Source organism: Streptomyces sp. NPDC014861, from assembly GCF_043081625.1.
GTDB lineage: Bacteria > Actinomycetota > Actinomycetes > Streptomycetales > Streptomycetaceae > Streptomyces.
In genome coordinates this window covers 56,113-111,219 of sequence record NZ_JBIBWV010000021.1, presented here as the reverse complement: position 1 = coordinate 111,219, position 55,107 = coordinate 56,113, and the positions used below count along the sequence as shown (strand labels likewise).

The window sequence follows — 55,107 nt, the reverse complement described above, 5'->3', positions numbered from 1 at the left end:
CCGCGGGGTGCGCCCCGCGGGCCGGGGAGCCCTACCGGTGCTCGGTGAAGGGCGGCTGACGTGCGTCTGGTGTTCGCCACCTGTGTGGTGATGATCCTCGGCGGGCTCGGCTACTTCTTCACGATCGGGGCGATGTACCGGTGAACGGACGAAGCGGGACCCACGCGGGAGGCTTCTGGCGGGACAACAGCCTCACCCTCGTGTTCGGCGGTGCGTTCCTCCTGGTCCTGGCAGGCCAGGCGGTGGCCGGGCGGGCCGGCTTCAACGAGGACCTCGCCGTCGACGGGATGCAGCGGCTGACGCTCGGTGAGTACCTGATGTCGTCGGACTTCGCCGTGGACGTCACCGAGAACTGGCAGTCGGAGTTCCTCCAGTTCTTCCTCTACATCTTCGGCACGGTCTGGCTCCTCCAACGCGGCTCGCCCGAGTCCAAGGAACTCCACAAGGCGGGGCCCGAGAGCGACCGGGAGCAGCGAGTGGGCGACCACGCCCGGGCCGACTCACCCCGCTGGGCCGGCACAGGGGACTGGCGGCAGCGGCTGTACTCACGCTCCCTCGGGACCGCCATGGCCCTGCTGTTCCTCCTGTCCTGGCTCGCCCAGTCGATCGCCGGAACGGCCGCGTACAACGAGCAGCAACTGCGCGAGCTCCTGCCGCCGGTGTCCTGGGCCGGCTGTCTCGCCTCCGCCGACTTCTGGGACCGCTCACTGCAGAACTGGCAGTCGGAACTGCTGGCGGTGGCCGCCATGGCCATCCTGTCCGTGTACCTGCGTCAGCGGGGCTCTCCGGAATCCAAGCCGGTGGGCGCTTCGCACACCGCCACCGGGGTCGAAGGATAGGCGGAGGACCGGGCGGGGCCCGCAGGCCTTCGTCATCGCGCGGTCGAGGAGCGCCGGGCCGGGGTGCGGGTCAGTGACCGAGGGCGTTCTTGAGCTGCTGCTTGGTCATGGTCGAGCGGCCGTGGACGCCTCGCTTCCTCGCCTCCTCGTACAGCTCGTCCTTGGTGCGCTCGGAGGAGCCGCCACCTCCGCCTCCGGACTCCGCCCCGCCTGTCACGCGATACGGCCCGGTGTCGCGTCGCGGCCTCCTCAGCGCACGTGCAGCGAGGTGACCTCGTAGGACACCGCCGAACTGGGGGACGGGGCACGGCAGGTCAGGCGGTGCGCCGGCGCCCGGTGGGCGTGGATCTCGACCTCGAAGGTCGACAGTCCTGCGAGCCGTCCGGCGACGCGGACCCGCCAGCGGTCGTCGTCCCTGACCGTCTCCTCGACGACGTAGTCGTGCCGGCCCGAGGGACCCGCGTGGTGGAGGACGGCGGACAGAGCCGCCTGCTGGGGCGGGGTGAGGTCCGTGTAGCCGCGCAGGTGGTCCGGGTGGATGCGGTTCGCGAGGTGTTCCTCCACGACGTCCACCGCCGACGCGGCGTCGAGGTTGCCGTAGTAGACGCCGTCGGGCGCGACAGCGACGTTGGCGGCGAACCGGTCGCCTCCCACATGGGTGCACTCCCACACGAGCTGCGGCCACCCCTCGCTCAGCGCACGTGCCACCGGACGGCCGCGGAGAGCGCAGCAGGTGTCGTGCGGACCGTGGGCGCAGACGAGGACGACGGGCGGGTGGCCCGGTTCTCCCGGCGCGTCCAGGGCGGTGACGATTCCGGTCAGGTCCCCGTCGTCGTCCCAGGTCCCCCATTCCTGGAGGTGGTCGCCGTCCGGCGCGTGACGCAGGACGGCCCATCGCGGCCGTTCGCCGGGGCGACCGCGGCCGTGGCGCCGGATCAGCAGGACACGGGCGCGCGCCGCCCGTGCGGCGGAGTTCACCCGTGCCTTGACGTCGGGCGCGAGATCGAGCCCGTCGAAGCCGTCGAACGGCCAGCCGCGCCGGTACTCGACGAGGATCCAGACCGAGCCGTACGGCGCCGTGCCCGCGATCGGGTCCCCGCGCAGGCGGGCGGCGTCGGAGCAGAGGAACCGTGCCGGGGCCGTCAGCGGGTCCGTCACCCGGTTCGTCATCGGATCGGTCGTCGGGTCGGTCATCGGGTGCGGCTCATGACCCGGCGGGGACGAGTACGCCCGCGCGGAGCAGTCGTTCGACGAAGGGGAGGCCGAGGTCGCCGGCGGTGTGCGTGCCGCCGGTGAGGATCCGTAGCGTCGGGGGCAGCTCCGCCTCCGAGAGGTCCAGCCACCCGACGCGGGTGGAGAGGCGACGGCCCACCAGCCTCGCCTCCAGCGCCTCCCGGAGCCGTACGGGCGAGTCGGGCGCGAGGCTGTCGAGCGCTGCGAGCTGAGCCAGGGGCCCCCGGGGCGCGGGTCGTGCCTGGCCGCGCCGGGCGCGGTGGAACAGGGGAGTGGGGTCGGCCTCGGCGAGCGCGGCGACAAGACGCCGGCGCACGAGGTCGACGTCGTCGCCCGGACCCTCGACGCCGAGGGGGAGGGACCCGCGCATCTCCACGTCCTCCCGCAGCAACGCCAGCGCGGCGTCGGCGAGTTGCCGTGCCAGCGCGTGCCGCGTCCAGGTGTGGACGCCGAGCGTGAGGTGGATGGACACCGTCCCCAGGGCTTCGGCGGCGTGCAGCCAGCCGCGCGGCAGATAGAGGACGTCGCCGGGTCCGAGCACGGTGTCGAGGTACGCCTCGCCCCGCGCGGCTTCGGCGACCGCGGCGCGGCGGGCGGTCCAGGGCTGGTCGCGCAGCGGAGCCGGGTGCACGGGTTCGTGGACGATCCAGCGCTTGGTCCCCGTGATCTGGAGGACGAAGACGTCGTGCACGTCGTAGTGGGCGTCGAAGCCGCGGTTCTGCGGCGGGGTGACATAGGCGTTGGCCTGTACGGGGTGGCCGAGTTCCGTACCGAGCCGCGCCGCGAAGTCCGTGACGGGTTGCCAGGTGCGCTGGAGCGCCTGAAGGACCAGGGTGCTGCCGCCGGCGAAGCTCCGCCACAGCGCGGTGTCGTCCACCTGGTCCGCGACCGACGCGCCGACTCCCCCCGGTGAGGTGTACGAGGACTCGGGGGCGGTGGCGCCGTCCTTGGCGACGCGGAGGAACGGCGTGCGCAGCCCGCGTCGGGAGACCAGCTCGTCCACGGCCGGTGCCGAGAAGAGGTCGGAGAAGTCACCGGTTCCTCGGGTGAGCAGCGGTGTCCGGCCCCAGACGCGCGCGGCGAACTCCTCGCGGCGGAGGCCGATCAGCCGTGTCTCCAGGACACGGCTGTCGGCATCCGCCGCCGTGTCCCGAAGCGCCCTGGGAACGGTGCTCAACCGCCGCCGCCGGCCTTGCCGGCCCCCGCGTCGGCCCCGCCATCGGCCCCGCCATCGGCCCCGCCGTCCGCTCCGCCGTCGGCTCCGCCGTCGCCACCGCCGTCCGCCCCGCCGTCGCCACCCCCGTCGGCCCCTCCGTCCGCTCCGCCATCGGCTCCGCCGTCGTGTACGCCGGGCGTGCCGGCCGCTCCGCCGTCCGCCGGCCCTTCGGCGCCGCTGTCCGCTCCTCCGTCGGCGCCGCCGTCCGCGCCGCCGTCGTGTACGCCGGGCAAGCCTTCCGCTCCGCCGTCCGCCGGCCCTTCCTGCTGCTTCGGGTCCTGCTCGGGGTGCGCCATATCTCCTCCTGGGAACGAGGACGATCGGTGAGGGAGGGGTCCGGTCGGACCTCCTCTCCACGCTCACCCACGTGCGTGGCACCGGCAACCGGAGGGAGGACAGGCGCGCGGTGCCGTAGACACGTCGTCGACATCGCCGCGACCGCACCGCGGCCGTGCCGAGGCCGGAACGGGCCGGAGGCGCCTCGTCAGGCCACGACCCCATGGACAGCGGCCCGAATCCTGCGAAATGTCCGTTTTCAGGTTCCGTCCTGGGGCAGGCGCGCTGTGGCGCGGCGGGAGGACGCCGGCGACGCGACGACGAGACGGACGCGGACGGCAACCACGGCACGACGAGGTCGACGAGGTCGACGAGGAGGCGTCATGAGAGCGCTCACCTGGCAGGGCAAGAGGGACGTACGGGTGGACACCGTGCCCGATCCGGTGATCCGCGACGGCGACGACGTCATCGTCAGGGTCACGACGACCGGCCTGTGCGGCTCCGACCTGCACCTCTACGAAGTCCTCGGCGCCTTCCTCGATCCCGGCGACATCCTGGGGCACGAGCCCATGGGCGTCGTCGAGGAGGTGGGGCCCGAGGTCACCGCCCTGAAGCCGGGGGACCGGGTGGTGGTCCCGTTCAACATCTCCTGCGGGTCGTGCTTCATGTGCGGGCAGGGGCTGCACTCCCAGTGCGAGACGACGCAGGTGCGGGAGCACGGCACGGGCGCCTCGCTCTTCGGGTACACGAAGCTCTACGGCCAGGTCCCCGGCGGGCAGGCCCAGTACCTGCGCGTTCCTTTCGGCAACACCCTGCCGGTCCCGGTTCCGGACGGGCCGCCCGACGACCGCTTCGTCTATCTCTCCGACGTCCTGCCCACGGCCTGGCAGGCGGTCGCGTACGCGGCCGTGCCGCCGGGCGGAAGCGTCGCGGTCCTCGGACTCGGGCCCATCGGTGACATGAGCTGCCGCATCGCCGCACACCGGGGCGCCGGCACGGTCATCGGCGTCGACCTCGTCCCCGAACGACTGGAGAGGGCACGTCGACGCGGCGTCCACGCCCTGGACCTCAAGGAGCGCGGCGACGACCTGTCCGAAGCCGTCCGGTCCCTCACCGGCGGGCGCGGCCCTGACGCCGTCATCGACGCCGTGGGCATGGAGGCCCACGGCAGCCGGGTCGCCGCGGCCGCCCAGAGCCTGACCACCCTGCTGCCGGACGCCCCGGCCGGAGCCCTGATGAAGCGCGCCGGAGTCGACCGGCTCGCGGCCCTCAGGACCGCCATCGACCTCGTCCGCCGCGGCGGCACCGTGTCCGTGTCCGGGGTGTACGGCGGCGCGGTCGATCCGCTGCCCCTGCTGACCATGTTCGACAAGCAGCTGACGCTGCGCATGGGCCAGGCCAACGTGCTGCGCTGGGTCGACGACATCCTGCCCCTGCTCACCGACGGGGACCCGCTGGGCGTCGACGACTTCGCCACCCACCGCCTGCCGCTCGAACAGGCTCCGGACGCGTACGCCATGTTCCAGAAGAAGCAGGACGGGGCCGTCAAGGTCCTCTTCTCGCCCTGACACCCGTCCCTGTCCGCCGCGACCCCCATTGGGCCCTGCGCCCGTGACCACGGAGGCGGCTCGCACGCGAGCCGGATCCGCGTCCGGAGAAGAGGTAGGCGATGTCCAGCACGGTTCTGACCCCGGTGGCGCTCCCCGGAGGCCTGTTCGCCCTCCCGAGCGTCTACCGGCCCCAGGCGGACACACGTCTGCTCGCCGCGGCCCTCGCACAGGAGGAGGTCGGGCCCCTCACGCACGTCCTGGAGATCGGCACCGGGACCGGGGCACTCGCCCTCCACGCCGCGCGGAGGGGCGCCGCCGCGGTCACGGCGGTCGACGTCTCCTGGCCCGCGGTGGTCACGGCACGGATGAACGCCCGGCTCCACCGCCTGCCGCTGCGCGTCCTGCACGGCGACTTCGCCGAGCGGACGCACGGGCGGAGCTTCGACCTGATCGTGACCAACCCCCCGTACGTTCCGGCCCCGGGGCCCCGGCCGCCCGCGCGGGGGCCGGAGCGGGCCTGGGACGCGGGTCCCGACGGACGCCTGGTGATCGACCGCGTCTGCGGGTCCGCCGGCGCCCTGCTTCGCCCCGGCGGCGTGCTCCTGATGGTGCACTCGGGCCTGTGCGGGGCGGAGGCGACCGTGGACCGGCTGACCCGCGAGGGCCTGTCCGCCGCGATCGCGGCGCGCGCGTCGGTCCCGTGGGGTCCGGTGCTCCGCTCGCGACGGGACTGGCTGGAGCGGCGGGGCCTGGCGGGCGCGGACGAGACGCGGGAGGAACTGGTGGTCATCCGTGCCCGCAACGCCTGACGCCACGCCGGACCGGGCTTCCGCGCGCCGGGTGTTCGTGGACCCCGAGGGACCCGTCGTCGTCGAGGGCCCCGTCGAGATCGTCCTCGCCGACGGGACGGTCGCCCGTTCCGACCGCTTCTCCGTCGCCGTCTGCACATGCCGGCGCAGTCGCACGTACCCCTGGTGCGACACCAGCCATCGCCGCCGCGAACGAGCCGACCGACCGAGGAAGCGCAGCGCCACCGAGAACGGCGGCGGTACCGAGAAGGGCAGCGGTACCGAGCAGGGCAGCCGCGCCGGGGAAAGGAAGCAGTGATGCCCCCTCCGAGCACGGGCCCGGCGGGCGCCGCCACGGCACCCCGCCCCGTGGTGAGCACGAGCCACGCGGTCGCCGCCGCGCCACCCCGACTCGCCGAGGAGCGGGGCGAGTTGTCCCGAGCCGTGACGCGGGCCCTGCGGACGGGCGGCGCGCCGTGCCGCGCCGACGAGGCCGTGTCGCGCGCCGACCCCTGGGGCGAGGACCTCCAGCTCGCCCTCTACCTCCTGTACGAGCTCCACTACCGCGGCTTCGACGGAGTGGACGACGCCCGCGAGTGGGACCCCGACCTCCTGCGGCTGCGCCGGGCGATGGAAGCGCGCTTCCTCGACGCCCTGCGCGCCGAACTGCCCGATGCGCCACGGACGGTGGCGGAAGCCTTCGCGCCCCTCCTCGTCGAGCCCGTGGACCTCACCGGCAGCCTCAGCCACCACCTGGCGACGCGAGGGGAGTTGTGGCAGCTGCGCGAGTACGCGGCTCTGCGCTCCCTCTACCACCTCAAGGAGGCCGACCCGCACGCCTGGGTGATCCCCCGGCTCACCGGACAGGCCAAGGCGTCCATGGTCGCCATCGAGTACGACGAGTTCGGCGCCGGCCGCGCCGACCGCGTCCACGCGCGGCTCTACGCGGACCTCATGGACGACCTCGGCCTCGACCGCGCCTACGGCCGGTACGTGGACCACGCCCCCGCCCCGCTCCTGGCGACCGTGAACCTGATGTCCTTTCTCGGGCTCCACCGCGCTCTGCGCGGCGCCCTCGTCGGCCACTTCGCCTGCGTCGAGATCACGTCGTCGCCCGGTTCCAGGCGCCTGGCCAAGGCCATGCGGCGATGCGGGGCGGGAGCCGCCGCCGAACGCTTCTACGCCGAGCACGTGGAGGCCGACGCCGTCCACGAACAGGTGGTGCGCCACGGCGTCGTCGACGGGCTCCTGGCCGACGAGCCCGCCCTGGAGGCCGACATCGCCTTCGGCTCTGCCGCGACCGCCCTGCTGGAGGACCGCCTCGCCACCCACCTCCGCGAGGCGTGGGACCGGGGAGCCAGCGCGCTGCGCCGGCCCCTGGAGCAGGAGAGGGCGTTCAGGCCGCCAGGGCCTCGGTGACGCCGGGATGGCAGTCGATGACGGCGTCCAGGCCGACGATGGTGATCGTGCGGTGCACGGCGGAGGAGGGTGAGGCCAGGCGCAGCCATCCGTCGGCTTCGGTCAGCTCCTGGTGGGCGGTGATCAGGATGTTGATCCCGCTGGAGTCCATGAAGGTGACCCGGGTGAAGTCGGCCACGATCCTGGGGCGCGGGCCCGAGACGTGGAGCGCGTCGCGGAGTGTGTCGCCGGTGACGTGGTCGATCTCGCCGGACAGGCTCACGACGCGGACGCCGTCGGGCGCGGAGGCGGTGGTGAAGTCCAGTCGTCCGGGCGTGGGACTTGGAAGGTTCGGGTTCTCTGCCGCTGCCATGGGGGAAGCCTGGCACACTCGCCGGGCGATGTGCAGCCCGCCCGGAGTCACGGATCGGCGGTCGCGCGGTGTGCCGTGTCTCACAGAGAGGTGGGGGCGTCATCCCTTGGACGCAGGGTAGGCGCCCTTCGGCGGCGAGGGGGGCCAGAGGCGGTCATGCACGAACCAGGTACAGCGACACGAGAAGTCTTCACGGCACCGTTGTCGCGCGTTTCGACGTCGTTCGACGGCAGCGGTGCCTCCATCGCCCAGGCACGTCGTCTCGCCGCCGACTTCCTCGCCGGCGTGCACGCGGCCCAGGTCCGGCACGTGGCGCCGGAGGCGGTCGAGCGGGCGCAGTTGGTGCTCAGCGAGCTGGTCACCAACGCGTGCAAGTACGCCCCGGGCCCCATCGCGACGGAGCTCCGGATCGTCGGCGAGCAGGTGGAGATCGTCGTCCGGGACTCCAACCCGGCCCTGCCCGTCGCCAGGGCCGCCGACGCGGGGCGCATCGGCGGGCACGGGCTGGAGATCGTCACGAGTGTCGCCGACAGCTTCGAATCCCGCGAGGAACCGGCGGGCAAAAGCATCACGGTGCGCGTGTCCCTGGCGGGTACCGACTAGCGGACACCGAGCCCGGCGGGGCCGCCGGCGGCCGGGCGGTGGGCCAGGAGGCGGCGGGGCCCGTCGTCGGCCGGGCGGTCGGCTAGTCGGTCTGTTCCTGGGGCGCCGGAGTCCCCGGGCCGGCGGCCGGGCGTCCGTCATCGGGCGCGTCGGCGGCCTCGTGCGGATCGTCGGTGCTGCGGTCCCCGTGCGGATCGTCGGTGGTGCGGTCCCCGGGGGGTGCGTCGGCCCCTGACGGCTTCTCGGACGGGGGGTTCCCGCGCCGGGCGACCTGGATGTCGGGGGCTTCCTGGTCCGGCGGGGGCAGGTCGGGGGTGACGGGGTTCGGTGTGGCCGGTACCGGGTCGGGGAGCTCCGGCTCCACGGTGCTGTCCATCGGATTCTCCTTGTTCGATTCCCGCGGGCTCCCCCTCGGCTGCCCTCTTCCACGGCTCGCATGCCTGAGTCCGGTCCCAGCGGTGGCACCGGGTGCCGGGCCATGGCGTCCCGGCCTCACGCCCGTCGGCGGCGATGACGATCCGAGGCGGGTGACCGGCGGGCGGCAGGGTAGGCGCCGACCGTGAACGTCTCGGCGAGCGGAGGAAGGTGAGCAGCGAGATGAGCGCCGTGGGAGACCGTTTCGGTCACGACAGCGAGGCGCCGGTGGGTGAGCTGGTGTCGCGGGCGTCGCAGCAGATCTCGGAGCTGGTCCGGGAGGAGATGCGACTGGCCCGCGCGGAGATGACCCAGAAGGGCAAGCGCTACGGGAGGGGCGGCGGCCTGTTCGGGGGCGCCGGACTGGTCGGTGTCCTGGCCGCCCAGGCCTTGGTCGCCGCCGCCATCGCGGTCCTGGCCCTGTTCCTCCCGCTGTGGGCGTCGGCCCTGATCATCGCCGCCGCTCTGGCGGCGGTCGCCGCGGTGCTGGTCGCGGCCGGCAGGAAGCAGATCGCCCGGGCCGGGAGTCCCGCGCCGGAGAAGACCATCGACAGCGTCAAGGCCGATGTGGCCGAGATCAAGGAGAGGGCACACCGATGAGCCATCAGTCCCAGGACAACGTACCCGCGGCGACCCCGGAGCAGTTGCGCGAGCAGGTGGAGCACACCCGTGAGCAGCTCGGCCGGACCGTGGAGGCGCTGGCGGGCAAGGCCGACATCAAGGGGCAGACCAAGGCCAAGGCGGCGGAGGTCAAGGAGCAGGCCGTCGAGCAGGCGGCGCTGCTGACAGGACGGCTTCGGGACACGTCGTCCCAGGCCGCCGAGCTGATCAAGGACAAGACCCCGGACCCGGTGGTGGAGCAGGTGACGCACGCGGCGGCGCAGGCCCGTGACGGCGCCGCCCACGTCGGCCGGATGGTCGCGGAGAACACCCCCGACCCCGTGCGCCGTAAGGCGGCGTCGGTGGGTGCCGCCGCGCGGGCCGGCCGCGGTCCGCTGCTGGCGGTCGCCGCGCTGGCCGTCCTCCTCGTCCTGCGCCGGAACCGGAGGCGCAAGTGAAGGCCTCCAAGGTCGCCTACAAGCCCGTCGGACTCGTCCTCGGCACCGTCAGCGGCATGGCCGCGGGCCTGGCGTTCAAGCAGGCGTGGAAACTGATCAGCGACGAGGACGACGCACCGGACGCCACCGACGAGCACCGCACCTGGCGGGAGGTGCTGGTCGCCGCGGCCCTGCAGGGCGCGATCTTCGCCCTCGTCAAGGCCGCCGTCGACCGGGCGGGAGCGGCCACCACCCGCCGTCTGACCGGCACCTGGCCCGGCTGATCCGACGGCCCGGACGCCCTGCGCGCACCGGTACGGCGGAGGACCAGGCCCGGGGGCCTGGTCCTCGGCGGAAGGGAATCGGGGCCGCGGTCACCGGTGACGGCAGTCCCAGTGGCCCTTCACCCAGTGGTGGTCCCAGTGGGCGGGGACGTAGACCCACTTGTACGAGCGGTCGTGGCTCCAGTAGCCCTTGTGCCAGTCACCCTGCTTGTCGTGATGGCCGGGGTGCCACGTCTTGTGGTGGACCCGCTTCTTCTCCCAGTGGCCCTTCACCCACTTCTTCTCCCAGTGCCCCTTCTTCCACTCGCACCGGTCGTGACGGTCGTGGTGGTCACCGGCCACGACGGTCGAGACGGATGTGGGCGCGGGTGCCGCGGTGGCCGTGCCGGACATGCCGAGCGCGGCGCCGCCTGCCAGCAGTCCCGTCGCCGCGGCACTCGCCACCAGACGACGGGCGCGCATGGACGCGGTCATCGGACGCACCTCCCTCGATGGATCGACTCGTGTGAGCACGTCGGGCTCGGCCGTGCGGTTCGGACGGCCGCCTCGTCGTGCGGGGTCATGAGGGATTCGGAGCCGACCCGCCGGCGGATGAGACCGGCGGCGGAATTCCTCGCCGCCCGGGGCGCCCGGGTCCGGTCCGTCATCCGGGCGCGCGGCGGCTACGAATCCCTCACGCAGGAAGAACGCAGCGGAACCCCGGCCCTCAGGGAGCGGTCATGACTCTCACAGCGTCACCCTCGACGTCCAGCCGGACACGCCTCGTCGTCGCCCTGCCCTGGGGACCGCGGAGCCCCGCCGCCGCCCGCCGCATCGCGGCCGGCTGGCTGGAGGCGGGCGACTGCGCTCGAACGGCCGACGCGGTCCTGATCGTGTCCGAGCTCGTCACGAACGTGGTCCGCCACACCCGGGGCCCCTGCCTCCTGACCCTGTCCGAGCACGACGGGTGCCTGGACATCGCGGTCACCGACCACAGCGAGGAGATGCCCGATCTCCACGGGTCCGGGCATGGTGACCAGCGGGGCGGGTTCGGCCTGGAGATCATGCGCCGGCTGGGCGACTCCGTCAGGGTGGTTCCCCGCATCGGCGGCAAGACCGTGCGTGTCGCGCTGGGGACACCGGTACCGGCCCGGGCGGCGGTCCGGATGCCCGTCGGCGCACCGGTCCGCGTGCCCGCCCACGACGGGCCGAGGCCGCCCTGAGGGTCCCCGCCGGGACCCGGAGGACTCACCCGGCCGGCCCGGCCACACGGCGCGACCTCGCCGAAGGCGGCAGAGTCGAACAGGTCGCGTCGGCCGCGCGGGGCGACCGACCACCAGAGCCATGACGATGGGGGACGACCGTTGCCACACCCGTCCGCACCGCACGCCCACGTCGACGCGCTCCTGCTCCGGGCGGCCGACGGCGACCGCGAGGCGTTCGCCGGCGTCTACGACGCACTGGCCCAGACGGTGATGGGGCTCGCCTGCCGGATCCTGCGGGACGCCAGCCAGGCGGAGGAGGTGACCCAGGACGTCATGATCGAGGTGTGGCGGACGGCGGACCGCTTCCGGCCCGACCTGGGAACGGCGAAGGCGTGGGTGCTGACCCTCACCCACCGGCGCGCCGTGGACCGGGTGCGGACCGTCCAGGCGAGCAAGGACCGCGAGGTCCGGGCGGGGATGCTGTCGCCGGACCGGGACTTCGACCAGGTCGCCGAGGCGGTCGAGGACAGCGACGAACGGCGCCGTGTCCACCACTGCCTGGAGACGCTCGAACGCCCCCAGCGGGTGCCCCTGGTGCTCGCCTACTACCAGGGCATGACCTGCCTGGAGGTGGCGCGCGCGCTGTCCACCCCCGAGGGGACGGTGAAGTCCCGCATGCGCAAGGGCCTCGAACAGCTCCGTGCGTGCCTGGAGGCCGGATCATGACCACCCCGGAGGAAGAGCAGCACCTCGGCGCCGCGGCGTACGTCCTGCACGCGCTGCCGCCCGCCGAGGAGGCCGCCTTCGAGAACCACCTCGCCGGCTGCGCGGCCTGCCGCCGGGAGGTCGCCGAGTTCGAGGAGACCACCGCGCGCCTCGCGTCCGCCGAGTCCGCCCCGGTCCCCGAGGACCTGCGGGCGCGCGTCCTGGAGCAGGTCTCCCGCACACCGCGGGCCCCGGGCCGGCACCCCGCCCGCTCCCGGGGCGGGACGGGCCTGCGCCTCGCGCTCGCCGCGAGCGTCGCCGCCGCGGTCGTGCTCGGTGCCGTCGCCGCCCGCGAGCACGCGGAGGCCGAGGAGGCGCGCGCCCAGGCGGCGCAGGCCCAGGAGGAGGCGCGTACCGCCGGGGGAGCCTTCGCGGACGTCCTCACCGCCCCCGACGCCACCGTGCACACCGGTGAACTCACCGACGGCGCCAAGGCGGCCGTCGTCGTCTCGCGCGAGCAGGCGGAGGCCGCGTTCACCGCCCGGGGCCTCCCGCCGCTCCCCGGCGACAGGACGTACGAACTCTGGTACGCCGGCCCGGGCGGCGACCTGCGCCCCGCGGGGCTCCTGGAGGACTCCGGCGACCGGGTGACACAGGTCCTCGACGCCCCCCTGGACGACGCGGTCGCCGTCGGCATCACCGTCGAACCCGCCGGCGGCTCCGCCCAGCCGACGACCGAACCGCTCGGCATCATCTCCCTCGGCGCCTGAGCCGACGGGCGGCGTACGGCCCCCGGGCCGTCCCCGCCGGCCGGGAGGCGTACGCGGCAGGTCACCGGCCCTTCGCCGGTGGACCCGCCCTCCTCGCCCGCCTTCCTCACCCGCCGTCCCGGGCCGTCGTGCGGGTGGTGTAACCCTTGACGTGCCGAGCGTGTGATCATCCAGTAATCCCGGCTGCCTACCGTCGTCGGCGTGGGGATCACCCGCGGGAGGACGAGGGAAGGGGTTCCGGTGGCGGCGGCGGAAACGGGGGACGGGTCCGTCCGTACGGCGTGCTCGTACTGCGGGGTCGGCTGCGGCATCGTCCTCGACATCGAGCGGGACGGGACGACCGGGCGCCGGAGGGCCGTCAAGGCGACCGGCGACAAGGCGCACCCCGCGAACTCCGGGCGGCTGTGCACGAAGGGGGCGACCAGCGCCGACATGATGGCCGCGCCCGGACGGGCCGCCATGGCCCTGGTGCGGGCCGAGCGGGGCGGCGCGCCGGTCGAGACGGACGTCGACGCCGCGGTCGCGGAGGTGGCGGGGCGGCTGCGGGCGATCCTGGACGAGCACGGGCCGGACGCGCTCTCGTTCTACGTCTCCGGGCAGATGTCCCTGGAGGCGCAGTACCTGGCGAACAAGCTGGCCAAGGGGTTCGTGCGGACGAACCAGATCGAGTCGAACTCCCGGCTCTGCATGGCCTCCGCGGGCACCGGCTACAAGCTGTCGCTGGGCGCCGACGGGCCGCCCGGCTCCTACCAGGACTTCGACCACGCCGACGTCTTCCTCGTGATCGGCTCCAACATGGCCGACTGCCACCCGATCCTCTTCCTGCGGATGATGGAGCGGGTGAAGGCGGCCGGGGCGAGGCTGATCGTCGTCGACCCGAGGCGCAACGCCACCGCCGACAAGGCCGACCTCTTCCTCCGGATCAGGCCCGGCACCGACCTCGCCCTGCTCAACGGCCTGCTGCACCTGCTCGTCGAGAACGGGCACGTGGACGAGGAGTTCGTCGCCGAGCACACCGAGGGGTGGGAGGAGACGGCCGCCCTCCTCGCCGACCACCCGCCCGCCCGGGTCGCCGAGGTCACCGGCATACCCGAGGAGGACATCCGGCGGGCCGCCCGGTGGATCGGGGAGGCCGGCGCGTGGATGAGCTGCTGGACGATGGGGCTCAACCAGTCCACGCACGGCACGTGGAACACCAACGCGCTGGTCAACCTGCACCTCGCGACGGGGGCGATCTGCCGGCCCGGCTCCGGGCCGTTCTCGCTGACCGGCCAGCCCAACGCCATGGGCGGGCGCGAGATGGGCTACATGGGGCCCGGACTGCCGGGCCAGCGGTCGGTGCTCGTCGACGCCGACCGCTCCTTCACCGAGGAGCTGTGGGGCATCCCCGAGGGATCGCTGCGCACCGACGCCGGACGCGGCACCGTCGACATGTTCGAGCGGATGGCGGCCGGCGAGATCAAGGCGTGCTGGATCATCTGCACCAACCCGGTCGCCTCCGTCGCCAACCGCAGGACCGTCATCGCCGCCCTGGAGGCCGCCGAACTCGTCGTCACCCAGGACGTGTTCACCGAGACCGAGACCAACGGGTACGCCGACGTCGTGCTGCCCGCCACGCTGTGGGCGGAGTCCGACGGCGTACAGGTCAACTCGGAGCGGAACCTCACCCTGGTCAGGGGCGTCGTCGACGCGCCCGGCCAGGCCCTGCCCGACTGGGAGCTCATCGCCCGCGTGGCCCGCGCGATGGGCTTCGCCGAGGCGTTCGCGTACGCCTCCGCCGAGGAGGTCTTCGAGGAGCTGAAGCGGGCGTGGAACCCGCAGACCGGCTGGGACCTGCGCGGCGTCTCGTACGAGCGGCTGCGCGACACCCCCGTGCAGTGGCCGGCCCCGACGGCCGACGGTCCCGACCGCAACCCGATCCGCTACCTCAACGACGGCGTCAGCCAGACCCTCCTGGAGCGCCCGGACGGCAGCCGGCCCCGCCTCGCCTTCCCGACCCCGAGCGGCCGGGCCCGCTTCTTCGCCCGGCCGCACCTGCCCGCCGCCGAACTCCCCGACGACGACTACCCCTTCGTCCTCAACACCGGACGCCTCCAGCACCAGTGGCACACCCTGACCAAGACCGGGAAGGTCGCCAAGCTGACGCGACTGAACCCCGGCCCCTTCGTCGAGGTCCACCCCGAGGACGCCCGCGCGCTCGGGGCCGCCGGGGGCGACCACCTGGAGATCGCCTCCCGGCGCGGGCGGGCCGTCCTCCCCGTCGTCGTCACCGACCGCGTACGGCCCGGGGAGTGCTTCGCCCCCTTCCACTGGAACGACCTCTTCGGCGAGTACCTCAGCATCAACGCCGTGACCAACGACGCCGTCGACCCGCTCTCCTTCCAGCCCGAGTTCAAGGCGTGCGCGGTGTCCCTGACGAGGACGACCGCGCCCGTGCCGCCCGTCGGGGCCGGAGACCCGGCCGAAGCGGGGAGACCGGAGGCCGGGACGGACACCGCGTACCCCGCCGCCCCGCGCACCGCCACCGCGGACCCCGTCGTCGCGGGCGAGCCGGTCCGCTTCCTCGCCGCGCTGCTCGGCGTCGCCGACCTCGCGCCCCCGGCCCTCACCGAGCCGGAGCGCGACTATCTCGCCGGCTACGTGGCCGGACTGTCGAGCGCGCCGGCCGACGGGCGGGTGCCGGTCCTGCCCGCCTCCGCTCCCGTCGCCCCCGCCCACGGCCTCTGGGTGAACGGCGTCCTCGCCGGCCTGTTCTCCCGCGCGGACGCCCCCGCACGCCCCCCGGCGCCCGCGCCGGGACCGGCGGACGCCGACGGACCCGAGGGCCCGTACCCGACCCGGCGGCTCCTCGTCCTCTGGGCCTCCCAGACGGGAACCGCCGAGGAGTTCGCCGCCACCGTCGCCGCCCGCTGCTCCGCGGCCGGCCGCGACGCGGCCCTCCTCCCCATGGGCGACGTGGCCCCCGCCGACATCGGTGCCGACACGGATCTGGTGGTGGTGACCAGTACGTTCGGGGACGGCGACGCGCCGGACGACGCCGCCGCGTTCTGGCAGGCCCTCAGCTCTCCCGGCGCGGCCAGGCTGGACGGGGTGCGGTTCTCCGTGCTCGCCTTCGGCGACTCGAACTACGACGACTTCTGCGGGTACGGCCGCCGCGTGGACGAGCGGCTGGCCGAACTCGGCGCGGGCCGCCTGCACCCCCGTACCGACTGCGAACCCGACCACGAGGAGCGCTCCGCCGCCTGGCTCGAAGCGGTCCTGCCGCTGCTCGCCGCCCCCGCCCCCGCGTCCACGCCTGTGCCCGCTCAGGCCGCCGCTCCGGGGAAGCCCGTGCAGTCCCCCGCGCCGGCCGCCGCGCCCGTGACGTACTCCAAGGCGTCGCCGTTCCCGACGCTCCTCGTCGGGAACCGGCTCCTGAGCCTGCCCGGCTCGCAGAAGGAGGTGCGGCAGTTCGCCTTCGACACCCGCGGCGGCGAACTCGCCCACGAGGCGGGCGACGCCCTCGGGGTGTGGCCCGCCAACAGCGCCGGACTCGTCACCGAGTGGCTGGCCCTCACCGGCCTCGACCCCTCCGAGCCGGTCCCCGTCGGCGACGGGGGCCCGCTGCCGCTGGCCGAGGCGCTGCGGACCCGCCTCGACATCACGCGGATCACGCCGGACCTGCTCCGCTTCGTCGCCGAGCGCTCCGGCAGCCAGGAGCTGAGGCGGCTGCTGCGCCCCGGGAACAAGGACGAGCTCGCGAAGCGGAGCTGGGGCCTCCAGGCCGCCGACCTGATCGGCGCCCACCCGGCACGCGCCTCCGCCGCCGAGTGGGCGGGCGTCCTCAGACGCCTCCAGCCCCGGCTGTACTCGATCTCCTCCAGCCCCCTCGCCCACCCGGGGGAGGTGCGGCTCACCGTCTCCGTCGTCCGCTACTCCAACGACCGGGGCCGGGACCGCACCGGCGTCTGCTCCGCCTACCTCGCCGACCACGCCGACGACGGCCCGGTGCAGGTCTTCGTCCAGCGCTCCGCGCACTTCCGCCCGCCGGCCGACCCCGCCGCACCCCTGATCATGGTCGGGCCGGGGACGGGCGTGGCGCCGTTCGTCGGCTTCCTGGAGGACCGGCGGGCCCGCGGCCACACCGGACGCAACTGGCTCTTCTTCGGCGAGCAGCGCGAGGCGACCGACTTCTACTACCGCGAGGAGCTGGAGGCCCACCGGGCGAGCGGCCTGCTCGACCGGCTCGACACCGCCTTCTCGCGCGACCAGCGCGCCAAGATCTACGTCCAGGACCGCATGCGCGAACACGGGGCCGCCCTCTGGTCCTGGCTCCGGGACGGCGCCCACGTCGCCGTCTGCGGTGACGCGGCCCGCATGGCGAAGGACGTCGACCGGACGCTCCGGGAGATCGTCGCCCGCCACGGCCGGATGGGCGAGGAGGAGGCGGACGCGTACGTCGGGCGGATGGCGGCGGAGAAACGGTACGTCCGCGACGTCTACTGACCGCGGCCCCTTCGTGCCGGACGAGGCCGTGGCCTACAGTGCGGGTGTGCCGTCGTACAGCATGGGGCAGGCCGCGCAGCTGCTCGGAGTGAGTTCGGAGACCGTTCGCCGGTGGGCGGACGGCGGCAAGCTGGCCATGGTGCGCGACGGGGCCGGCCGACGGGTGATCGAGGGGGTGGACCTGGCCGCCTTCGCCCAGGAGCGGGGGGCCGGGCTGCACGCCGTGCCGGAGGACGACGTGCCGACCTCGGTGCGGAACTCCTTCGTCGGGATCGTCACCGGCGTGCGCGTCGACGACGTGGCCGCCCAGGTGGAGGTGCAGTCGGGGCCGCACCGGCTGGTGTCCCTGGTGACCCGCGAGGCCGTCGAGGAGCTGGCGCTCGACGTCGGCGTCACGGTGACGGCCCGCGTCAAGTCGACCAGCGTCCACATCGACCTGCCCTGAGGGCCGCCGGCGTCAGCGGCTCAGGAGCGCGGCGCGCAGGTCCACCCGGTCGTCGAGGCGGGACAGGTCGCGGCCGGTGAGGCGCTCGATGCGTTCGACGCGGTAGTGGACCGTGTTGATGTGCACGTGGAGGGCCTCGGCGGTCCGGGTCCAGGAGCAGTCGTGCGCCAGGAAGACCTCCAGGGTCTCCAGGAGCATGGCGCCCGACCCCCGGCCGGCCTTCGCCAGGGGGCCCAGGACGGTCTCGCGGTAGACCTCGCGCACGGAGGCGGGGACGCCGGCGAGGAGCAGGGCCAGCCCGCCGAGGTCACGCAGCCGGGCGACCCGCGGTGACGCCGGGGCCCCGGCGCGGGCCCCGGCGAGGGCGTAGCGGGCCTGGGTGAGTCCGGTGCGCAGGGCGGACGCGTCGACCGGGTCGCTCAGTCCGATGTGCCAGGTGCTCCCCGGCCGGCACGCCTCGATCAGCCCCGCGATCCCGCGCAGGTGCTCGGCCACGGCCTCGGCCGCGTCCCCTTCGCTCGCGAGGACGGCCGTCGCCGCGTCGTCGTCGCCCACGGCGACGGCGAACGTCGCGGACGGCAGGTGCCGGAGGGCCTCGGTCAGCGCGGCGACGCCGTCGGCGCCCGCGTTCCCGTTCGGTTCGAGAGCGGCGGCGACGACCGTGTAGGAGGGCCGGCTGTCCAGTCCGCAGGAGGCCAGGGCGCGCCGGAGCCGGCCGGTGTCGGCGCGCGGCGTGGCGACGGCCTCCATCAGCTCGGTGGCGGCCGGGCCGTGTTCGGCCCGCTTCCCGTCCTCGCGGCGCCGGTGGCGTCCGAGGAGTCCGGCTATCTCCTGGAGCACCCGCGGCGGGACCTGGCCCTCCTCGGGCAGGTGCAGGTACCAGGTGTCGAAGTCGGTGCCCTCGGCGTCGATCCGCAGCGTGGTGCCCCGCGTGCCGGCCAGTGCCGCCATGGCCTCCCGGGCGGGGAGCTCCGGGGCGTCGCCGGTGCGGGCGACGGTCCGGCCCGCGGCGGTGAGGAGACGGCAGGCGGGAGTGCCGAGGTGGGCGAAGGCCCGGTCGAGGAGTTCGCCGACGGTCGCGCCGTGCTCCAGCGCGTGGTCGAGGTCCAGCCGGACGTTCTCCGGCAGGGCGTGGTGGGCGGGGTGGCGGTTGAGCTCGCCCCACTGCCGCAGGTAGACGGCCTCGGTGATGGCCCGGAAGCTGGTGTGCGGGGGCACGGCGATCAGCGGGACGCGGTGTCTGCGGCAGGCGTCGGCGAGTTCGCCGGGGACGTGGCCGTGGGTCTCCTCGCCGGCCAGCAGTGCCACGGCCCCCGCCCGGCGCAGGGCGGAGACGAAGCGGTCGGTCCTGGCCGCGGCTCCGTCGCGGCTCCACCAGACGAGTCCGCTCAGGACGACCTCGCCCGGCTGGAGGAAGCGCGCCGGGTCCTCCAGGTCGGTCGCGGTGACCCCGGCGATCTCGTGGCCGAGCAGCGTCTCGTCGCCCCAGACGAGGGAGAGGTCCAGGCGGTCGAGTCGGAGGAGGTGGTCGACGTGCATGCGGTGCTCCTTGCGCGGTCGCGGGCCGGACCCGCGCTTTCACATTCACCAGGCGGATGCGAGTTGTTGCATCGTAAATGCCCGGGCGATGGCGGAGAACAGCTCTTGGTTGATCGTCCAGTGACGAAGCCGGTCCGATGGATGTTTTCCGGGTTCCCGTCCAGTCGTGCCGGAACTCCCCGCCGGGCTTCACTGGCCTGAAGGCACCGGTCGGGAGGCAGGGGTGGGATGGATCTGAACACGATCGCGGACGTGAGGGACGCGCGGCTGCGCGAACCCTGGCGGCCCGGGGACGCGTGGCTGGGCGGCGGGACGTACCTGTTCTCCGAACCCCAGCCGCACCTGCGGCGGCTGGTCGATCTGAGCCGGATGGGCTGGGAGCCGCTCACGCGGCACCCGGACGGCTCGCTGGAGATCGCGGCGACCTGCACGATCACCCAACTGTCCCGCCACGCGCGACGCTTCCTCGACGCCCCCGCCGCCCCGCTGTTCGAGCAGTGCTGCCGGGCGTTCCTCGCCTCGTTCAAGATCTGGAACATGGCGACCGTCGGCGGGAACCTGTGCAACGGCCTGCCGGCCGGACCGATGATCTCGCTGACCGCCGCCCTCGACGGCACCTGCCTCCTCCTGGCCCAGGACGGCTCGACCCGCGAGGTGAAGGTGGCCGATTTCATCCGCGGCGCGGGCGTGAAGGACCTCGCGGAGGGCGAGCTGCTGCGCTCGGTCACGCTCCCCGGGCGGGCCCTCGGATGCCGTACGGCCTTCCGGCAGGCGTCGCTGTACGGGCTCGGCCGGTCCGGCGCCCTGGTGATCGGAGCCCTGGACCCGGTGGACGGCTCGCTCGCGGTGACGGTCACCGCCGCCACCACCCGCCCCCTCCGCCTCTGGTTCCCGCTGCCGCCGACCGCCGGGCAGCTCCGTACGGCCGTCGACTCCGCGGTGGCGCCCGGCGCGTGGTTCGACGACATCCACGGACTGCCCGAGTGGCGCAGGCACATGGCCCTGCGTCTCGCCGAGGAGGTCCGCCGCGAGCTGACCACGTCCGACACCCCCGGGGAAGGTGCCCGATGAGCTTCGACATCCAGGTCAACGGCCGCCCGTTCGACACCGCGCCGCGAGCCGGCCAGTGCCTGCGCACCTACCTCCGCGAGCGCGGCTGGTTCGGCGTGAAGAAGGGGTGCGACGCGGGCGACTGCGGCGCCTGCACCGTGCACGTCGACGGCGAACCCGTGCACAGCTGCCTCTACCCGGCCGTGCGGGCCGAGGGGCGGACGGTGACGACCGTGGAGGGCCTCGCCTCCCCGGACGGCGAACTCCACCCCGTCCAGCGGAAGTTCCTTGACGCCCAGGGCTACCAGTGCGGCATGTGCACGGCCGGCTTCCTGATGACGACGGCCGCCCTGGAGGCCGAGCGCGGCACCCCGCACGACGACGGCAAGCTGGACGACCTGCCCCGGGCGTTCAAAGGCAACATCTGCCGCTGCACCGGCTACCGGGCGATCGAGGACGCCGTCCGGGGCGTGAAGCACGTCGAACGGCCCTGCGCCGGGAAGGCCGTGGGCCGGAACGTCGGCGCGCCGGCCGGCCCGCAGGTCGTGACCGGCACGGCCCGCTACACCTTCGACGTCGAGGTCCCGGGCCTGCTGCACATGAAGCTGCTGCGCTCACCGCACCCGCACGCCCGGATCGTCGCGATCGACACCTCGGCCGCGCTCCGCGTGCCCGGCGTGGTCGCCGTCCTCACCCACGAGGACGCCCCGGCGACGCTGTACTCCTCCGCCCGGCACGAGCACCCCACCGAGGACCCCGACGACACCCGCGTCCTGGACGACGTCGTCCGGTACGTCGGCCAGCGCGTCGCGGCCGTCGTCGCCGACAGCGAGCGGGCGGCCGAGGAGGGCTGCCGCAGGATCGACGTGACGTACCGGGAACTGCCCTTCGTCATCGACCCGGAGGAGGCGATGCGCCCCGGCGCCCCCGTGATCCACGCGGGGAAGGGGCCGGAGGCGCGGATCGCCCGGGTCGAGAACAACGTGGCGGGGGAGGTCCACGGCGAGATCGGCTCCGTCGAGGACGGCTTCGCCGAGGCGGACGTGGTGTACGAGGAGACGTTCCGCACCCAGCGCGTGCAGCACGCGAGCCTGGAGACCCACGGCTGCGTCGCGTATTTCGAGCCCAAGGAGGACGGCACGGGCGAACGCCTGACCGTGCGCTCCTCCACCCAGACCCCGTTCCTCACCCGGCGGGCCCTGTGTGCGCTGTACGGCCTGCCCGAGGAAGAGGTGCGGGTGGTCGCGGGCCGGGTCGGCGGCGGCTTCGGCGGCAAGCAGGAGATGCTGACCGAGGACATCGTGACGCTCGCCGCGCTGAAGCTGCGCCGGCCGGTGAAGCTGGAGTACACCCGGGCCGAGCAGTTCCACGGGGCGACCACCCGGCACCCGTTCACCATCGGCATCAAGGTCGGGGCCCGCAAGGACGGGACGCTGACGGCCGTGCGGATGCGGGTGGTGTCGAACACCGGCGCGTACGGCAACCACGGCCCCGCGGTGATGTTCCACAGCGTCGGGGAGTCCTTCGCCGTCTACCGCGCCCCGCACAAGAAGGTCGACGCCTACTCCGTCTACACCAACGTCGTCCCGGCCGGCGCCTTCCGCGGTTACGGACTCGGCCAGGTCACCTTCGCCGTCGAGTCCGTCATGGACGAGCTGGCCCGGCGCCTCGGCATGGACCCCCTCGTCTTCCGCGAGAGGAACATCATCGGTCCCGGGGACGCCATGCACAGCCCGATCGGCGAGGAGGAGGACCTGTACATCGCCTCCTACGGGCTCGACCAGTGCCTCGCCGTCGTACGGAACGCGATCGCGGAGGACCGCAGCGCCGAGGAAGCGCCGGAGGGCTGGCTGGTCGGGCAGGGCACCGGCATGGCGATGATCGCCACCGGCCCGCCCGGCGGCCACCACGCCGACGCGCGCATCTCGCTCCTGGAGGACGGCACGTACGACATCGCGGTGGGCACCGCCGAGTTCGGCAACGGCACCACCACCGTCCACAAGCAGATCACCGCAGGTGCTCTGCACACCACCGAGGACCGGCTCACCGTCCGCCAGTCCGACACCGACGTCGTCCGCCACGACACCGGCGCCTTCGGCTCCGCCGGCACCGTCGTCGCCGGCAAGGCCGTCCTCCTCGCCGCGACCTCCCTGGCGGAACGGCTCCGCACCCTGGCCGCCCGCCACACCGGCGTGGCCCGCCACCTGTGCGTGCTCGGCGCCGAGTCCGTCGACTGCGCCGGGCGGCTCGTCACCCTCAAGGAGCTGTACGAGGCGGGCCACGCCCTCGGGGCGGCGGAGGAGCTGGCGGCCGACGGGCACTGGGGCGGCTCGCCGCGCTCGGTGGCCTTCAACGCCCAGTGGTTCCGCCTCGCCGTGGACCCCGGCTCGGGCGAGATCCGCATCCTGCGCAGCGTCCACTCCGCCGACGCCGGCAAGGTCATGAACCCGATGCAGTGCCGGGGCCAGGTCGAGGGCGGGGTCGCGCAGGCGCTCGGCGCCACGCTCTTCGAGACCGTCCGCGTCGACGAACGGGGCGAGGTGACGACGGCGTCGTTCCGGCGCTACCGGCTTCCCCAGTACGCGGACGTGCCCCGGACCGAGGTCCACTTCACCGAGACGTCCGACGCGATCGGCCCGCTCGGGGCCAAGTCGATGAGCGAGAGCCCCTTCAACCCGGTCGCCCCCGCCTTCGCCAACGCCCTGCGGGACGCCACCGGCATCCGCTTCACCGAACTGCCCGTCACCCGGGACCGCGTCTGGCTCGCCCTCCACCGGAAGCACGGCGGCGTCGGCCGACAGTCCAAGCAGATAGGAGACAGGAACTCGTAGCAACCTCACAGATGCGCGTCGCAGACCGTGATCCACATGGCAATCGAGGTTCGGTGACCTGTCGGTCGGGTATCCCTTCGCGCAGCCGCCCACCGACCGCCGTGAGGGGACCGACGATGAGCCGACCGAGGACCGCACCCCGCCCGCCCCACCCCCTGTCCACCGCCGAGCCCGCAGCAGCCGTGCCGCCCGCGTCCCTCGCCCTGTGGGGAGACGTGGCCCGGCCCGTCACGCTCACCGTCGCCGAACTGCGGCAGGGGTGGGACCAGCACCGGGCCGAGGTCGTCTTCGACTGCGCGACCGCGGGACCGCAGCACCATGTCTTCGCCGGGCCCCTGCTGCGGGACGTCGTCACCGTGGCCCGGCCCCGCTTCGACCCCGCCCGGCGCAAGGAGCGCTCCCGCTTCCTGCTCGCCGTGCGCGGCGGCGACGGGCACCACACGGTCCTGTCGTGGGCGGAGATCGACGCCGACTTCGGCGACGCGCCCGTACTGCTGGCGACCCGCATGGACGACCGGGACCTCGACGCGGCCGGCACCCAGCTCGTCGTCCCGTCCGACCGCTGCGGCGCCCGGTACGTCAGCGCCGTGACCGGCATCTGGATCGGTGCCCACCCGCTCACCGGAGCCGATCGGTCCGAGGCGTGAGACCACCGGGCCATCCCCTGGTGGCTTCCTACAGCGCCTCTCTCATTCGCGATGGAGGGTCCCACGATGTTGTTGCAGATGAGTTCGAATGAGGCCTACGGTGTCGCATATGCAGTCCTACACCATCGGGCAGGCCGCGCGACTCCTGGGCGTCAGCCCCGACACGGCGCGGCGCTGGGCGGACGCGGGACGGGTCGCGACCCACCGCGACGAGAGCGGCCGCCGCGTCATCGACGGCAAGTCGCTCGCGGCGTTCTCCGTCGAGCTCGCGCAGGCGGACGACGAGGACGCCTCGTACACCTCGGCGCGCAACGCGTTCCCGGGGATCGTCACGGCGATCAAGCTCGGCGACATCGCGGCCCAGGTCACCATCCAGGCCGGTCCGCACCGCCTGGTCTCCCTCCTCACCCGGGAGGCCGTGGAGGAGCTGGGACTGGAAGTCGGCATGCAGGCCACCGCCCGCGTGAAGTCGACCAGCGTGCACATCGACCGCACCTGACCACCCCTCACGCAGTACGCACCGCACACCTCGGCCGTCGGCGCGGCCGGCCTGTTCCCCCGTCTTCCGTTCCCCTTCAAGGAGTTCCGAGCCTCATGTCCCTCACCCTCACCAGACGCCGTACCGCCGCCGCCGTGCTCACCGCCGCCCTGCTCGTCCCGCTCGCGGCCTGTTCCGGCGACACCGGGAGCGACGACACGAAGAAGGACACGGGCAACTCCACCGCGTCCGCCTCCGCGTCCGGCTCCGCCGTGCCCCCGGCGAACCTGACGGTCCTCGCGGCGGCCTCGCTCACCGACGTCTTCAAGACGGCCGGCGCCGCGTACGAGAAGGCCCACCCGGGCACGAAGATCACCTTCTCGTTCGCCGGCTCGCAGGAGCTCGTCGCCCAGGTCTCGCAGGGCTCGCCCGCCGACGTCCTGGTCACCGCCGACACCAAGAGCATGGACAAGGTGAAGGCCGACACGGGCAGCCCCGCGATCATCGCGAAGAACCGGCTCGTCATCGCCACCGGCGAGGGCAACCCCTTCAAGGTCGACGACCTCAAGGACCTGGCCGACACCAAGCTGAAGGTCGTCCTCGCCGCGCCCGAGGTGCCCGCGGGCAAGTACAGCAAGCAGGTCCTCGACAAGCAGGGCGTCGCGGTGAAGCCGGTCTCCCAGGAGCCCAGCGTCCGCGCCGTGCTCAGCAAGGTCGAGCTGGGCGAGGCCGACGCCGGCCTGGTCTACAGGACCGACGCGGCGAGCGCCGCCGACAAGGTCGACGCCGTCGAGATCCCCGACGGCCAGAACGCGATCGCCCAGTACCCGGCCGCCACGCTCAAGGACTCGAAGAACGCCGAGGCCGCCGCCGCGTTCGTCGCCTGGCTGTCCTCGCCCGCGGGCCAGAAGATCCTCCAGGAAGCCGGCTTCCAGAAGCCGTGACCGCCCGGGACGGCGGCGTCCGGAGCTGTGACCTTCGTGACGCGGCTCCCGGGCCCGTGACCTCCGGGAGGGACGCTGGTTCCACAGGTCGTACTCCTCCGGGACGCCCGCTTCCGGAGCCGTGACCGTCCGGGGATCACCCGGACCGTGGGGGCTGTCCGCGTCGGGGGACCGGACAGCCCCTCCGCACCACCACCTCACCACTCCAGGACCTTCGATGAAACGAGCAGGCGTACGAACCTCGGGTACGCGCCCGCCCCTCGCCCTGGCGCTGCCCGCGCTCGCCGCGGTGGCCTTCCTGGCCCTCCCGCTGATCGGCATCCTCGTCCGCACGGAGTGGAGCGAGCTCGCCGCGCACCTCCGCTCGCCCGGCACCGTCCAGGCGCTGAAGCTGTCGCTCCTCGTCTCCTTCTGGGCGCTCGGGCTGTCGCTGCTGCTGGGCGTGCCGCTGGCCTGGCTGCTCGCCCGGGTGCCGTTCCCCGGCAAGGCGTTCGTCCGCTCGCTCGTCCTGCTGCCCATGGTCCTGCCGCCCACCGTCGGCGGCGTCGCCCTGCTCCTCGCCTTCGGCCGCCGCGGACTCCTCGGCCCCTGGCTGGAATCCACCTTCGGCATCACCCTGCCGTTCCACACCTCCGGCGCCGTCCTGGCGGCGACGTTCGTCGCCATGCCCTTCCTCGTCATCAGCCTGGAGGGCGCGCTCGGCGGCCTGCGGCCCCGGTACGAGGAGACGGCCGCCTCGCTCGGCGCCTCACCGGTCCGGGTCTTCTTCACCGTCACCCTGCCCATGGTGGCCCCCGGCGTCCTGGCCGGCGCGGCCCTCACCTGGGCGCGGGCGCTCGGCGAGTTCGGCGCGACCATCACCTTCGCCGGCAATCTCCCCGGCACCACCCAGACCCTGCCGCTCCAGGTCTACCTCCTCCTCCAGGAGGAGCCCGAGGCCGCCACGTCGGTCTCGCTCCTCCTCCTGGCCATCGCCATGGGGGTGCTGATCGCCCTGCGCGGCCGATGGACCGGCACCCCCGCCGACGGCCCCCGCCGCCACGAGCCGGCGCCGGACACGGACGCCGCCCCCGCCGGTCCCGCGCCGGACGCGGACGCCGTCCCCGCCGACTCCGCGACCGGCCGCACCGATCTGCCCGCTCCGTCCACCGGACGCTGGGCGCTGCACGCCGACGTCACCGGCTTCACCCGCCTCACCCTCGACGCGGACCCCGGCACCACCATCGCCGTCGTCGGCCCCAACGGCGCGGGAAAGACGACCCTCCTGCGCGCCCTGCTCGGCCTCACCCCCCGCGCCCACGCCGGCCTCCGGCTCGGCGACACGGACGTCACCGCGCTGCCCCCGCACCGGCGCCGGGTCGCCTGGGTCCCGCAGGACGGGGCCCTCTTCCCGCACCTGTCGGCCCTCGCCAACACCGCGTACGGGCTCCGCGCCCAGGGCGTGTCCCGCGCCGAGGCCCGCCGCGAGGCGCGGGAATGGCTGGACCGGCTCGGCGTCGGCCTGCTCGCGCACCGGAAGCCGGCGCAGCTCTCCGGCGGCCAGGCCCAGCGCGTGGCGCTCGCCCGCGCGCTCGCCGCCCGCCCCCGGCTGCTGGTCCTCGACGAACCGCTCGCCGCCCTCGACCAGACCACCCGGGCGCACGTGCGCCACACCCTGCGCGCCCACCTCACCGGTTTCGGCGGCGTCTGCCTCATCGTCACCCACGACCCGGTGGAGGCGGTGTCGCTCGCGGACCGCGTCCTCGTCCTCCAGGACGGCCGCGCCCTCCAGGACGCCACACCGGCCGAGGTCACCCGTCACCCGCGCTCGCCCTGGGTGGCCCGGATGCTCGGGCGCAACGCCTGGCCCGGCACCGCCACCGCCGACGGACTCGACCTCTCCGGCGGCGGTGTCCTCGTCGCGGCCGAACCCCCGCCGCCCGGCACCCCGGCCCTCGCGATCGTCGCCCCCGAAGCGGTCTCCCTGCACCGCGAGAAGCCCGCGGGCAGCCCGCGCAACGTCTGGCCCGGCACCGTACGCGAGATCACCACCAGCGGCAGCCGCCTGCGCGTCCTCGTCACCTCCGCCGAGGCCCCCGACCTCGTCGCCGAGATCACCCCGCAGGCCGCCGCCGAACTCGGCCTCGCCGACGGCGTGTCCGTCTGGACCAGCGTCAAGGCGACCGAGACGACCGTCGTCCCGCTCTGAGCCCCCGGCACCGCCTCCGGCCCTGAACCCTGCCGCGTCCAGCAGGGAGCGTCGCGCGGGCCGGGGCCGGCGGTGCCGTCGATCCGGCCCTTGAGGTGGCGCCGGCCGCCGGCGCCGGCGGACCCGGCCATGGTCCGGCGCGGTCGGGCCACTCCCCGTGGGCGAGACGCCGGAGGGCGTGCAGGACGTGGACCGTGACGGGGCGTCGTCGGATCCGATCCGGACCAGGAGACGCATCGGAGGAAGCCGGATCAGGAGAAGGGCGCGTCGCCGCATCCGCGATACACGGGCGGGTGGCTGCCTGGCAGGTACGGCCGGAAGAGGGGTGGCTGCCTCTTGGATGATCGACCGTACCGACGCGGCGGGGGAGGGCGTGACTCTGTGTCGACCTCCCATCGCGTCGGCCGGTCGGAGGCTGCTTGACTGGCTGGTGCCGGCACCGAGGCGGAGGAGGTGGCTCTCGCCGCCCTCGGCCGGTCGGCCGGAAGGGCCCTGCGCGTCGTTCGCGGTGTTCCGCGCGCAGGGGTCCTTCGCCTCCGTCGCACCGTCCGGCGCGCCACGCCCGATCGAGCGTCGGTGCCTGGCCCGCCGGCCCCGCCACCCGGGGGCCCTACTCCTCCTCGGGAGGTCCGGGTGACGCGAGCCGGGCCACCAGCAGCTCCGCCCTCCGTGCCGCGTCCGCGGCGGGCAGTCGTCCGGCGCGGGTCAGGGTCGCCAGACCGTGCAGGGACGCCCAGAACACCTCGGTGAACAGGCCCGGTTCCACGCCGTCCCCGGCGACGTCGGTCAGCGTCTCCAGGAGGGCGGCGAACCCCTCCTTCAGGGGCTGCGGAGTGTCCTCGTGCGCGAACGGCAGGCCGCCGTCGAGCTGGAACATGGCGTCGTAGACCGCCGGGTTGCGTGCGGCGAAGTCGAGGTAGGCGCGGGTCAGGGCGGTCACCCGGGCGCGTGTCCCTTCCGCGGCGGAGGTCGCCGCCCGCAGGGACGCGGCCAGTTCGGCGGCGCCCTCCAGGGCGACGGCGCCGATGATCTCGCGCTTGCCGCGGAAGTGGCTGTAGAGGACGGGCTGGCTGTACTCGATGCGCTCGGCGAGCCGGCGGGTGGTGACCGCCTCCCAGCCCTGCCGCTCGGCGAGTTCGCGGGCCGTCGCGACGATGAGGCGCTCGCGGACCGCCCGTTCGCGCTCTTTGCGTTCCTGTACCGACATGACTCGATTCTAGCACCGCTAGACAATCGAGCGATAGCAGCGCTAGCGTTGAACCATCACCTAGCGCCACTAGCTCCAGGTGTCATCCGATTCGAGGAGGGGCAAGCCATGCTCGACGCACTTGAGATCGCCACCACCGTGATCGTCGGCCTGATGGTGGGAGTGGAGCTCTCCGTCGCCTTCGTCATGAACCCGATCTTCTCCGCCCTCCCCGACGACAGCGGCCAGCAGGCCCGGAGCCACGGCGGCCGGATGCTCGGTGCCGCCATGCCGGTCTGGTACATCGGCTCGCTCGTCCTCGTCGCCGTCTGGGCCGTCGCCGGCCGGGGCCACGAAGGCGTCGGACTCGTCGTCACCGCGGGCGCGTTGCTGCTCGTCAGCGTCATCATGTCGATCCTGCTGCTCGTCCCGATCAACAACCGCGGCAAGACGTGGACCCCCGAGAACCGGCCCGCGGACTGGAAGGAGCAGACGAGGCGCTGGGACCGCTACCACTACGTCCGCGTCGCCGTCATCGTCGCCGCCTTCACCTTGCTGGTCGCCGCCCTCGCTTGAACCGGAACCTGAACCGGAACCGGGAGCGCGGGCAGGGGGCGCGGCGGGAGCGGGCGCTGCGGCCTCGCCCCGGGCCGGTGGACGAGGCTCCCCGGCATGACCACCGGGACGACCTCGCCCACGCCCGCCGCCGTCTTCGCCCGTGGCTGCGGGCCGACGCCCGCGAGCTGACGGAGGGCACGGCCTGAGCGGCCGGGGCGCCGGTGGCCGGGACGGGGTACGGGATCCGCGCCGCGGCCCGTACCCCTCCGGGAAGCGGCCCGGCGTGCTCCCGTGGCGGGGCGCGCCGGGCCGAGGGACTACCGTGCGAGGGCACCCGCTCCCGAACGAGGAAGTCCCCACCGTGCTCGTCGCCCGCTCCGTCGCCCTCTTCGCCGTCGCCGCCCTGTTCGAGATCGGGGGTGCCTGGCTCGTCTGGCAGGGCCTGCGCGAGCACAAGGGGTGGGTCTGGATCGGCGCCGGCGTCATCGCCCTCGGCCTGTACGGGGTGGTCGCCACCTTCCAGAGCGACGAGGACTTCGGTCGCATCCTCGCCGCGTACGGCGGCGTCTTCGTCGCCGGCTCGATCGCCTGGGGCATGGTCGCGGACGGCTACCGCCCCGATCGCTTCGACGTGATCGGGGCACTGGTCTGCCTCGCCGGCATGGCCGTCATCATGTACGCCCCGCGGGGCCACTGACCGCAGGCCCGTACGCGGCCGGTGGGGTGGGCGGAGGCGTCGTCGGAGCGAACGCCTACCGCCGTTCTCGACACCTCGGCGTCAAGGAGGTGTGAAGAGACGGGTGCCGGACGCCAAGAACCCGACAGGGACGGCGGAGGGCTCGTCGGGGCGGTCACACCCTGGGCGGACCCGAGCACGAAGGAGACCCCCGCATGTCCGCTCCCACCATCGAGAACGGTGTCGCGCCCGCCGTCGAGGAGCCCCCGGATCCCGGGGCGCGGCACAAGCTGACGGCCGTCACCGGACTGGCCGCGCTCTCGCTCGACGCCATGGCGTCGGTGGCGTACGGTCCCGAGGCGATCGTCCTGGTCCTGGCCGCGGCCGGCGGGTACGGGCTCGGGTTCACGCTCCCGGTCACGCTGGCCATCGTCGGTCTGCTGGCCGTGCTGGTCGCCTCGTACCGTCAGGTCATCGCCGCCTTCCCGGACGGCGGAGGCTCGTACGCCGTCGCCAAGGAGCACCTGGGGCGACGCACGAGCCTGGTGGCCGCCGCCTCCCTCGTCCTCGACTACGTGCTCAACGTCGCCGTCGCCGTCACCGCCGGCGTCGCCGCGCTCACCTCGGCCTTCCCCGAGCTGTACGGCGACCGGCTGGCCGTCTGCCTGGCGGTCCTCGCCCTCGTCACCGCGGTCAACCTGCGGGGCATCGTCGACTCGGCCCGCGCGTTCATCGCGCCGACCGCCGTCTTCGTCGCGGCCATCCTCACCCTCGTCGTCGTCGGTCTCTTCCGCGACGCCCCCGTCTCCACCGCCGCGTCCACCGGCCACGCCGCCGTCCTCGCCGACGACGCGACGACGGTCGGCGCGCTGCTCCTGCTGAAGGCGTTCGCCTCCGGCTGCTCCGCCCTCACCGGCGTCGAGGCCATCGCCAACGCGGTGCCCTCGTTCCGCAGGCCGGCCGCCCGCCGGGCCATGCGCGCCGAGGTCGCCCTGGGCGGTCTGCTCGGCGTGATGCTGATCGGCCTGTCGGTCCTGATCTCCCGTTTCGGGCTGCGGCCCGTCGAGGGCGTCACCGTCCTCGCCCAGCTGGCGGACGCCTCCCTGGGCCACAACTGGGCTTTCTACGTCGTCCAGTTCGCCACCATGGTGCTGCTCGCGCTCTCCGCCAACACCTCCTTCGGCGGCCTGCCGGTCCTGCTCGAACTGCTGGCCAGGGACAACTACGTGCCGCACGTCTTCGGGCTCAAGGCCGACCGGCAGGTGCACCGCCACGGCGTCGTCTGGCTCGCCGCCGTCTCCGCCGCCCTGCTGCTGTTCTCCGGCGGCGACACCAACACCCTCGTCCCGCTCTTCGCCATCGGCGTCTTCGTCGGCTTCACCCTCGCGCAGACCGGCATGGTCCTGCACTGGCGGCGCGAACGCGGCCCCGGGTGGCTCCCCAGGGCCGTCCTCAACGGCCTCGGCGCCGTTCTCACCGGCGTCTCCGCGATCGTCGTCACCGCCACCAAGTTCCACGACGGTGCCTGGCTGATCGTCATCGCCCTCCCCGCCCTCGTCCTCGCCTTCGAGGCCGTCCACCGCGCGTACACCCGCATCGGCGAGCGGCTCGGCGTCGGCAGGATCCCGGAGCCGCCGCACCGCGAGCGCTCCCTCGTCCTGGTGCCGGTCTCCTCGCTGACCCGGCTCACCAGCGAGGCCCTGACCGCGGCCGTCTCCCTCGGCGACGAGGTCCGCGCCGTCACCGTCTGCCATCCCGATGCCGAGGACCTGGCGGCCACCGAGGCCCTGGAGCGCGACTGGGCGCTGTGGAACCCGGGCGTCCCGCTCGTACGACTGCCCTCCGAGCGGCGCTCCCTCGGCCGGCCCCTCACCGCGTACGTCCGCGAGCTGGGGACGGGCGAACCGGACACCCGGGTCACCGTCCTCATCCCCGAGACCGAGCCGGAACGGCTGTGGCAGCGGCTCCTCCAGAACCAGCGGGGCGCGGTCGTCGCCCACGCCGTCCGCCGCGACACCGACGCCGTCGTCTGCCGGCTGCGCCTCCGCTGCTGACCGGCGGCGGCCCGTGAGGGCGCCGTCCTTCGCCAGGGGAGGCGCGGGGGAGGCGTAGGGGACGCGTCAAGAGAGCGCCGCGAGGCGTAAGAGGGGCGTCAACGAGAGCCGCGACCTGGCCGAAAGCAGGTTTGCTCATCTCGTCCGAGAATCCGTTCTTCCTTCTTCCTGAATCCGGGAGTCCACGATGGCCGATCTGGCCTTCGTCGTCACCACGATCGCGGTCTTCGCGCTGGTGGCGTTCATCGCCAAGGGGGTGGCGAAGCTGTGAGTGCCGAGAACATCGTCGGTCTGCTCGTGGCGGCCGCCCTGCTGGGTTATCTCGTTCTTGCCCTCGTCAAGCCGGAGAGGTTCTGAGCTCCGAGATGAGTCCTGTCCTTGCTGGAGTGCTCCAGCTTCTGGCGTTGATCGTCGCCCTGGGCCTGTCGTACCGGCCGCTGGGCGACCACATGGCGCGGGTGTACTCCTCGGAGAAGCACTACAAGCCGGAGAAGTGGGTCTACAAGGCGGTCGGGGCGAACCCGGACACGCAGATGCGCTGGCCGGCGTATCTGCGAGGGGTTCTCGCCTTCTCCGCGGTGGGCGTGCTCTTCCTGTACCTGCTCCAGCGGGTGCAGGGGTCGCTCCCCGGTTCGCTCGGGTTCGTCTCGATCGACCCGGACCAGGCGTTCAACACGGCCGCCTCCTTCGTGGCCAACACGAACTGGCAGTCGTACTACGGCGAGCAGGCCATGGGCCATGTGGTCCAGACCGGCGGACTCGCCGTGCAGAACTTCGTGTCCGCCGCGGTGGGCATGGCCGTGGCCGTGGCCCTGGTGCGCGGGTTCGCCCGGTCGCGCTCGGGTGAACTGGGCAACTTCTGGGCCGACCTGGTCCGGGGCGTCGTCCGGATCCTGCTGCCCATCGCCGTGATCGGCGCGCTCGTCCTCGTCGCGTGCGGCGCGATCCAGAATTTCTCCGGGATCCACGAGGTGGGTCAGTTCACCGGCGGATCGCAGCAGTGGAACGGCGGCGCGGTGGCCTCGCAGGAGGTCATCAAGGAACTGGGCACGAACGGCGGCGGCTACTTCAACGCCAATTCGGCCCACCCCTTCGAGAACCCGAACGGGCTGTCGAACCTCTTCGAGATCTATCTGATCCTCGTCATCCCCTTCGCGCTGACGCGGACCTTCGGCCGCATGGTGGGCTCCCTGAAGCAGGGATACGCGATCCTCGGCACGATGGCCGTCATCTGGGTCGGATTCACGGCGCTGATGCTGTGGACCGAGTTCGCCGGCAAGGGTCCGGCCTTCGAGCTGGCCGGCGGGGCGATGGAGGGCAAGGAGACCCGGTTCGGCATCAGCGCGTCGGCGATCTTCTCGGTCGCCACCACGCTGACCTCGACCGGCGCGGTCAACTCCTTCCACTCGTCGAACACCGGTTTCGGCGGCGGCATCAACCTGCTGGGCATGCAGCTCGGCGAGATCGCGCCCGGCGGTGTCGGATCCGGTCTCTACGGCATGCTGATCATGGCGATCATCGCCGTGTTCATCGCGGGCCTGATGGTCGGCCGTACGCCCGAGTACCTGGGCAAGAAGATCGGCACCCGCGAGATCAAGTTCGCCGCCTGCTACATCCTGGTCACCCCCGCGCTCGTCCTCGGCTTCACGGCGGCGTCGTTCGTCCTGGACACCCCGGCGAACTCGATGACGAACTCGGGCGCGCACGGCTTCTCCGAGATCCTGTACGCCTTCACCTCGGGAGCCAACAACAACGGCTCCGCCTTCGCGGGCCTGAACGCCGACACGCAGTGGTTCAACTCGACCATCGGCATCGCGATGCTGCTGGGCCGGTTCCTGCCCATGGTGTTCGTCCTCGCGCTGGCCGGCTCCCTCGCGGAGCAGCGGCCGGTCCCGGAGACCGCGGGCACCCTGCGTACCGAGAAGCCGCTCTTCACCGGGCTCCTGGCCGGCACGATCATGATCATCACCGGTCTCACCTACTTCCCGGCCCTCGCCCTGGGACCGCTCGCCGAAGGGCTCGCGGCATGACCATCGACGTAGAGAAGCACGAGGACACGATGTCCACCACCACGATGGCCGAGGCGCCCCACCGTGATCCGTCCGGGGACCGGCAGGCCCCGGGGCGGATCGGCGGGGGACTCTTCGACCCGCAGCAGCTGGTCAGGTCCTTCCCGGACGCGATCAGGAAGCTCGACCCGCGGGTGATGATCAAGTCGCCGGTGATGTTCGTCGTGCTGGTCGGCTCCGTCGTCACCACCGCCCTCGCGGTGAAGAACCTGGGGGACTGGTTCGGCTGGGCGATCACCGTCTGGCTGTGGCTGACCACGATCTTCGCCAACCTCGCCGAGGCGGTCGCGGAGGGCCGGGGCAAGGCCCAGGCGGACACCCTGCGCAAGGCCAAGACCGACACCGTCGCCCGGCGGATCATCGGCGGGAACGAGGAGCGGGTGCCGGGCACCGAGCTGCGCGTCGGTGATCTGGTGGTCTGCGAGGGCGGCGACACCATCCCCGGCGACGGTGACGTCGTCGAGGGCGTGGCGAGCGTCGACGAGTCCGCGATCACCGGCGAGTCCGCCCCCGTGATCCGGGAGTCCGGCGGCGACCGCTGCGCGGTCACCGGCGGCACGAAGGTCCTCTCCGACCGCATCGTCATCAAGATCACGACGAAGCCGGGCGAGACCTTCATCGACCGGATGATCAACCTGGTCGAGGGCGCCGCCCGGCAGAAGACGCCGAACGAGGTCGCCCTCAACATCCTCCTCGCGTCCCTCACCGTCGTCTTCCTCCTCGCGGTCGTCACGCTCAAGCCGTTCGCGGTCTACGCGGGCGCGGACGAGCAGACCTCCCTCATCGTCCTGACGGCGCTCCTCGTCTGCCTGATCCCGACGACGATCGGCGCGCTGCTCTCCGCGATCGGCATCGCCGGCATGGACCGGCTGGTCCAGCGCAACGTGCTGGCGATGTCGGGCCGCGCGGTCGAGGCCGCCGGCGACGTGTCGACCCTGCTGCTCGACAAGACCGGCACGATCACGCTGGGCAACCGGCAGGCCTCGGAGTTCGTCCCGGTCTCCGGTACGACGGCGGCGGAGCTGGCGGACGCCGCCCAGCTCTCCTCGCTCGCCGACGAGACCCCCGAGGGGCGCTCGATCGTGGTCCTCGCCAAGGAGAAGTACGGCCTGCGGGCGCGCCACCAGGGCGAACTCGCGCACGCCACCTGGATCGAGTTCACCGCCCAGACCCGTATGTCGGGTGTCGACGTCGACGGCAGGTCCACCCGCAAGGGCGCGGCCGGCTCGGTCGTCGCATGGGTCCGCGAGCAGGGCGGCCGGGTCGCGGAGGACGCCGACACCCTGGCCGACCGCATCTCCGAGGCCGGCGGCACCCCGCTGCTGGTCGCCGTCAAGGACGACAAGGGCGCCCGGGTCCTCGGCGTGATCCACCTGAAGGACGTCGTCAAGGAGGGCATGCGGGAGCGGTTCGACGAGCTCCGCCGGATGGGCATCAAGACCATCATGATCACGGGTGACAACCCGCTGACCGCCAAGGCGATCGCCGAGGAGGCGGGGGTCGACGACTTCCTCGCCGAGGCCACGCCCGAGGACAAGATGGCGCTCATCAAGCGGGAGCAGGCCGGCGGCAAGCTGGTTGCGATGACCGGTGACGGCACCAACGACGCTCCCGCGCTCGCACAGGCCGACGTGGGCGTGGCGATGAACACCGGTACGTCGGCCGCGAAGGAGGCCGGCAACATGGTCGACCTCGACTCCGACCCGACCAAGCTCATCGAGATCGTCGAGATCGGCAAGCAACTCCTCATCACCCGGGGCGCCTTGACGACCTTCTCGATCGCCAACGACGTCGCCAAGTACTTCGCGATCATCCCCGCGATGTTCGCCGTCGCCCACCCGAGCCTCGACAGGCTCAACATCATGGGCCTGGCCTCGCCGGAGTCCGCGATCCTCTCCGCCGTCGTCTTCAACGCGCTGATCATCGTCGCCCTCGTCCCGCTCGCCCTCAAGGGCGTGCGCTACCGGCCCTCCAGCGCCGACTCCATGCTCCGGCGCAACCTCGGCCTCTACGGACTCGGCGGCCTGATCGCCCCGTTCATCGGCATCAAGCTCATCGACATGCTCCTCTCCCTCATCCCCGGAATCGGCTGACCCACGATGAACAACTCAGCAGCGAACACCGGCCGCGTCCTGTGGGCGGGCCTGCGAGCCCTGCTCGTCCTCACCGTCATCACCGGCGTGCTCTACCCGCTCGCCGTCACCGGCATCGCTCAGGTCGCCTTCCCCGGCAAGGCCGACGGTTCCGAGATCGAGGTGGACGGCAAGGTCGTCGGCTCCGCACTCATCGGCCAGACGTACCTCGACGGGGAAGCCCCCGACCTGCGCTGGTTCCAGCCCCGCCCGTCCAACGGCCTGGGCACCAACAGCGTCAACACCCAGTACGAGCTGATCCTCTCCGGCGCGACGAACCGTTCCGGCGACAACGAGGACCTCGTCCAGTGGGTCACCGACGCCAAGGCCGCCGTCGTCGAGGACAACTCGGTGGCCGGGTACACGGTCGAGCCGTCCGACGTCCCCGCCGACGCGGTGACCTCCTCCGGCTCCGGCCTCGACCCGCACATCTCCCCCGCGTACGCGAAGCTCCAGGTCCACCGCGTCGCCGAGAAGAACAGGCTCACCGTCGCGCAGGTCGACCGGCTCGTCGCCGATCACACCGACGGGCGCATCCTCGGATTCATCGGGGAGCCCCGGGTCAACGTCCTCGAACTCAACATCGCGCTCAGGGAATTGACCAAGGGCTGACGGCCTTGACCAGACGGCGGGGGAGCCGGCGGATACGGGTGAACCCGACGTCCGCCGGCTCCCCGGCGCGACGCACCGCATCCCCGTCATCCGATCACCGAACCCGGCCGGGGCCACCGCTTCGAACCGTAGGAGACGCCGTACATGGGACGCGGGAAGCTGCGCATCTACCTGGGAGCCGCGCCGGGAGTCGGCAAGACGTACTCCATGCTCTCGGAGGGGCACCGCCGCGTCGAGCGCGGCACGGACTGCGTCGTCGCGTTCGTCGAGCACCACGACCGGCCCAGGACCGAGGTCATGCTGCACGGCCTCGAAACGATCCCGCGCCGGACGATCGAGTACCGGGGGACCTCGTTCACGGAGATGGACGTGGACGCCGTCCTCGCCCGGCGGCCCGCCGTCGCCCTCGTCGACGAACTGCCGCACACCAACGTCCCCGGCTCCCGAAACCCCAAGCGCTGGCAGGACGTCGAGGAACTCCTCGCGGCCGGCATCGACGTCGTGTCGACCGTCAACATCCAGCACCTCGAATCGCTCGGCGACGTCGTCGAGGCGATCACCGGGATCCGGCAGCGCGAGACGGTCCCGGACGAGGTCGTCCGCAGGGCCGGCCAGATCGAGCTGGTCGACATGTCGCCGCAGGCCCTGCGCCGCCGTATGGCGCACGGCAACATCTACAAGCCCGACAAGGTCGACGCGGCGCTCTCCAACTACTTCCGCCCCGGCAACCTCACCGCCCTGCGCGAACTGGCCCTCCTGTGGACCGCCGACCGGGTCGACGAGTACCTCCAGGAGTACCGGACCGAGCACCGCGTCTCGAAGATCTGGGGCTCGCGGGAGCGGATCGTCGTGGGCCTCACCGGCGGGCCGGAGGGCCGGGCGCTGATACGCCGCGCGGTCCGGCTCGCCGAGAAGGGCGCGGGCGGCGAGGTCCTCGCCGTCCACATGGCCCGCAGCGACGGCCTCACCGCCGTCTCGCCCGAGGAACTGGCGGTCCAGCGGACCCTCGTCGAGGACCTGGGCGGCACCTTCCACCACGTCGTCGGCGACGACGTCCCCGCCGGACTCCTGGCGTTCGCGCGGGGCGTGAACGCCACCCAGATCGTGCTCGGCGTGAGCCGCCGCCGCTCCTGGCAGTACGTCCTCGGCCCCGGCGTCAGCGCCACGGTCGCCCGCGAGTCCGGACCCGACCTCGACGTCCACATCGTCACCCACGACCAGGTCGCCAAGGGCAGCCGACTGCCCGTCACCGGGCCTGCCGGCCTCGGACGTTCGCGGACGCTCTGGGGCTGGCTCGTCGGCCTCGCCGGTCCCGGCCTCCTCACCCTGTTGCTCAGCACCGCGGCCCCCGACGTGGGCCTCGCCAACGACGTCCTGCTCCACCTCACACTGACCGTCGCCGCGGCGCTCCTGGGCGGCCTCAGACCGGCCCTCGCCTCCGCCGCCCTCGGCTCCCTGCTCCTGAACTGGTTCTTCACCTCGCCGGTCCACCGGCTCACCATCGCCGACCCGCACAACATCGTCGCCCTGCTGGTCTTCGTCGGTGTGGCGATCGCCGTGGCGTCGGTTGTCGACCTGGCGGCCCGCCGCACCCACCAGGCGGCCCGGCTGCGCGCCGAGGCGGAGACCCTGTCCTTCCTGGCCGGTGGTGTGCTGCGCGGCGAGACGAGCCTCGAAGCGCTCCTCGAACGGGTCCGCGAGACCTTCTCCATGGAGTCGGTCACCCTCCTGGAGCGGGCCGACGAGACGGAACCGTGGTCCTGCGTCGCCGTCGTCGGCCACCGCCCGTGCGCGCGCCCGGAGGACGCGGACGTCGACATGCCGGTCGGCGACCATCTGGCGCTCGCGCTCAGCGGCCGGGTGCTGCCGGCGGAGGACCGGCGGGTGCTGGGCGCGTTCGCGGCGCAGGCGGCCGTGGTCCTGGACCGGCAGCGGCTGGTCGGCGAGGCCGAGGAGGCCCGCAAGCTGGCCGAGGGCAACAAGATCCGCACCTCGCTGCTCGCGGCCGTCAGCCACGACCTGCGGACCCCGCTCGCCGGCATCAAGGCCTCGGTCACCTCGCTGCGCTCCGACGACGTCGAGTGGTCCGAGGAGGACCGGGCCGAACTCCTCGAAGGCATCGAGGCCGGCGCCGACCGCCTCGACCACCTCGTCGGCAACCTCCTCGACATGTCCCGCCTGGAGACGGGCACAGTGACCGCCGTCATCCGGGAGACCGACCTCGACGAGGTCGTCCCCATGGCGCTGCTCGGCGTCGCCGAGGGCAGCGTAGGCCTGGACATCCCCGAGACGCTGCCGATGGTCGCGGTCGACCGCGGACTGCTGGAGCGGGCCGTCGCCAACATCGTCGAGAACGCCGTCAAGTACAGCCCGCCGGGAGAGGCCGTCCTCGTCTCGGCCAGCGCCCTCGCCGACCGCGTCGAACTCCGCGTGGTCGACCGGGGCCCCGGCGTCCCCGACGAGGCCAAGGACCGCATCTTCGGCGCCTTCCAGCGGTACGGCGACGCCCCGCGCGGCGAGGGCGTCGGCCTCGGACTCGCCGTGGCACGCGGCTTCGTGGAGGCGATGGGCGGCACGCTCACCGCGGAGGACACCCCGGGCGGCGGCCTCACCATGACGGTCACCCTGCGCATGACGGACGGAGCGCCCCGGTCCGTCCCGGACGTGGCGGCCGGGGCGACCACGTAGACACCGGACCGGCAGACCGGGGGCCGCCGCCCAAGGACGTACACCGGCCGGTGCTCACCTTCAGGCCTGCGCGGGCCGGTGGTCGCCTCCAGGCCTGCGCCGTCCGAGGCCCGCCCTCACGCGCACGCCGGCCGGCGGGCGCCCTGTGCGTACGCCGTCCCGGGCCGCCCGCCCCTTCGCGTACGCCCGCCGAGGCCCGCCCTCACGCGTACGCCGGCCGGCGCGAGCGCTAGGATCCCTCGGCGCCCCGCGGCGCCGTGTCCCGTACAGCCGCCGGCCGGAGGAGAGTCACCCGGACATGACCGCACAGCGCTTCCTGTACGTCGTCGTCTGCGGCGCCGGCATCGCGGGCGACGCCCACCGGCTGATCGCCGCCGCCCAGACCAGGGGGTGGGGCGTCGGCGTCGTGGCGACCCCGCAGGGGCTCGGCTTGCTCGACACCGAGGCGATCGTCCGGCAGACCGGCCACCCGATCCGCTCGGCCTGGCGCACCCCCGGCGAGCCGCGCCCGCTGCCGCCCGCCGACGCGATCGCCGTCGCCCCGGCGACCTTCAACACGATCAACAAGTGGGCCGCCGGCATCGCCGACACCCTCGCCCTGGGCATCCTCTGCGAGGCGTACGGGCTGGGGATCCCGACCGCGGTCCTGCCGCGCGTGAACGCCGCCATGGCAGCCCACCCCGCGTACGGCCGCAGCCTGTACCGGCTGCGGGAGATGGGCGTCCTGATCGGATCGCACGCGTGGGGCGGCGGGGACGCGGAGGGCTTCCGCTGGGAGGAGGCGCTGGAACTGCTGGACGGCCGGACCGCCTGACCGGGCGGGCCGCACCGCCGTCGGACACGCTCCGGGCGCGGACGCGCACCGTGCGCGTCCGCGCCGCCGAGGCGAATGGTCCGGCCCCCGGGTTGGGTCTAGGGTCGAGAGATAGGCCGAAGGCGCGCCCGCGCCCTCGCGGTCCGGGTGTCCGCGGAGCGGGTCGAGGCGTGCGGAAGGAGCCTCCCATGACCCGTACATTGCGAGGCGCGATAGCGGTGGCCTCGACCGTGGCCCTGTCGCTGGGCGTGGTGGCGACGACGACGGGCGCCGCGCCGGGGCAGGCCAAGCAGGAGATCCGGATCGGACTGCTGCTGCCGGAGAGCAAGACCACGCGGTACGAGAAGTTCGACCGGCCGTACATCGAGCAGAAGATCAAGGAACTCGCCCCGGACGCCCAGATCGACTACTACAACGCGGCCGAGAGCGCGACGACCCAGCAGCAGCAGGTCAACACCGCCCTCGCCAAGGGCGACCAGGTGCTGATCCTGGACGCGGTGGACGCCAAGTCGATCCAGTCCTCCGTGGAGAAGGCGAACGAGGCCGGCGTGAAGGTCGTCGCCTACGACCGGCTCGCCCAGGGCCCGGTCGACGCCTACGTCTCGTACGACAACCGCAAGGTCGGCGAACTCCAGGGCCGGGCGCTGCTCGACGCGCTCGGCGACAAGGCGGAGAGCGGCCAGATCGTCATGCACAACGGCTCGCCCACCGACCCGAACGCGGCCGAGTTCAAGGCCGGCGCCCACTCCGTCCTCGACGGCGAGGTGGAGATCGGCAAGGAGTACGACACCCCCAACTGGGACCCGAACAACGCCAACCAGCAGATGTCCGGCGCCATCAGCGCCCTCGGCAAGGACAACATCGTCGGCGTCTACTCCGCCAACGACGGACTGGCCGCCGGCATCGCCACCGCCCTCGCCGCCGCCGGCATGGACGTGCCGCTGACCGGCCAGGACGCCCAGCTCGACGCGATCCAGCGGATCCTGCTGGGCACCCAGACCATCACCGTCGAGAAGCCGTACAAGCCCGAGGCCGACATCGCCGCCACCATGGCCGTCAACCTCGCCGAGGGCAAGCCGCTGCCCGCCGACCTGACCCCCACCACCGTCACCAGCGGAAGCGGCCAGAAGGTCCCGGCCACCCTGCTGACCCCGGTCGTGGTCGACAAGGACAACATCAAGGACACCGTCGTCAAGGACGGGCTGTACACGGTCGACGAGATCTGCACGCCCGCCTACGCCGACGCCTGCGAGGAGGCCGGGCTGCGCTGAACCGGCCCGGTCGTCCCCCCGGCCCGCCGAGGAGGCGGTCGAAGGTGACGGAAGCACCCGTGCTCACGCTGCGGGGGGTGTCCAAGAGGTTCGGCGCGGTCCAGGCCCTGTCGGACTTCGACCTGGAGGTCCACGCCGGTGAGGTGGTCGCCCTGGTCGGCGACAACGGCGCCGGCAAGTCGACCGCCGTCAAGGCGATCGCCGGGGTGAACCCGCCCGACGACGGCGTCATCGAGTGGGAGGGCCGCGCGGTCTCCATCCACCGGCCGCACGACGCCCAGCACCTCGGCATCGCCACCGTGTACCAGGACCTCGCCCTCTGCGACAACCTCGACGTCGTCGGGAACCTCTTCCTCGGCCGGGAGCTGCGCCGCTTCGGCGTGCTCGACGAGGTCCGCATGGAGCGCCGCGCCCGCCAGCTGCTCGACACGCTCTCCATCCGGATCCCCTCGGTGCGGATCCCCGTGGCGTCGCTCTCCGGCGGCCAGCGCCAGACGGTGGCGATCGCCCGCTCGCTCATCGGCGACCCCCGGGTCGTCATCCTGGACGAACCCACCGCGGCGCTGGGCGTGGAGCAGACGGCGGAGGTCCTCGACCTCGTCGAACGCCTCCGCGGGCACGGCCTCGGCACCATCCTGATCAGCCACAACATGGTGGACGTGATGGCCGTCGCCGACCGGATCGCGGTGCTCCGCCTCGGCCGCAACAACGGCTTCTTCGACCGGCGCTCCACCACCACCGAGGAGATCATCTCCGCGATCACCGGCGCCTCCGACAGCGCCGTCACCCGGCGCCAGGCCCGGAAACGCGAGGAACGGGAGGAGCGGGAGGAACGGGAGGAGCGGGAGGAACGCGGGGAGGAGAGGCCATGAGCGACGCCAAAGGCCGCGATCCCCGGGACCGCGATCCCCGGGACCGCGACGGTCTCGCCGGGGCGGGGGACGAACAGCGGCCCGCCGCCGAGGCGATGCCCGCCGTCGACAGCCGGCTGATCGTCCGGGAGGAGGGCTTCCGCGGCTACGCGGGCGAGTTCCGGCGCAAGCTGCGCAGCGGCGAGCTCGGCTCGCTGCCCGTCGTCATCGCCGTCGTCATCATCTGGACCGTCTTCGGCAGCCTCGACAGCGCCTTCCTCTCCGCCCAGAACCTGTCCGACCTCAGCCAGCAGATCGTCGGCACCGGCATGATCGCCGTCGGCATCGTCTTCGTGCTCCTGCTCGGCGAGATCGACCTGTCCGTCGGCTCCGTCAGCGGCCTCTGCGCGGCCCTCTTCGCCGTGCTCAACGTCATCAACGGCATGAACGAGTGGCTGGCACTGCTCGTCGCCCTCGCCGGGGGAGCGGCCGTCGGGCTCATCCACGGCTTCTTCTTCGCCAAGGTCGGCGTGCCCGCCTTCGTCGTCACCCTGGCGGGCAACCTCGCCTGGAACGGGCTGATGCTGCAGGTGCTCGGCACCAGCGGCACGGTCAACATCCCCAGCGACAGCATCGTCGCCGAGCTCTACTCCACGATCTTCGAGAGCCCGGCCGCCGCCTACGTCGCGGCCGCGGTGGGCGTCGGCCTCTTCCTGCTCGCCTCGCTGCTCGACACCCGGCGCCGGCGCGCGGCGAGGGTGCCGTACCGCCCGCTCGCCGAGATCGTGGTGCGGACCGCCGTCATCGCCGCGATCGCCTTCGCCGCCGCGTACATCCTCAACCGCTACCGGGGCCTTCCGCTCGCGCTGCTGATCTTCCTCGTCCTCCTGGTGCTCCTCGATCTCGTGCTGCGCCGCACCCGCTACGGACGCCAGATCTTCGCCGTCGGCGGCAACATCGAAGGAGCCCGACGGGCCGGCATCAGCGTGCCGTTCGTCCGGATGAGCGTCTTCACGATCGCCGGCACGATGGCGGCCGTCGGCGGTCTCTTCCTCGCGGGACAGATCCAGTCCGCGAGCCAGACCTCCGGCGGCGGCAACCTGCTGATGAACGTGATCGCCGCCGCCGTCATCGGCGGGACGAGCCTCTTCGGCGGACGCGGCTCGGTCTGGTCGGCGCTGCTCGGCGCGCTCGTCATCGGCTCCATCCAGTCCGGCATGAACATCATGGGCGTCAGCAACGCCGTCCAGTTCATGATCACCGGTTCGGTCCTGCTGGCCGCCGTGGTGGTCGACTCCCTCTCCCGCCGCAGCCAGAAGGCGGCGGGCCGCGCCTGACCGCCTCGCGCGGCCGAGGGCGCTACCGGGGCCCGGAGCCGTCGCCGAGGACGCGTACGGCCTCCACGACGAGGTCCCAGAACCGGTCCGCGTCGACCCGCGTACCGACCTCGACGGCGGCCGGCAGGCCCGTCACCCCGTGCAGGTCCACCACGGTCGCGCCCCGGGTGTACGTGCCGTTCAGCTCCACCGTCACCGCGGCCCGGACCAGTTCCACCAGCGACGGGTCGATCAGATGGGCGACGGTCAGCGGGTCGTGCAGCGGGGGCGCGTCGAAGCCGAACACCTCGCGGTAGGTGGACGCGAAGTAGGTGAGCAGTTCGACGCAGAGCGCGCTCAGCGGGGTGCCGAGGGCGGCGATCCGGGCGACGACCCCGGGGGTGGCCCGCACCTGGTGGGTCGCGTTGAGGCCGAGCATGGTCACCGGCAGTCCGCTGCGCAGGACGATGTCGGCCGCCTCCGGGTCGCACAGGACGTTGAACTCGGCGGCGGGTGTGGTGTTGCCGCGGTCGGTGGAGCCGCCCATCAGCACGATCCGCCCGATCCGCCCGGCGAGTTCGGGGTGGGCGAGGAGGAGGGCCGCGATGTTGGTGAGCGGCCCGGTCGGCACCAGCGTCACCGGCTCCGGGTGGGCGAGCAGGGTGTCCCGGACGAGGGCGAGGGCGTCGCGCGGGTCCTGCGGCACGTCCGGCTCGCCCGCGCCGAACCCCGGCCCGTCGAGCCCCGAGTCGCCGTGGATGTTCTCGGCGGTCCGGCGTTCCCCGTGCAGGGGCCGGTCCCGGCCCGCCGCGATCGGCACGTCGCGGATCCCGGCCACCGCGCACACCCGGCGGGCGTTGAGCGTGGTCTTCTCCAGCGTCTGGTTGCCCGCGACGGTGGTGATGGCGAGCAGGTCGATCGCGGGGTGCGCGGCGGCCAGCAGGATGTTGAAGGCGTCGTCGTGACCGGGGTCGCAGTCGAGAATCACGGGGACCGGCATGGCCCCACCGTCCCACATCCGGCCGTCGGGAAGAGCGACACGCGAGCTGCGTGTGACATAAAAAACTGTCGCTGAATGAATGTGACAGCTATGCTTGTCGCATGAGTGACGCAACAGGGATCCCGACCCCCGACAAGAGCGACGACGACTTCTGGACCGCCGTCTCGCACCTGGTGGAGCCTCCGTGGAACGAGCCCACCCAGGACGACGCCTTCGCCATGGACGAGGAGGTGCACGACGCGGTACGCGCCCTGGCGGAGCGGATCTCGACCCGCCTGCTCGCCTACCGCGCCGCCGGGAAGACGTACGACCCCGTCCTCATGGCCGCGCCCGACGTGCAGCTCGCGCTCCTGAGGGCGCTCTACGAGGCCAAGCAGTCCGTCGACCGGCTGGCGGAGAGTGCCGCCACCGTCGCCGGGCGCAGCGGCGCGAACTACGCGCAGCTCGGCGCCGCCTGGGGCGGCATCAAGCGCCAGTCCGCCCGGCTCAAGTGGCCGCACGCCGTGGTCAGGAAGTCCACCAGCGAGTCCATCCCGCTGCACTACGCGGGCGGCACCGCTGTCGTGCACCACGACGCCGAGACCGACGCCTGGTGGTACACCGCCACCGCGGCGGACCAGCGGGAGACGGAGTCCGAGCCCGTCCACGGCACCTACGCCGAGGCCATCGCCGGCGCGACCGAGTTCCTGCTCTCCCACGCCGCGCCGGACGGCGACTCCCCGTCCTGACGGCTTCGGTCCGATGGGCGCCGGTCCGATGGGTGCCGGTCCGATCGGTTCCGGTCCGGCGGGCTCGCGCGTGGCGGACCTGGCCGGCGGGCCCCGGGGGGCGGGGGGCTCCGGGCCGGCGGCTCCCGGGAGGCGGCGGTGTCAGAGGCCGCCGTCCCCGCCGCCGGCGGGGTCGCCGCCCGCCGGCCCGTGCGGACCCCGCAGCTTCCGCGACGGCGGCACGGGGTAGCGGGACAGCAGCGCGTCGAGCCGCGCGAGGGCGGCGGCGGTGGCCATGAGGACGAGCGCGGTCGCCGCGAGCCCGACGCCCGCGTGCAGACCGTTCGCGTGCAGGACCACACCGATCCCGAGACTCGCCGGGACCCCGAGACCGGCGACGGCCGTCTGGAGCACCTCCAGCCGTTTGCGCGCGCCGAACCGGGCGGCCATAGCGGTGTCCCCTCGCCGTGACGTGAGTGCTCCGTGCGGGGGGTGGTTCCCGCCCCGCCACGGCGGAACACCCGCCTCCACGCGCCGTACGTCCCCGGCCGCCGCGTGCGCCGGAGCCGCCGCGGGCGGATCCTGGAAGGGACGGGGCAGCGCCCCGGGGCACGTACGGCCCCGGCGGCGCCGACCGGCGCGCGAGGAGGCAGACCATGACGCGGAACCTGGAATGGAGGGTCGGCCTGGAGCTGAGCGAGGAGTCCGGCCGGACGCGGGCGGAGGCCAAGCTCGACACGGGCACCGCGACCTTCACCGGACACGGCTCGGCCCGCTGCAACCCGGCGGACACGGACGTACCGGCGATCGGCGACGAACTGGCCGCGAGCCGGGCCATGAAGGACCTGGCGGGCAAGTTGATGCGGGAGGCGAACCGCGAGATGGAGGCGGTGGGCGCCGACACCGTGCCGCGGCGCACGGGTCCCGGATACGGCTGGCCGGAGGCGGTGTCCTGACCTGAGGGGCCCGCCGCCGCTCCGGACCGGAAACGGTCCGGCGAGAGCCCGACGCCCGGCGGGGCCGCACGCCCCGCGACGCCCGGGCGCCCTCGGGCCTCAGTCCCGCGGCGGCTCCACGACCAGATGGTCGACCACCTCGACCACCCCGTCCACCGACTCGCACAGGCGGCGCAGCAGCGGGACGAGGTCCTCGCGGCCGACGGTGCCGCTCAGGGTGACCCGGCCCTCGTCGACGTCGATGTGGACGGCGGCGGGGGAGAGGCCGAGGATGCGGACGACCACGTCCTCCCGGATCTCCTCCTGGATGGAGCGGTCGCGCCGCAGGAACAGCTGGAGCAGGTCGCTGCGGCTGAGGACGCCGATGAGCCGCCCGTCCGCGTCCACGACCGGCAGGCGCTTCACCCGGTGCCGCTCCATCAGCCGGGCCGCCTCGACGGCCGTCCAGGAGGGACGGGCGGTGCGCACGGGGCTGGACATCATCGCCTCGGCGCTGCTGGGGCCGTCCTTGGCGGTGTGCCGGCGCAGCAGGTCCGCCTCGGAGACCACGCCCACCGGCCGGTTCTCCTCGTCGACGACCGGCACGGCCGTGATGCCGTACTCGTCGAGGAGCCGCGCGATCTCCTTGAACGGGGTCCCGCGCTGGACCGCGACCGCCGTCGGGGTCATCAGGTCCGCGACACTGCGGTTCCTCATGGTCCGTTCCGTCCCTTCCGAGGTGACGGCTCCATGATCTCCCATCCCGCGAGGCGCGGGAGCACGGGGTGCGGGGGAGGGCACGGGGAGGCGCCGGGGCGCGGGGGACGGTACGGGGGCGCCGCCGGGGCGCGGGGGGCGCCGCTCGTACGGCCAAGTCCCCATGCCCGCTACGGCCGGAGGACCCGGAAGGGCCGGCCGGATCCTCCTCGATCCGACCGGCCCCTCCTCGTCACCCGCGCCCGCTCGGGAACGCCTCCCCGGGAGGACGCGTCCGCTCAGGAGCGGGTGACCGTCACCTCGTGGAGCGAGTAGCCCCACTGCGTGGCCCGCCGTTCCCCGTGGACGCGGACGTACCGGGCCGTGGTGGAGGCGAACTCGGCCGTGTCGTAGCCCCCGTCCCCCGCGTCCGTCGACCACACCGTCCGCCAGGCCTCGCCGTCCTCGGAGACCTCGATCCGGTACTGGCGCGCGTACGCCCGCTCCCAGTCCAGGGTCACCCGGCCGACGCGCCGGACCTCGCCCAGGTCCACCCGGAGCCACTGGCCGTCCGACCAGTCGCTGGCCCAGCGGGTCCCGGTGTCACCGTCGAACGCCCGCCCGGAGGCGTAGCTGGTGAACGGGTTCCACTCCGTGGAGCTGGCCGAGGCGGGCCTGCCCGCCGCCAGGTTCACGCCGGGCTCGTGCCGCTCGGTCGCCCGCCAGGTCCGCAGGTACGACTCGGCGCCGAGGGCCAGGTCCCCGATGACCTCGGGGCCGCCCGGGGTGAGCCGGATCTGCTCGATCCAGTCCGGCACCAGACCGGCGTGCGCGGCGCCGTCCTTGTTGAGGTCCCAGGTCCGCTCGCCGGTGACCTGCCGGTCGAGGACGGTGCCGCCGTCGAAGCTGCGGTACGGGTACGTCACCGCGTTCGGGGCGTCCTCGCCGACCGGGCCGGGCCAGCCGCCGACGCCGTTCATGTCGGTGCCGTACCCGAGGCCGACGCCGTACTTCTCGCGCAGCTCGGCCTTGCCGTTCGCCTCGCCGATGAAGCCGCCGGCGTCGTGCATGTACGGGGCCGTGAACCCGCCCAGCCTGTAGAGCCGTTCGGTCCAGTCGAGGTCCATCCAGCTGTGCGTGGAGAGCACGCCCGGGTACTCCTCGGCCTCCAGCATGTCCAGGGCCCGGCCGGCCGCCTTCACGCTCATGTGGTCCAGCTCCAGCATCATGCCCCGGTCCATCATGCCGCGGAGCGCGTACTCGCCGAGCCGGGTCAGCCCGCGTGTGTTGCAGCGCGCGTCGGAGGCGTAGCCGGGCACGCTCACCCCGGCCGGCAGCTTCGCCGCCATGGCGGCGGGCGCCTTCAGGCCGATCGGGTTGTCCTTCTGGGGGCCGGCGCACTTCTCCGTCGCCCAGAAGGTGCCGGTGGACAGGAACTGCCCGATGTTCACCGCCACGCCCGTCGTCCCGCTGTCGAAGCGGACACCGCACAGCGCGTTGTCGAACTTGTGGCACAGGAACATGCTGCGTACGCCGAGCTGGTGGAGCTCGTCCAGGCCGCGGTCGATGTCCGCCTTGTCGCACTGGGCCACGTCGAGGATCTGCTTGCAGCCGAACGGCTCCGAGGTCTCCACGCCGAGGACGACGGCGAGCTTGCCCTGCTCGATCACCGACCGCGCCTGGTCGGCACTGGTCACGATGCGGAACCAGCCCTTGCCCGGGCCGCCGAACAGCGAGTCGACGTAGTCCTGCATCTCGTACGTCTTCCTGGCCTCCAGGCGGATGGCGTCCATCTCGTCGCACCCGCGGTCGCGCGGCATGATCGAGCACAACAGGCCGTTGGAGACGAGGTCGTTGACGAGGACCCGCTGGCCGCCGCGCCAGGCACGCTCCAGCCAGGCGTAGTAGTTCTGCTGGTGGGTCAGCGAGTTGTGCGCCGGCCAGTCCGCGAAGGTCGGCCAGCCGTCGGGGTCGTGCTTCCCGTCGGCCCCGCCCGTCAGGTTCTCGAAGAGGGCGCCGGAGCCGTCCGGATAGTGCTCCGGACAGTCCTTCAGCGCGTCGGCCGCACCGGCCGTGGAGAACGGCTTGCCGCAGATCAGCCGGCCGCCGAAGCCCTCGTTGGACATCACGTGGTTGTGCGCGTCGACGAAGCCGCGCACCCGCCCCTGCGCATCGGTCCCGGTGAACGGCGCGCCCGCGGCGTTCACCTGCGAATCGGCCGCCGGCCGGGCGGTCGGCTCCCACCACGGGGAGCCGGCCGCGGGGACCGGCGCGGCGCCGAGGAGCAGCGCCGCGAGGGCGAGGAGGAAGGACACGAGACCGAGGCGGCGTGTCCCGCGGAAGGGAGAGGAACTCCGTGCGGTGCGTGGGCTCATGGTCGGAAGGCCTCCGGTCGGTGGGGGTGTACCGGGCGCCCCGAGGATCGCGGTGCCGGAGGTCTGAGTCAAGAGTCCGGGTCAAATGACCTACTGGTGATCGAGGAGACCCCGCGGGCCCTTCCCGCCGACCGTCACCCCTCGATCAGCTGAACCAGCTGATCAGCCGTCAATTCCAGCTGTGCCGCCGCCGTTTCCTCGTCCCGCAGGACCAGGTACTGGAGCGTCATCCCGTCCACCGCCGCCGCCAGGTACCGTGCCAGCGTCGCCACCGGAACCTTCGGCTCGGCGCCCCGTACCGCCCCCACCTGCTCCACCAGGACGGTCGCCGACCGCACGTACTGCTCGTACTGCGCCCGGGCCAGATGCTCGAACCCGGGCTCGCGCAGCGCGTACTGGGTGAGGTCGTACGTCAGCATGTGCTGGCCCGGATGCGCGGTGACGTCCTCCCAGTACGTCAGCAGCGCCGCCCGCACCGTCTCGCCCAGCGTCGCCCGCGGCTCCACCGCCTTCAGCACCCGCGCCACGTAGTCGCCGATGATCGTCTCGATGGCGGCTTCGAGGAGGGCCTGCTTGGAGTCGAAGCAGTAGTGGAAGACGCTCAGCGAGACACCGGCCTCCGCGGCGATCGACCGCGTGGTGGTCCTGGCCACCCCGTCCCTGGTCATCGCCCTGATGGCCGCCTCCACCAGCTGCCGACGCCGCTCCGCCGACGACATCCGCCCCATGCTGCCTCCTCATGTCCGGGCGTCAGGGTAACCGCCCCCTTCCGTCCGCCGATCGGCGCGCCACCCCCTCGCGCCGATCGCCCACGGAGCGAAATCCCTTGTGGCAGGCTGGGTTCCACTCGGGGAGGGGACGGACCATGGATGACGAGATCCAGCTGTTCAGAGACGGTGACGGGCTGGCCGTCCTGGGCGATCCGGCGGCGGTCGAACGCTTCCTCGTCTCGGAGGGGCTGCCGGCGAAGGGCCCCGGGACACGCCGCCTCGGTGCGGCCCTCGGCGACGCGGCGGGCGCCGCGCGGGCGGGCGCCGACCTCGCCGCCGACGCGGGTCGCTGGGTGAAACTGTCCGAGGAGTCCGCGCGGAGGATCGACAGGATCGGACTCAGGAAGAGCGCCGCCACCGGACTCGAGACGGGCGTGCTGAAAGGCCCCAGGGGTCAGGTCAAGGGCTTCGTGGAGTTCGCGGGGGGAGGAGCGCTCCGCGGCAACCCCGCGCGGCTCGCCGGCGTCGCGACGGTACTGGCCCAACTGGCGATGCAGCAGGCCATGGACGAGATCGCCGACTACCTCGCCACGATCGACGAGAAGGTCGACGACGTGCTCCGAGCCCAGCGGGACCAGGCTCTGGCGCGCGTGATCGGGGTGGACTTCGTCCTGAAGGAGGCCCTCACCCTCCGGGAGCGGGCGGGCGGGGTCTCCGAGGTCACGTGGTCGAAGGTGCAGAACACCTCCACGACGATCGCCGAGGCCCAGGCGTACGCGCTGCGCCGACTCGACGCGCTCGCCGAGAAGACGGAGAGCAGGAGCAAGGTCGGTGACCTCGCCAAGGCGTCGAAGGGCATCGAGTCCCAGGCGCGCGAGTGGCTCGCCGTGCTGGCGCACTGCTGCCGACTCCAGGACGCCTTCTCCGTACTGGAACTCGACCGGGTGCGAGCGACGGAGCCGGACCGGCTGGACGCGCACCGCTTCGGGCTCCGCGCCGCCCGGAAGCACCGCATGGAGCTCATCTCGGAGAGCACGGAGCGCCTGGTGGCCAGGATGCACACGGCCGCCGGCACGGCCAACGCGAAAGTGCTGCTGCACCCGACCACGTCCCGCGAGGTGGTGCACGCGCGCAACCACGTCGAGGTCGCCGTCGTCGACTTCCACGGCCGGCTCGGGATCGAGCGCGACCAGGAGGCGCTGGAGGCGCGGCGCTGGAAGGAGGCGGCCGTGGAGGTGAGGGACAGGGCGCTGGAGAAGGGCGCGGAGAACCTCGACGCCGCCCGCCGTCTCGGCACCGAGACCTTCGACCGGGCCAGGTCGGCGACGGGCAGGCTCTCCGGCGGCCTCGCCGAGCGGGCGTTCCGACGGCGCGGAGGGGACGCGGAGGGCTGAACGGGCCGCGCCCGTGGACCGCGTGGACACGACCCGCGCCGACCGGGCGAGCGGGCCGCCGGGCCCGGACCCTCACCCGACCGCTCCTCCACCTCTCACCCTCGCCTCCCCGCCCCGACCGCTTCTCCACCTCTCACGCTGCCGCCCCGCCCCGCGCGCGACGAGCCCCCGAAACAGCCCCGCACGCCCCTTGCCGTCGGGCCCGCATCCCAGGAGTCTCCTGCCATGATCCCGCCCAAGCCCACGGAAGACCCCACCCCTCCGGCCCCTCCGACCCTTCCCGCCTCCACCCGGCCGCGCCCGCCCCGCCGCACCTTCGTCCTGGTGGCCGTCTGGACCGTGTTCGTCGCGGCCGTGTCCTCCGGCATCACCGCCACGGTCGTCGGGGACGGCGGCGACGCCGACGTCCAGGACGCCGCAGCGCCGAAGGCCACCCCGTCGATATGGCGGGACACCCGTACGTACCCGGCCGATCCCCCGCCGGAGCCGGAGACGACCCCCAGCCCGACGCCCGCCACCCGGACCTTCACCCTCGGCGAGAAGGCGAAGAGCGGTGGTGCGACCGTCGTCGTCAGGAAGGTCGGCGAAGCCGTGACGGTGACTCTCGACGACTTCGACTCGGACAAGATCCTCAAGGCCGGGGCGGGAGCGAAGTTCGCGATCGTGGAGACGACCGTCCAGAACGACGGCACCGACTCCTTCGACCCCGTGTGCGGCGGCGGCATCTCCCAGGGCCTGGTCGACGCCGAGGGGCGGAAGTTCGACCTCATCGACGAGGCGTTCCTGGTCAAGGCCAACCACGAGGCCGACGCCTGCGGCGAGGAGGTCCAGCCCGGATTCGAACGCGAGGCCGTCTTCGTCTACAGGATCCCCGCCTCCGCGAGCCCCGCCGCATGGATGTTCTCCGGCTCCAGGGGCATGACCGAAGGCGACCAGGCCGTCGTACGGCTGACGGGCGCCACCACGTCGGGCTGACGGTGGGCGGCCGGGACGCGCCGCCCGCCCACCCGTCCACCGGGCGTCCGTCAGCCCGGACCCCGGCCCCGGCCGCTCCGTCCCCTCCCCGGCCGTTCCCCCGTCCCCGTCCCCCGAACATCCCGCACCTACCCGGAGCCGCGTCATGTCCCCGTCCGTCGACGAGGAAGACACCCGCAAGGTTCGGACCGCCGTCCTCGGGCGGTCCGGATCCGATGTCCCCGCCTTCCTGCCCTTCGACCACGACGACTTCGACACCTTCATGCGGGGGCGCTCCCGCGACGACTTCTACTGCGGGATCCTCCTCGGAGGCTGCGGCAAGAAGCTCACCGCCAAGCGCTACCTGGAGAAGAAGTGCCACTTCGCGCACCGGCCTCCCGTCCACTGCCGGCGCACCGCGAACGGCGAGTCCAGCGCCGACCACCTGTACATCGGCAAGGCCCTCCAGGAGTGGCTGTCCCGCCTCTGCGGTCACCCGGGGGCGAGCGTCACCTACCCGGACCTGGGGACCGGCCCCGGTGACGCCGTCGAGGTCCGGTTCGGCGGGGGCCGGCTCATCCGGGTCCAGATGGCGCGCGCACAGCTGAAGACCTGGCGGAGCGACCGGGAGCGGCTCGGCCCCCAGCATCCGCGCGGCGTCCACTGGGCGTACGGCCCCGACAGCGGCCTCGCGCACAACGAGGTCGAGGTGAGCGGCCACGCCATCCGCCTGTCCTGCCGTACGGAGCAGGGCACCCGGAAGGTGTGGGTCGGGACGCAGCGCCCTGGCCACCCCGTCGCGTGGGCGACCCTCGCCGAGTGCCGCCTGACGGACGACGGCATCGTCACCCCCGCCCTGGCCACGACGCCGGATCCCGTGCCGGCGCCCCCGGCGGTGCCGGCCTTCCCGCTCCGGTCCGGCAGCGTCGCTTTCACCGGGGCGGCGGAGGTTCCGTCGGCGCGGACGGACCACGCACGCTTCTACGAGGCCGACGTGCAGCCCGAGGGGTCGGCCGCGACCCGGGCACTGATCGGCCTGCCGGACCAGGCCCCCGATCCGCAGCCGCACGTGATCCACGTCCTCACCGGTGTCGCTCACCTGTGCCCGCGCGAGGAAGGCGGCTGGCTGATCCGGGCCGACGCGGCGACCCCGCTCCCGCACCGCGTGGATCCACGCTGGCCCGACCTGCGTCCGCCGGCCCCTCCCGAGCCGGCGCGGCCTCCGGCTTCGTCCGAGGGAGCGATGGTCGCCGCCCTCCGTACGAAGCTGGAGCAGGTCCGACGGGCGCGCGGGCTGATCGACTGGGAGACGCTGGTCGCTCAAGCGGGCGCCGTGCCAAGCGACTTCACCCCGGCCGACCGAGTCAGGATCCTGGTGGCGGTCGACACCCCCCACACCCTCGACACACCGTTCCTCGCCGCGGTGGTGAAATCGGCGCACGCGGCTCCGGGACCCGCCCCCTTCTTCGCGGACGTCCTCGCGGCGCACGGGGTCGGCGAAGACCTGACGGAGGCCCAGGTCGACCGCATCTGGCGGTACTCGGTACGACACCGCGCCACGCCGACGGAGCGGCCTGTCCCCGAGGCCCGGGCGGACGAGGCCCGAACGGACGTGGGCGGGGCGGGCGAGGCTCGAACGGATGTGGGCGGGGCGGACGAAGCTCGAACGGTTGTGGGCGGGGCGGTCGCGGCCCGGCGGGACGACGAGCCGGACCCGAAGCTCGTCGCGGAGCTCCGGAAGCACCTGAGGCTCATGGCCAGGGGGCGAGCGCTGATCACGTGGAAGGCACTTCTGGCCGGCCAAGGGATCCTGCACTCGACGATCTCCGTGGCGACTCGGTTCCACCTGCTCGTCGCGGTCGACTCCCCGTGGAAGCCGGGCAGGCCGGTGCTGTCCGCGCTGGTGAAGGAGAAGGGGAGGAACGGCCCGGACGCGACGTTCGGCGCGGTGCTCAAGGCGCTGGGATGGACGCCCAGCGCGGCCGTCCCGTCCGTGGACGCGGCCTGGCCCGTCGAACGCGACCGGGTCTACGCGGCGGCGAAGAACTGGAACGTCCCCGCCCCGGGGACCGCCGGGCCCGCGGTCGGCCGGTACGGCCTGACAAGACGGTTGAAGGGCAAGGTCGACGACGTCAGGCGCGCGCTGATCCAGACCGCCACCCGTGAGGCGTGCCTGGGCTGGAACGCGCTGGCCGTCGCTTCCGGCCTGGACCCGGGGCTGCTCTCCGACGCCGAACGAACGGCGCTCCTCGTGGCGGTGGACCGGCGTTCCCCCGCGGAGGGCCCCCTCCTGTCGTCGCTCGTGATCGGCCCCGGCCACACGCCCGTGCCGTACTTCGACGACATCCTCCGTGCTCTCGGCCGCCCCCATGGGCTTCTTCCCATCGAACTCGGCCGGGTGCGCAAGCAGGAGCAAGCCCGCGTCTTCGAGGCGTACGGCCGCCGCGGGAGCACCACGACCGGAGAAGGGTGAGGACGAACCACCCGCGGGCCCGCCGCGCGGGCGAGCGAAGGCCGGGGCGCCGGCCGGGCCGCGCGGCGGGGGCGGACGCTACTTCTCCGAAGCGAAGGACACGAACCGACCCCAGCCCTCGCGGCCGACCGAGAGGGCTGAGCGGCTGACGTCCTTGGAGTCCCGGACGTGGACGGCCCGTCCGGCGACGGCGACCTCCACGCAGCTGTCGCCCTGGGTGCCGCTGTGGCTGGACTTGAACCAGGCGAGTTCCGTCGGGGCTGTCATAGCTCTCCTCGCAGTCGCTCCAGCAGGCCCCGAGATTCCTTCGGGTGGAGGGCCTGCGAGCGCAGTGTGTCATAGCGCTGGTGGAGCAGTCG

55 protein-coding genes (2 of these 55 cut by a window edge) are annotated in these 55,107 nt (G+C 73.2%); 39 read left to right on the top strand and 16 right to left on the bottom strand.

Features of this window, described 5'->3' with window-relative positions; genetic code table 11:
* Together ACF1BN_RS29970 and ACF1BN_RS29965 are read left to right on the top strand one after the other, a co-directional pair.
* Positions 1–59 carry the end of a hypothetical protein gene (locus tag ACF1BN_RS29970; RefSeq protein ID WP_392334728.1) on the top strand. Its footprint begins 247 nt before the window's first position, so the window shows 59 of its 306 coding nt (coding positions 248–306); its start codon lies beyond the left edge, outside the window; it ends in the stop codon at positions 57–59.
* A gap of 81 nt (positions 60–140) precedes the next feature.
* Positions 141–839 carry a DUF6766 family protein gene (locus ACF1BN_RS29965; protein ID WP_392334727.1) on the top strand — a complete coding sequence of 233 codons (699 nt, stop codon included), beginning with the start codon at positions 141–143 and terminating at the stop codon, positions 837–839.
* A gap of 70 nt (positions 840–909) precedes the next feature.
* Here ACF1BN_RS29965 and ACF1BN_RS29960 read toward each other — a convergent pair whose 3' ends face one another.
* Genes ACF1BN_RS29960 through ACF1BN_RS29945 form a run of 4 tightly spaced genes read right to left on the bottom strand, consistent with a single transcriptional unit; the run spans position 910 to position 3,584 of the window.
* Positions 910–1,056, bottom strand: coding sequence for a hypothetical protein (locus tag ACF1BN_RS29960; RefSeq protein ID WP_392334726.1), 147 nt, complete (start codon positions 1,054–1,056; stop codon positions 910–912).
* A gap of 32 nt (positions 1,057–1,088) precedes the next feature.
* Positions 1,089–1,985, bottom strand: a complete 897-nt coding sequence (locus ACF1BN_RS29955) for a sucrase ferredoxin (RefSeq protein ID WP_392334749.1) — start codon at positions 1,983–1,985, stop codon at positions 1,089–1,091.
* Between the two features lie 58 nt (positions 1,986–2,043).
* On the bottom strand, positions 2,044–3,249 hold the full coding sequence (locus tag ACF1BN_RS29950; RefSeq protein ID WP_392334725.1) for a cupin domain-containing protein: 1,206 nt from the start codon (positions 3,247–3,249) through the stop codon (positions 2,044–2,046).
* Positions 3,246–3,584: a BatC protein gene (locus ACF1BN_RS29945; protein ID WP_392334724.1), complete on the bottom strand. Its 339-nt coding sequence runs from the start codon at positions 3,582–3,584 to the stop codon at positions 3,246–3,248. The genes ACF1BN_RS29950 and ACF1BN_RS29945 overlap by 4 nt, the downstream gene beginning before the upstream one ends.
* 363 nt (positions 3,585–3,947) lie before the next feature.
* Between ACF1BN_RS29945 and ACF1BN_RS29940 the strand changes: the two genes are divergently transcribed.
* The 4 genes from ACF1BN_RS29940 to ACF1BN_RS29925 all read left to right on the top strand — a co-directional run bounded on the left by ACF1BN_RS29940 (position 3,948) and on the right by ACF1BN_RS29925 (position 7,321).
* A complete protein-coding gene (locus ACF1BN_RS29940) occupies positions 3,948–5,132 on the top strand; it encodes an alcohol dehydrogenase catalytic domain-containing protein (protein WP_392334723.1) in 1,185 nt (394 codons plus the stop codon).
* 101 nt (positions 5,133–5,233) lie between these two features.
* A complete protein-coding gene (locus tag ACF1BN_RS29935) occupies positions 5,234–5,923 on the top strand; it encodes a HemK2/MTQ2 family protein methyltransferase (RefSeq protein ID WP_392334722.1) in 690 nt (229 codons plus the stop codon).
* Positions 5,924–5,954: 31 nt separating this feature from the next.
* The gene (locus ACF1BN_RS29930; protein WP_392334748.1) at positions 5,955–6,221 is read left to right on the top strand and encodes a CDGSH iron-sulfur domain-containing protein; all 267 of its coding nucleotides are present in this window, start codon (positions 5,955–5,957) and stop codon (positions 6,219–6,221) included.
* On the top strand, positions 6,221–7,321 hold the full coding sequence (locus tag ACF1BN_RS29925; protein WP_392334721.1) for an iron-containing redox enzyme family protein: 1,101 nt from the start codon (positions 6,221–6,223) through the stop codon (positions 7,319–7,321). The genes ACF1BN_RS29930 and ACF1BN_RS29925 overlap by 1 nt, the downstream gene beginning before the upstream one ends.
* On the opposite strand, the gene ACF1BN_RS29920 is transcribed toward ACF1BN_RS29925, so the two are convergent.
* Positions 7,299–7,673: an STAS domain-containing protein gene (locus ACF1BN_RS29920; RefSeq protein ID WP_392334720.1), complete on the bottom strand. Its 375-nt coding sequence runs from the start codon at positions 7,671–7,673 to the stop codon at positions 7,299–7,301. The genes ACF1BN_RS29925 and ACF1BN_RS29920 overlap by 23 nt on opposite strands.
* A gap of 201 nt (positions 7,674–7,874) precedes the next feature.
* Between ACF1BN_RS29920 and ACF1BN_RS29915 the strand changes: the two genes are divergently transcribed.
* Entirely contained in the window at positions 7,875–8,276 is a 402-nt protein-coding gene (locus ACF1BN_RS29915; RefSeq protein ID WP_392334719.1) for an ATP-binding protein, read from the top strand.
* An 82-nt stretch (positions 8,277–8,358) separates the two neighbouring features.
* On the opposite strand, the gene ACF1BN_RS29910 is transcribed toward ACF1BN_RS29915, so the two are convergent.
* Positions 8,359–8,652 carry a hypothetical protein gene (locus tag ACF1BN_RS29910; protein WP_392334718.1) on the bottom strand — a complete coding sequence of 98 codons (294 nt, stop codon included), beginning with the start codon at positions 8,650–8,652 and terminating at the stop codon, positions 8,359–8,361.
* 221 nt (positions 8,653–8,873) lie between these two features.
* On the opposite strand from ACF1BN_RS29910, the gene ACF1BN_RS29905 reads away from it, so the two are divergent.
* The 3 genes from ACF1BN_RS29905 to ACF1BN_RS29895 are packed head-to-tail and all read left to right on the top strand — an operon-like array spanning position 8,874 to position 10,011.
* Complete coding sequence (locus ACF1BN_RS29905) at positions 8,874–9,290, top strand: phage holin family protein (protein ID WP_392334717.1); 417 nt, start codon at positions 8,874–8,876, stop codon at positions 9,288–9,290.
* Positions 9,287–9,748 carry a DUF3618 domain-containing protein gene (locus tag ACF1BN_RS29900; RefSeq protein WP_392334716.1) on the top strand — a complete coding sequence of 154 codons (462 nt, stop codon included), beginning with the start codon at positions 9,287–9,289 and terminating at the stop codon, positions 9,746–9,748. The genes ACF1BN_RS29905 and ACF1BN_RS29900 overlap by 4 nt, the downstream gene beginning before the upstream one ends.
* On the top strand, positions 9,745–10,011 hold the full coding sequence (locus ACF1BN_RS29895) for a DUF4235 domain-containing protein (RefSeq protein ID WP_392334715.1): 267 nt from the start codon (positions 9,745–9,747) through the stop codon (positions 10,009–10,011). The genes ACF1BN_RS29900 and ACF1BN_RS29895 overlap by 4 nt, the downstream gene beginning before the upstream one ends.
* A gap of 90 nt (positions 10,012–10,101) precedes the next feature.
* Here the strand turns inward: ACF1BN_RS29895 and ACF1BN_RS29890 are convergent, their stop codons facing one another.
* Complete coding sequence (locus tag ACF1BN_RS29890; protein WP_392334714.1) at positions 10,102–10,485, bottom strand: hypothetical protein; 384 nt, start codon at positions 10,483–10,485, stop codon at positions 10,102–10,104.
* 245 nt (positions 10,486–10,730) lie between these two features.
* Here ACF1BN_RS29890 and ACF1BN_RS29885 point away from each other — a divergent pair, with 245 nt between their 5' ends.
* From ACF1BN_RS29885 to ACF1BN_RS29865, 5 genes are all read left to right on the top strand, one after another.
* A complete protein-coding gene (locus ACF1BN_RS29885; RefSeq protein WP_392334713.1) occupies positions 10,731–11,213 on the top strand; it encodes an ATP-binding protein in 483 nt (160 codons plus the stop codon).
* A gap of 141 nt (positions 11,214–11,354) precedes the next feature.
* Complete coding sequence (sigK, locus tag ACF1BN_RS29880) at positions 11,355–11,921, top strand: ECF RNA polymerase sigma factor SigK (RefSeq protein WP_392334712.1); 567 nt, start codon at positions 11,355–11,357, stop codon at positions 11,919–11,921.
* On the top strand, positions 11,918–12,670 hold the full coding sequence (locus tag ACF1BN_RS29875; protein ID WP_392334711.1) for an anti-sigma factor domain-containing protein: 753 nt from the start codon (positions 11,918–11,920) through the stop codon (positions 12,668–12,670). The genes sigK and ACF1BN_RS29875 overlap by 4 nt, the downstream gene beginning before the upstream one ends.
* A gap of 240 nt (positions 12,671–12,910) precedes the next feature.
* The gene (locus ACF1BN_RS29870; protein ID WP_392334710.1) at positions 12,911–17,155 is read left to right on the top strand and encodes a molybdopterin-dependent oxidoreductase; all 4,245 of its coding nucleotides are present in this window, start codon (positions 12,911–12,913) and stop codon (positions 17,153–17,155) included.
* Positions 17,156–17,201: 46 nt separating this feature from the next.
* Positions 17,202–17,600, top strand: coding sequence for a molybdopterin-binding protein (locus ACF1BN_RS29865; protein WP_392334709.1), 399 nt, complete (start codon positions 17,202–17,204; stop codon positions 17,598–17,600).
* Positions 17,601–17,612: 12 nt separating this feature from the next.
* On the opposite strand, the gene ACF1BN_RS29860 is transcribed toward ACF1BN_RS29865, so the two are convergent.
* Complete coding sequence (locus ACF1BN_RS29860) at positions 17,613–19,139, bottom strand: PucR family transcriptional regulator (protein WP_392334708.1); 1,527 nt, start codon at positions 19,137–19,139, stop codon at positions 17,613–17,615.
* A gap of 228 nt (positions 19,140–19,367) precedes the next feature.
* On the opposite strand from ACF1BN_RS29860, the gene ACF1BN_RS29855 reads away from it, so the two are divergent.
* The 6 genes from ACF1BN_RS29855 (at position 19,368) to ACF1BN_RS29830 (ending at position 27,277) form a co-directional block, all read left to right on the top strand.
* Positions 19,368–20,210 carry an FAD binding domain-containing protein gene (locus ACF1BN_RS29855; protein WP_392334707.1) on the top strand — a complete coding sequence of 281 codons (843 nt, stop codon included), beginning with the start codon at positions 19,368–19,370 and terminating at the stop codon, positions 20,208–20,210.
* Positions 20,207–23,020, top strand: coding sequence for a molybdopterin-dependent oxidoreductase (locus ACF1BN_RS29850; protein WP_392334706.1), 2,814 nt, complete (start codon positions 20,207–20,209; stop codon positions 23,018–23,020). The genes ACF1BN_RS29855 and ACF1BN_RS29850 overlap by 4 nt, the downstream gene beginning before the upstream one ends.
* A 116-nt stretch (positions 23,021–23,136) precedes the next feature.
* The gene (locus ACF1BN_RS29845; protein WP_392334705.1) at positions 23,137–23,667 is read left to right on the top strand and encodes a molybdopterin-dependent oxidoreductase; all 531 of its coding nucleotides are present in this window, start codon (positions 23,137–23,139) and stop codon (positions 23,665–23,667) included.
* A 109-nt stretch (positions 23,668–23,776) separates the two neighbouring features.
* A complete protein-coding gene (locus tag ACF1BN_RS29840; RefSeq protein ID WP_376595448.1) occupies positions 23,777–24,166 on the top strand; it encodes a molybdopterin-binding protein in 390 nt (129 codons plus the stop codon).
* Between the two features lie 95 nt (positions 24,167–24,261).
* Positions 24,262–25,089, top strand: a complete 828-nt coding sequence (gene modA, locus ACF1BN_RS29835; protein ID WP_392334704.1) for a molybdate ABC transporter substrate-binding protein — start codon at positions 24,262–24,264, stop codon at positions 25,087–25,089.
* Between the two features lie 217 nt (positions 25,090–25,306).
* Positions 25,307–27,277, top strand: a complete 1,971-nt coding sequence (locus tag ACF1BN_RS29830) for an ABC transporter permease (protein ID WP_392334703.1) — start codon at positions 25,307–25,309, stop codon at positions 27,275–27,277.
* Between the two features lie 610 nt (positions 27,278–27,887).
* Here the strand turns inward: ACF1BN_RS29830 and ACF1BN_RS29825 are convergent.
* Complete coding sequence (locus ACF1BN_RS29825) at positions 27,888–28,484, bottom strand: TetR/AcrR family transcriptional regulator (protein ID WP_392334702.1); 597 nt, start codon at positions 28,482–28,484, stop codon at positions 27,888–27,890.
* 108 nt (positions 28,485–28,592) lie between these two features.
* Between ACF1BN_RS29825 and ACF1BN_RS29820 the strand changes: the two genes are divergently transcribed.
* The 13 genes from ACF1BN_RS29820 to ACF1BN_RS29760 all read left to right on the top strand — a co-directional run bounded on the left by ACF1BN_RS29820 (position 28,593) and on the right by ACF1BN_RS29760 (position 43,525).
* Positions 28,593–29,039, top strand: a complete 447-nt coding sequence (locus tag ACF1BN_RS29820; RefSeq protein ID WP_392334701.1) for an anthrone oxygenase family protein — start codon at positions 28,593–28,595, stop codon at positions 29,037–29,039.
* Positions 29,036–29,227 (top strand): hypothetical protein, encoded by a 192-nt coding sequence (locus ACF1BN_RS29815; protein ID WP_392334700.1) that lies wholly within the window; start codon positions 29,036–29,038, stop codon positions 29,225–29,227. The genes ACF1BN_RS29820 and ACF1BN_RS29815 overlap by 4 nt, the downstream gene beginning before the upstream one ends.
* A 155-nt stretch (positions 29,228–29,382) precedes the next feature.
* Positions 29,383–29,718: a YnfA family protein gene (locus ACF1BN_RS29810; RefSeq protein ID WP_392334747.1), complete on the top strand. Its 336-nt coding sequence runs from the start codon at positions 29,383–29,385 to the stop codon at positions 29,716–29,718.
* A 194-nt stretch (positions 29,719–29,912) separates the two neighbouring features.
* Positions 29,913–31,751, top strand: coding sequence for an APC family permease (locus ACF1BN_RS29805; RefSeq protein ID WP_392334699.1), 1,839 nt, complete (start codon positions 29,913–29,915; stop codon positions 31,749–31,751).
* Positions 31,752–32,018: 267 nt separating this feature from the next.
* Positions 32,019–32,108, top strand: coding sequence for a K(+)-transporting ATPase subunit F (gene kdpF, locus ACF1BN_RS29800; protein ID WP_033204243.1), 90 nt, complete (start codon positions 32,019–32,021; stop codon positions 32,106–32,108).
* An 8-nt stretch (positions 32,109–32,116) separates the two neighbouring features.
* Positions 32,117–33,781: a potassium-transporting ATPase subunit KdpA gene (gene kdpA / locus ACF1BN_RS29795; protein WP_392334698.1), complete on the top strand. Its 1,665-nt coding sequence runs from the start codon at positions 32,117–32,119 to the stop codon at positions 33,779–33,781.
* Positions 33,778–35,913: a potassium-transporting ATPase subunit KdpB gene (gene kdpB / locus ACF1BN_RS29790; protein WP_392334697.1), complete on the top strand. Its 2,136-nt coding sequence runs from the start codon at positions 33,778–33,780 to the stop codon at positions 35,911–35,913. Before kdpA ends, kdpB begins: the two co-directional genes overlap by 4 nt.
* 6 nt (positions 35,914–35,919) lie before the next feature.
* On the top strand, positions 35,920–36,564 hold the full coding sequence (locus ACF1BN_RS29785) for a potassium-transporting ATPase subunit C (RefSeq protein WP_392334696.1): 645 nt from the start codon (positions 35,920–35,922) through the stop codon (positions 36,562–36,564).
* 144 nt (positions 36,565–36,708) lie between these two features.
* Positions 36,709–39,252 carry an ATP-binding protein gene (locus tag ACF1BN_RS29780; RefSeq protein WP_392334695.1) on the top strand — a complete coding sequence of 848 codons (2,544 nt, stop codon included), beginning with the start codon at positions 36,709–36,711 and terminating at the stop codon, positions 39,250–39,252.
* A 298-nt stretch (positions 39,253–39,550) separates the two neighbouring features.
* The gene (locus ACF1BN_RS29775; RefSeq protein WP_392334694.1) at positions 39,551–40,066 is read left to right on the top strand and encodes a flavoprotein; all 516 of its coding nucleotides are present in this window, start codon (positions 39,551–39,553) and stop codon (positions 40,064–40,066) included.
* Positions 40,067–40,254: 188 nt separating this feature from the next.
* Positions 40,255–41,337, top strand: coding sequence for a substrate-binding domain-containing protein (locus ACF1BN_RS29770; protein WP_392334693.1), 1,083 nt, complete (start codon positions 40,255–40,257; stop codon positions 41,335–41,337).
* A 44-nt stretch (positions 41,338–41,381) separates the two neighbouring features.
* The gene (locus ACF1BN_RS29765; protein WP_392334692.1) at positions 41,382–42,209 is read left to right on the top strand and encodes an ATP-binding cassette domain-containing protein; all 828 of its coding nucleotides are present in this window, start codon (positions 41,382–41,384) and stop codon (positions 42,207–42,209) included.
* A 95-nt stretch (positions 42,210–42,304) separates the two neighbouring features.
* A complete protein-coding gene (locus tag ACF1BN_RS29760) occupies positions 42,305–43,525 on the top strand; it encodes a sugar ABC transporter permease (RefSeq protein WP_392334746.1) in 1,221 nt (406 codons plus the stop codon).
* A gap of 22 nt (positions 43,526–43,547) precedes the next feature.
* Here the strand turns inward: ACF1BN_RS29760 and ACF1BN_RS29755 are convergent, their stop codons facing one another.
* Positions 43,548–44,504, bottom strand: coding sequence for a nucleoside hydrolase (locus ACF1BN_RS29755; protein ID WP_392334691.1), 957 nt, complete (start codon positions 44,502–44,504; stop codon positions 43,548–43,550).
* A gap of 101 nt (positions 44,505–44,605) precedes the next feature.
* Here ACF1BN_RS29755 and ACF1BN_RS29750 point away from each other — a divergent pair, with 101 nt between their 5' ends.
* Positions 44,606–45,232: a hypothetical protein gene (locus ACF1BN_RS29750; RefSeq protein WP_392334690.1), complete on the top strand. Its 627-nt coding sequence runs from the start codon at positions 44,606–44,608 to the stop codon at positions 45,230–45,232.
* Between the two features lie 141 nt (positions 45,233–45,373).
* Here ACF1BN_RS29750 and ACF1BN_RS29745 read toward each other — a convergent pair whose 3' ends face one another.
* Positions 45,374–45,661 carry a hypothetical protein gene (locus ACF1BN_RS29745; protein WP_392334689.1) on the bottom strand — a complete coding sequence of 96 codons (288 nt, stop codon included), beginning with the start codon at positions 45,659–45,661 and terminating at the stop codon, positions 45,374–45,376.
* Between the two features lie 206 nt (positions 45,662–45,867).
* Between ACF1BN_RS29745 and ACF1BN_RS29740 the strand changes: the two genes are divergently transcribed.
* On the top strand, positions 45,868–46,167 hold the full coding sequence (locus ACF1BN_RS29740) for a DUF1876 domain-containing protein (protein ID WP_392334688.1): 300 nt from the start codon (positions 45,868–45,870) through the stop codon (positions 46,165–46,167).
* Positions 46,168–46,266: 99 nt separating this feature from the next.
* Here the strand turns inward: ACF1BN_RS29740 and ACF1BN_RS29735 are convergent, their stop codons facing one another.
* The 3 genes from ACF1BN_RS29735 to ACF1BN_RS29725 all read right to left on the bottom strand — a co-directional run bounded on the left by ACF1BN_RS29735 (position 46,267) and on the right by ACF1BN_RS29725 (position 49,945).
* The gene (locus ACF1BN_RS29735; protein ID WP_392334687.1) at positions 46,267–46,863 is read right to left on the bottom strand and encodes a CBS domain-containing protein; all 597 of its coding nucleotides are present in this window, start codon (positions 46,861–46,863) and stop codon (positions 46,267–46,269) included.
* A 278-nt stretch (positions 46,864–47,141) separates the two neighbouring features.
* On the bottom strand, positions 47,142–49,217 hold the full coding sequence (locus ACF1BN_RS29730) for a discoidin domain-containing protein (RefSeq protein WP_392334686.1): 2,076 nt from the start codon (positions 49,215–49,217) through the stop codon (positions 47,142–47,144).
* Positions 49,218–49,351: 134 nt separating this feature from the next.
* Positions 49,352–49,945 carry a TetR/AcrR family transcriptional regulator gene (locus tag ACF1BN_RS29725; protein ID WP_392334685.1) on the bottom strand — a complete coding sequence of 198 codons (594 nt, stop codon included), beginning with the start codon at positions 49,943–49,945 and terminating at the stop codon, positions 49,352–49,354.
* Positions 49,946–50,082: 137 nt separating this feature from the next.
* On the opposite strand from ACF1BN_RS29725, the gene ACF1BN_RS29720 reads away from it, so the two are divergent.
* The 3 genes from ACF1BN_RS29720 to ACF1BN_RS29710 all read left to right on the top strand — a co-directional run bounded on the left by ACF1BN_RS29720 (position 50,083) and on the right by ACF1BN_RS29710 (position 54,748).
* A complete protein-coding gene (locus ACF1BN_RS29720; protein WP_392334684.1) occupies positions 50,083–51,321 on the top strand; it encodes a hypothetical protein in 1,239 nt (412 codons plus the stop codon).
* A 225-nt stretch (positions 51,322–51,546) separates the two neighbouring features.
* On the top strand, positions 51,547–52,296 hold the full coding sequence (locus ACF1BN_RS29715; protein ID WP_392334683.1) for a DUF4352 domain-containing protein: 750 nt from the start codon (positions 51,547–51,549) through the stop codon (positions 52,294–52,296).
* A 145-nt stretch (positions 52,297–52,441) separates the two neighbouring features.
* Positions 52,442–54,748, top strand: a complete 2,307-nt coding sequence (locus ACF1BN_RS29710; protein WP_392334682.1) for a competence protein CoiA family protein — start codon at positions 52,442–52,444, stop codon at positions 54,746–54,748.
* A gap of 78 nt (positions 54,749–54,826) precedes the next feature.
* On the opposite strand, the gene ACF1BN_RS29705 is transcribed toward ACF1BN_RS29710, so the two are convergent.
* The gene (locus ACF1BN_RS29705; protein WP_392334681.1) at positions 54,827–55,015 is read right to left on the bottom strand and encodes a DUF397 domain-containing protein; all 189 of its coding nucleotides are present in this window, start codon (positions 55,013–55,015) and stop codon (positions 54,827–54,829) included.
* A protein-coding gene (locus tag ACF1BN_RS29700) for a helix-turn-helix domain-containing protein (protein ID WP_392334680.1) crosses the window boundary here: on the bottom strand, positions 55,012–55,107 show its 3' end. The gene runs 771 nt beyond the window's last position; 96 of the gene's 867 nt are visible here — the last part of the coding sequence; its start codon lies beyond the right edge, outside the window; its stop codon occupies positions 55,012–55,014. Before ACF1BN_RS29700 ends, ACF1BN_RS29705 begins: the two co-directional genes overlap by 4 nt.

Excerpts from the sequence above, each read along its gene's own strand:
- ACF1BN_RS29840 (WP_376595448.1), top strand. The coding sequence starts at position 23,777 with ATGCAGTCCTACACCATCGGGCAGGCCGCGCGACTCCTGGGCGTCAGC.
- ACF1BN_RS29720 (WP_392334684.1), top strand. The coding sequence starts at position 50,083 with ATGGATGACGAGATCCAGCTGTTCAGAGACGGTGACGGGCTGGCCGTC.
- ACF1BN_RS29755 (WP_392334691.1), bottom strand. The coding sequence starts at position 44,504 with ATGCCGGTCCCCGTGATTCTCGACTGCGACCCCGGTCACGACGACGCC.
- ACF1BN_RS29745 (WP_392334689.1), bottom strand. The coding sequence starts at position 45,661 with ATGGCCGCCCGGTTCGGCGCGCGCAAACGGCTGGAGGTGCTCCAGACG.
- ACF1BN_RS29805 (WP_392334699.1), top strand. The coding sequence starts at position 29,913 with ATGTCCGCTCCCACCATCGAGAACGGTGTCGCGCCCGCCGTCGAGGAG.
- ACF1BN_RS29820 (WP_392334701.1), top strand. The coding sequence starts at position 28,593 with ATGCTCGACGCACTTGAGATCGCCACCACCGTGATCGTCGGCCTGATG.
- ACF1BN_RS29785 (WP_392334696.1), top strand. The coding sequence starts at position 35,920 with ATGAACAACTCAGCAGCGAACACCGGCCGCGTCCTGTGGGCGGGCCTG.
- ACF1BN_RS29885 (WP_392334713.1), top strand. The coding sequence starts at position 10,731 with ATGACTCTCACAGCGTCACCCTCGACGTCCAGCCGGACACGCCTCGTC.
- ACF1BN_RS29825 (WP_392334702.1), bottom strand. The coding sequence starts at position 28,484 with ATGTCGGTACAGGAACGCAAAGAGCGCGAACGGGCGGTCCGCGAGCGC.
- ACF1BN_RS29715 (WP_392334683.1), top strand. The coding sequence starts at position 51,547 with ATGATCCCGCCCAAGCCCACGGAAGACCCCACCCCTCCGGCCCCTCCG.
- ACF1BN_RS29945 (WP_392334724.1), bottom strand. The coding sequence starts at position 3,584 with ATGGCGCACCCCGAGCAGGACCCGAAGCAGCAGGAAGGGCCGGCGGAC.
- ACF1BN_RS29905 (WP_392334717.1), top strand. The coding sequence starts at position 8,874 with ATGAGCGCCGTGGGAGACCGTTTCGGTCACGACAGCGAGGCGCCGGTG.
- ACF1BN_RS29775 (WP_392334694.1), top strand. The coding sequence starts at position 39,551 with ATGACCGCACAGCGCTTCCTGTACGTCGTCGTCTGCGGCGCCGGCATC.
- ACF1BN_RS29900 (WP_392334716.1), top strand. The coding sequence starts at position 9,287 with ATGAGCCATCAGTCCCAGGACAACGTACCCGCGGCGACCCCGGAGCAG.
- ACF1BN_RS29705 (WP_392334681.1), bottom strand. The coding sequence starts at position 55,015 with ATGACAGCCCCGACGGAACTCGCCTGGTTCAAGTCCAGCCACAGCGGC.
- ACF1BN_RS29920 (WP_392334720.1), bottom strand. The coding sequence starts at position 7,673 with ATGGCAGCGGCAGAGAACCCGAACCTTCCAAGTCCCACGCCCGGACGA.
- ACF1BN_RS29735 (WP_392334687.1), bottom strand. The coding sequence starts at position 46,863 with ATGAGGAACCGCAGTGTCGCGGACCTGATGACCCCGACGGCGGTCGCG.
- ACF1BN_RS29830 (WP_392334703.1), top strand. The coding sequence starts at position 25,307 with ATGAAACGAGCAGGCGTACGAACCTCGGGTACGCGCCCGCCCCTCGCC.
- ACF1BN_RS29845 (WP_392334705.1), top strand. The coding sequence starts at position 23,137 with ATGAGCCGACCGAGGACCGCACCCCGCCCGCCCCACCCCCTGTCCACC.
- ACF1BN_RS29890 (WP_392334714.1), bottom strand. The coding sequence starts at position 10,485 with ATGACCGCGTCCATGCGCGCCCGTCGTCTGGTGGCGAGTGCCGCGGCG.
- ACF1BN_RS29875 (WP_392334711.1), top strand. The coding sequence starts at position 11,918 with ATGACCACCCCGGAGGAAGAGCAGCACCTCGGCGCCGCGGCGTACGTC.
- ACF1BN_RS29750 (WP_392334690.1), top strand. The coding sequence starts at position 44,606 with ATGAGTGACGCAACAGGGATCCCGACCCCCGACAAGAGCGACGACGAC.
- ACF1BN_RS29935 (WP_392334722.1), top strand. The coding sequence starts at position 5,234 with ATGTCCAGCACGGTTCTGACCCCGGTGGCGCTCCCCGGAGGCCTGTTC.
- ACF1BN_RS29730 (WP_392334686.1), bottom strand. The coding sequence starts at position 49,217 with ATGAGCCCACGCACCGCACGGAGTTCCTCTCCCTTCCGCGGGACACGC.
- modA (WP_392334704.1), top strand. The coding sequence starts at position 24,262 with ATGTCCCTCACCCTCACCAGACGCCGTACCGCCGCCGCCGTGCTCACC.
- ACF1BN_RS29925 (WP_392334721.1), top strand. The coding sequence starts at position 6,221 with ATGCCCCCTCCGAGCACGGGCCCGGCGGGCGCCGCCACGGCACCCCGC.
- kdpB (WP_392334697.1), top strand. The coding sequence starts at position 33,778 with ATGACCATCGACGTAGAGAAGCACGAGGACACGATGTCCACCACCACG.
- ACF1BN_RS29850 (WP_392334706.1), top strand. The coding sequence starts at position 20,207 with ATGAGCTTCGACATCCAGGTCAACGGCCGCCCGTTCGACACCGCGCCG.
- ACF1BN_RS29770 (WP_392334693.1), top strand. The coding sequence starts at position 40,255 with ATGACCCGTACATTGCGAGGCGCGATAGCGGTGGCCTCGACCGTGGCC.
- ACF1BN_RS29760 (WP_392334746.1), top strand. The coding sequence starts at position 42,305 with ATGCCCGCCGTCGACAGCCGGCTGATCGTCCGGGAGGAGGGCTTCCGC.
- ACF1BN_RS29780 (WP_392334695.1), top strand. The coding sequence starts at position 36,709 with ATGGGACGCGGGAAGCTGCGCATCTACCTGGGAGCCGCGCCGGGAGTC.
- ACF1BN_RS29860 (WP_392334708.1), bottom strand. The coding sequence starts at position 19,139 with ATGCACGTCGACCACCTCCTCCGACTCGACCGCCTGGACCTCTCCCTC.
- ACF1BN_RS29910 (WP_392334718.1), bottom strand. The coding sequence starts at position 8,652 with ATGGACAGCACCGTGGAGCCGGAGCTCCCCGACCCGGTACCGGCCACA.
- ACF1BN_RS29740 (WP_392334688.1), top strand. The coding sequence starts at position 45,868 with ATGACGCGGAACCTGGAATGGAGGGTCGGCCTGGAGCTGAGCGAGGAG.
- ACF1BN_RS29940 (WP_392334723.1), top strand. The coding sequence starts at position 3,948 with ATGAGAGCGCTCACCTGGCAGGGCAAGAGGGACGTACGGGTGGACACC.
- ACF1BN_RS29855 (WP_392334707.1), top strand. The coding sequence starts at position 19,368 with ATGGATCTGAACACGATCGCGGACGTGAGGGACGCGCGGCTGCGCGAA.
- ACF1BN_RS29725 (WP_392334685.1), bottom strand. The coding sequence starts at position 49,945 with ATGGGGCGGATGTCGTCGGCGGAGCGGCGTCGGCAGCTGGTGGAGGCG.
- ACF1BN_RS29710 (WP_392334682.1), top strand. The coding sequence starts at position 52,442 with ATGTCCCCGTCCGTCGACGAGGAAGACACCCGCAAGGTTCGGACCGCC.
- kdpA (WP_392334698.1), top strand. The coding sequence starts at position 32,117 with ATGAGTCCTGTCCTTGCTGGAGTGCTCCAGCTTCTGGCGTTGATCGTC.